Annotated in this window: 56 protein-coding genes (1 of these 56 only partly in view); 31 read left to right on the top strand and 25 right to left on the bottom strand. The window is 62.4% G+C overall.

Annotation, left to right across the window (positions count from 1 at the left end):
- Window positions 1-303: the start of a putative bifunctional diguanylate cyclase/phosphodiesterase gene (locus ACIQ2A_RS06765; RefSeq protein ID WP_398477130.1), read on the bottom strand. The gene continues 1,776 nt to the left of window position 1, outside the view; 303 of the gene's 2,079 nt are visible here — the first part of the coding sequence; it begins with the start codon at window positions 301-303; its stop codon lies off the left edge, out of view.
- A 201-nt stretch (window positions 304-504) separates the two neighbouring features.
- Here ACIQ2A_RS06765 and ACIQ2A_RS06760 point away from each other — a divergent pair, with 201 nt between their 5' ends.
- The 3 genes from ACIQ2A_RS06760 to ACIQ2A_RS06750 all read left to right on the top strand — a co-directional run bounded on the left by ACIQ2A_RS06760 (window position 505) and on the right by ACIQ2A_RS06750 (window position 2,596).
- Window positions 505-1,212 carry a glutathione S-transferase gene (locus ACIQ2A_RS06760; RefSeq protein ID WP_398477128.1) on the top strand — a complete coding sequence of 236 codons (708 nt, stop codon included), beginning with the start codon at window positions 505-507 and terminating at the stop codon, window positions 1,210-1,212.
- Between the two features lie 123 nt (window positions 1,213-1,335).
- A complete protein-coding gene (locus ACIQ2A_RS06755) occupies window positions 1,336-1,974 on the top strand; it encodes a DUF2272 domain-containing protein (protein ID WP_398477126.1) in 639 nt (212 codons plus the stop codon).
- Window positions 1,975-2,056: 82 nt separating this feature from the next.
- Window positions 2,057-2,596 carry a hypothetical protein gene (locus ACIQ2A_RS06750; protein ID WP_398477124.1) on the top strand — a complete coding sequence of 180 codons (540 nt, stop codon included), beginning with the start codon at window positions 2,057-2,059 and terminating at the stop codon, window positions 2,594-2,596.
- Window positions 2,597-2,623: 27 nt separating this feature from the next.
- On the opposite strand, the gene ACIQ2A_RS06745 is transcribed toward ACIQ2A_RS06750, so the two are convergent.
- Together ACIQ2A_RS06745 and ACIQ2A_RS06740 are read right to left on the bottom strand one after the other, a co-directional pair.
- Window positions 2,624-2,791, bottom strand: coding sequence for a hypothetical protein (locus ACIQ2A_RS06745; protein WP_398477122.1), 168 nt, complete (start codon window positions 2,789-2,791; stop codon window positions 2,624-2,626).
- 152 nt (window positions 2,792-2,943) lie between these two features.
- Window positions 2,944-3,414, bottom strand: a complete 471-nt coding sequence (locus ACIQ2A_RS06740; RefSeq protein ID WP_398477119.1) for a hypothetical protein — start codon at window positions 3,412-3,414, stop codon at window positions 2,944-2,946.
- A 195-nt stretch (window positions 3,415-3,609) separates the two neighbouring features.
- On the opposite strand from ACIQ2A_RS06740, the gene ACIQ2A_RS06735 reads away from it, so the two are divergent.
- The 3 genes from ACIQ2A_RS06735 to ACIQ2A_RS06725 all read left to right on the top strand — a co-directional run bounded on the left by ACIQ2A_RS06735 (window position 3,610) and on the right by ACIQ2A_RS06725 (window position 7,862).
- On the top strand, window positions 3,610-5,265 hold the full coding sequence (locus tag ACIQ2A_RS06735; RefSeq protein ID WP_398477117.1) for a fumarate hydratase: 1,656 nt from the start codon (window positions 3,610-3,612) through the stop codon (window positions 5,263-5,265).
- A gap of 249 nt (window positions 5,266-5,514) precedes the next feature.
- Window positions 5,515-7,182, top strand: coding sequence for a DNA recombination protein RmuC (gene rmuC / locus ACIQ2A_RS06730; protein WP_398477115.1), 1,668 nt, complete (start codon window positions 5,515-5,517; stop codon window positions 7,180-7,182).
- A 5-nt stretch (window positions 7,183-7,187) separates the two neighbouring features.
- Window positions 7,188-7,862, top strand: a complete 675-nt coding sequence (locus ACIQ2A_RS06725; protein WP_398477113.1) for a DUF429 domain-containing protein — start codon at window positions 7,188-7,190, stop codon at window positions 7,860-7,862.
- Between the two features lie 288 nt (window positions 7,863-8,150).
- Here the strand turns inward: ACIQ2A_RS06725 and ACIQ2A_RS06720 are convergent, their stop codons facing one another.
- Both ACIQ2A_RS06720 and ACIQ2A_RS06715 read right to left on the bottom strand, forming a co-directional pair.
- On the bottom strand, window positions 8,151-8,726 hold the full coding sequence (locus ACIQ2A_RS06720) for an inner membrane-spanning protein YciB (RefSeq protein ID WP_398477111.1): 576 nt from the start codon (window positions 8,724-8,726) through the stop codon (window positions 8,151-8,153).
- Between the two features lie 37 nt (window positions 8,727-8,763).
- Complete coding sequence (locus ACIQ2A_RS06715) at window positions 8,764-9,336, bottom strand: hypothetical protein (protein WP_398477109.1); 573 nt, start codon at window positions 9,334-9,336, stop codon at window positions 8,764-8,766.
- Window positions 9,337-9,455: 119 nt separating this feature from the next.
- Here ACIQ2A_RS06715 and ACIQ2A_RS06710 point away from each other — a divergent pair, with 119 nt between their 5' ends.
- Both ACIQ2A_RS06710 and ACIQ2A_RS06705 read left to right on the top strand, forming a co-directional pair.
- The gene (locus ACIQ2A_RS06710; RefSeq protein WP_398477107.1) at window positions 9,456-10,178 is read left to right on the top strand and encodes a TetR/AcrR family transcriptional regulator; all 723 of its coding nucleotides are present in this window, start codon (window positions 9,456-9,458) and stop codon (window positions 10,176-10,178) included.
- A gap of 201 nt (window positions 10,179-10,379) precedes the next feature.
- Entirely contained in the window at window positions 10,380-10,823 is a 444-nt protein-coding gene (locus ACIQ2A_RS06705) for a DUF6321 domain-containing protein (protein WP_398477105.1), read from the top strand.
- Here the strand turns inward: ACIQ2A_RS06705 and ACIQ2A_RS06700 are convergent.
- The gene (locus tag ACIQ2A_RS06700; protein WP_398477103.1) at window positions 10,820-11,428 is read right to left on the bottom strand and encodes a hypothetical protein; all 609 of its coding nucleotides are present in this window, start codon (window positions 11,426-11,428) and stop codon (window positions 10,820-10,822) included. The two genes, ACIQ2A_RS06705 and ACIQ2A_RS06700, sit on opposite strands and share 4 nt — an antisense overlap.
- A 150-nt stretch (window positions 11,429-11,578) precedes the next feature.
- Here ACIQ2A_RS06700 and ACIQ2A_RS06695 point away from each other — a divergent pair, with 150 nt between their 5' ends.
- Window positions 11,579-12,262, top strand: a complete 684-nt coding sequence (locus ACIQ2A_RS06695) for an SET domain-containing protein (protein ID WP_398477101.1) — start codon at window positions 11,579-11,581, stop codon at window positions 12,260-12,262.
- 178 nt (window positions 12,263-12,440) lie between these two features.
- Here ACIQ2A_RS06695 and ACIQ2A_RS06690 read toward each other — a convergent pair whose 3' ends face one another.
- Window positions 12,441-12,839, bottom strand: coding sequence for a hypothetical protein (locus ACIQ2A_RS06690; protein ID WP_398477099.1), 399 nt, complete (start codon window positions 12,837-12,839; stop codon window positions 12,441-12,443).
- 115 nt (window positions 12,840-12,954) lie between these two features.
- Here ACIQ2A_RS06690 and ACIQ2A_RS06685 point away from each other — a divergent pair, with 115 nt between their 5' ends.
- Complete coding sequence (locus ACIQ2A_RS06685) at window positions 12,955-13,767, top strand: helix-turn-helix domain-containing protein (RefSeq protein WP_398477096.1); 813 nt, start codon at window positions 12,955-12,957, stop codon at window positions 13,765-13,767.
- Between the two features lie 75 nt (window positions 13,768-13,842).
- The gene (locus ACIQ2A_RS06680; RefSeq protein ID WP_398477094.1) at window positions 13,843-14,508 is read left to right on the top strand and encodes a DsbA family oxidoreductase; all 666 of its coding nucleotides are present in this window, start codon (window positions 13,843-13,845) and stop codon (window positions 14,506-14,508) included.
- Window positions 14,509-14,642: 134 nt separating this feature from the next.
- Here the strand turns inward: ACIQ2A_RS06680 and ACIQ2A_RS06675 are convergent, their stop codons facing one another.
- Window positions 14,643-15,827, bottom strand: coding sequence for a GNAT family N-acetyltransferase (locus ACIQ2A_RS06675; RefSeq protein WP_398477092.1), 1,185 nt, complete (start codon window positions 15,825-15,827; stop codon window positions 14,643-14,645).
- 232 nt (window positions 15,828-16,059) lie between these two features.
- On the opposite strand from ACIQ2A_RS06675, the gene ACIQ2A_RS06670 reads away from it, so the two are divergent.
- Window positions 16,060-16,314, top strand: a complete 255-nt coding sequence (locus tag ACIQ2A_RS06670; protein WP_398477090.1) for a hypothetical protein — start codon at window positions 16,060-16,062, stop codon at window positions 16,312-16,314.
- Between the two features lie 172 nt (window positions 16,315-16,486).
- Window positions 16,487-17,977, top strand: coding sequence for a caspase domain-containing protein (locus tag ACIQ2A_RS06665; protein ID WP_398477088.1), 1,491 nt, complete (start codon window positions 16,487-16,489; stop codon window positions 17,975-17,977).
- Here the strand turns inward: ACIQ2A_RS06665 and ACIQ2A_RS06660 are convergent.
- Complete coding sequence (locus ACIQ2A_RS06660) at window positions 17,974-18,216, bottom strand: PilZ domain-containing protein (RefSeq protein ID WP_398477183.1); 243 nt, start codon at window positions 18,214-18,216, stop codon at window positions 17,974-17,976. The genes ACIQ2A_RS06665 and ACIQ2A_RS06660 overlap by 4 nt on opposite strands.
- A gap of 252 nt (window positions 18,217-18,468) precedes the next feature.
- Between ACIQ2A_RS06660 and ACIQ2A_RS06655 the strand changes: the two genes are divergently transcribed.
- Both ACIQ2A_RS06655 and ACIQ2A_RS06650 read left to right on the top strand, forming a co-directional pair.
- Window positions 18,469-18,771, top strand: a complete 303-nt coding sequence (locus tag ACIQ2A_RS06655) for an HdeA/HdeB family chaperone (RefSeq protein ID WP_398477086.1) — start codon at window positions 18,469-18,471, stop codon at window positions 18,769-18,771.
- Between the two features lie 125 nt (window positions 18,772-18,896).
- Window positions 18,897-19,166, top strand: a complete 270-nt coding sequence (locus ACIQ2A_RS06650) for a hypothetical protein (RefSeq protein ID WP_398477084.1) — start codon at window positions 18,897-18,899, stop codon at window positions 19,164-19,166.
- A 54-nt stretch (window positions 19,167-19,220) separates the two neighbouring features.
- On the opposite strand, the gene ACIQ2A_RS06645 is transcribed toward ACIQ2A_RS06650, so the two are convergent.
- Window positions 19,221-19,433, bottom strand: a complete 213-nt coding sequence (locus tag ACIQ2A_RS06645) for a DUF6894 family protein (RefSeq protein ID WP_398477082.1) — start codon at window positions 19,431-19,433, stop codon at window positions 19,221-19,223.
- A 320-nt stretch (window positions 19,434-19,753) separates the two neighbouring features.
- Between ACIQ2A_RS06645 and ACIQ2A_RS06640 the strand changes: the two genes are divergently transcribed.
- Together ACIQ2A_RS06640 and ACIQ2A_RS06635 are read left to right on the top strand one after the other, a co-directional pair.
- Window positions 19,754-20,074: a YnfA family protein gene (locus ACIQ2A_RS06640; RefSeq protein ID WP_398477080.1), complete on the top strand. Its 321-nt coding sequence runs from the start codon at window positions 19,754-19,756 to the stop codon at window positions 20,072-20,074.
- A gap of 71 nt (window positions 20,075-20,145) precedes the next feature.
- Window positions 20,146-20,448 carry a hypothetical protein gene (locus tag ACIQ2A_RS06635; protein ID WP_398477078.1) on the top strand — a complete coding sequence of 101 codons (303 nt, stop codon included), beginning with the start codon at window positions 20,146-20,148 and terminating at the stop codon, window positions 20,446-20,448.
- A 28-nt stretch (window positions 20,449-20,476) separates the two neighbouring features.
- Here ACIQ2A_RS06635 and ACIQ2A_RS06630 read toward each other — a convergent pair whose 3' ends face one another.
- Window positions 20,477-20,908 (bottom strand): PaaI family thioesterase, encoded by a 432-nt coding sequence (locus ACIQ2A_RS06630; RefSeq protein WP_398477076.1) that lies wholly within the window; start codon window positions 20,906-20,908, stop codon window positions 20,477-20,479.
- Between the two features lie 232 nt (window positions 20,909-21,140).
- On the opposite strand from ACIQ2A_RS06630, the gene ACIQ2A_RS06625 reads away from it, so the two are divergent.
- Both ACIQ2A_RS06625 and recA read left to right on the top strand, forming a co-directional pair.
- Complete coding sequence (locus tag ACIQ2A_RS06625; protein WP_398477074.1) at window positions 21,141-21,332, top strand: hypothetical protein; 192 nt, start codon at window positions 21,141-21,143, stop codon at window positions 21,330-21,332.
- Between the two features lie 194 nt (window positions 21,333-21,526).
- A complete protein-coding gene (gene recA, locus ACIQ2A_RS06620) occupies window positions 21,527-22,630 on the top strand; it encodes a recombinase RecA (protein WP_398477072.1) in 1,104 nt (367 codons plus the stop codon).
- Window positions 22,631-22,771: 141 nt separating this feature from the next.
- On the opposite strand, the gene ACIQ2A_RS06615 is transcribed toward recA, so the two are convergent.
- The 5 genes from ACIQ2A_RS06615 to ACIQ2A_RS06595 form a co-directional block, all read right to left on the bottom strand.
- Window positions 22,772-23,752, bottom strand: a complete 981-nt coding sequence (locus ACIQ2A_RS06615) for an ABC transporter ATP-binding protein (RefSeq protein ID WP_398477070.1) — start codon at window positions 23,750-23,752, stop codon at window positions 22,772-22,774.
- Window positions 23,749-24,753, bottom strand: a complete 1,005-nt coding sequence (locus ACIQ2A_RS06610; protein WP_398477069.1) for an ABC transporter ATP-binding protein — start codon at window positions 24,751-24,753, stop codon at window positions 23,749-23,751. The genes ACIQ2A_RS06615 and ACIQ2A_RS06610 overlap by 4 nt, the downstream gene beginning before the upstream one ends.
- 13 nt (window positions 24,754-24,766) lie before the next feature.
- Window positions 24,767-25,705, bottom strand: coding sequence for an ABC transporter permease (locus tag ACIQ2A_RS06605; RefSeq protein ID WP_398477067.1), 939 nt, complete (start codon window positions 25,703-25,705; stop codon window positions 24,767-24,769).
- Between the two features lie 172 nt (window positions 25,706-25,877).
- Window positions 25,878-26,858, bottom strand: coding sequence for an ABC transporter permease (locus ACIQ2A_RS06600; RefSeq protein ID WP_398477065.1), 981 nt, complete (start codon window positions 26,856-26,858; stop codon window positions 25,878-25,880).
- A gap of 202 nt (window positions 26,859-27,060) precedes the next feature.
- Window positions 27,061-28,662: an ABC transporter substrate-binding protein gene (locus ACIQ2A_RS06595; RefSeq protein ID WP_398477063.1), complete on the bottom strand. Its 1,602-nt coding sequence runs from the start codon at window positions 28,660-28,662 to the stop codon at window positions 27,061-27,063.
- A 229-nt stretch (window positions 28,663-28,891) separates the two neighbouring features.
- Between ACIQ2A_RS06595 and ACIQ2A_RS06590 the strand changes: the two genes are divergently transcribed.
- Window positions 28,892-29,143 (top strand): DUF6489 family protein, encoded by a 252-nt coding sequence (locus tag ACIQ2A_RS06590; protein WP_398477061.1) that lies wholly within the window; start codon window positions 28,892-28,894, stop codon window positions 29,141-29,143.
- Between the two features lie 155 nt (window positions 29,144-29,298).
- Here ACIQ2A_RS06590 and ACIQ2A_RS06585 read toward each other — a convergent pair whose 3' ends face one another.
- The 4 genes from ACIQ2A_RS06585 to ACIQ2A_RS06570 all read right to left on the bottom strand — a co-directional run bounded on the left by ACIQ2A_RS06585 (window position 29,299) and on the right by ACIQ2A_RS06570 (window position 34,559).
- Window positions 29,299-30,294, bottom strand: a complete 996-nt coding sequence (locus ACIQ2A_RS06585; RefSeq protein WP_398477059.1) for an alpha/beta fold hydrolase — start codon at window positions 30,292-30,294, stop codon at window positions 29,299-29,301.
- Between the two features lie 320 nt (window positions 30,295-30,614).
- On the bottom strand, window positions 30,615-31,622 hold the full coding sequence (locus ACIQ2A_RS06580) for an alpha/beta fold hydrolase (protein ID WP_398477057.1): 1,008 nt from the start codon (window positions 31,620-31,622) through the stop codon (window positions 30,615-30,617).
- 139 nt (window positions 31,623-31,761) lie between these two features.
- Window positions 31,762-33,339 carry a fatty acid--CoA ligase gene (locus ACIQ2A_RS06575; protein ID WP_398477055.1) on the bottom strand — a complete coding sequence of 526 codons (1,578 nt, stop codon included), beginning with the start codon at window positions 33,337-33,339 and terminating at the stop codon, window positions 31,762-31,764.
- A 347-nt stretch (window positions 33,340-33,686) separates the two neighbouring features.
- Window positions 33,687-34,559 (bottom strand): SDR family oxidoreductase, encoded by an 873-nt coding sequence (locus tag ACIQ2A_RS06570; RefSeq protein ID WP_398477053.1) that lies wholly within the window; start codon window positions 34,557-34,559, stop codon window positions 33,687-33,689.
- Between the two features lie 131 nt (window positions 34,560-34,690).
- Between ACIQ2A_RS06570 and ACIQ2A_RS06565 the strand changes: the two genes are divergently transcribed.
- The 3 genes from ACIQ2A_RS06565 to ppc all read left to right on the top strand — a co-directional run bounded on the left by ACIQ2A_RS06565 (window position 34,691) and on the right by ppc (window position 40,208).
- Window positions 34,691-35,503 (top strand): crotonase/enoyl-CoA hydratase family protein, encoded by an 813-nt coding sequence (locus tag ACIQ2A_RS06565; RefSeq protein WP_398477051.1) that lies wholly within the window; start codon window positions 34,691-34,693, stop codon window positions 35,501-35,503.
- A 155-nt stretch (window positions 35,504-35,658) separates the two neighbouring features.
- Window positions 35,659-37,200 (top strand): acyl-CoA synthetase, encoded by a 1,542-nt coding sequence (locus ACIQ2A_RS06560; RefSeq protein ID WP_398477049.1) that lies wholly within the window; start codon window positions 35,659-35,661, stop codon window positions 37,198-37,200.
- 221 nt (window positions 37,201-37,421) lie between these two features.
- A complete protein-coding gene (ppc, locus tag ACIQ2A_RS06555; RefSeq protein WP_398477181.1) occupies window positions 37,422-40,208 on the top strand; it encodes a phosphoenolpyruvate carboxylase in 2,787 nt (928 codons plus the stop codon).
- A 114-nt stretch (window positions 40,209-40,322) separates the two neighbouring features.
- Here the strand turns inward: ppc and ACIQ2A_RS06550 are convergent, their stop codons facing one another.
- The 5 genes from ACIQ2A_RS06550 to ACIQ2A_RS06530 all read right to left on the bottom strand — a co-directional run bounded on the left by ACIQ2A_RS06550 (window position 40,323) and on the right by ACIQ2A_RS06530 (window position 46,017).
- On the bottom strand, window positions 40,323-41,369 hold the full coding sequence (locus ACIQ2A_RS06550) for an SMP-30/gluconolactonase/LRE family protein (RefSeq protein ID WP_398477179.1): 1,047 nt from the start codon (window positions 41,367-41,369) through the stop codon (window positions 40,323-40,325).
- A gap of 330 nt (window positions 41,370-41,699) precedes the next feature.
- The gene (locus ACIQ2A_RS06545) at window positions 41,700-43,013 is read right to left on the bottom strand and encodes an MFS transporter (protein ID WP_398477047.1); all 1,314 of its coding nucleotides are present in this window, start codon (window positions 43,011-43,013) and stop codon (window positions 41,700-41,702) included.
- A 330-nt stretch (window positions 43,014-43,343) separates the two neighbouring features.
- Window positions 43,344-44,264 (bottom strand): SDR family NAD(P)-dependent oxidoreductase, encoded by a 921-nt coding sequence (locus ACIQ2A_RS06540; RefSeq protein WP_398477045.1) that lies wholly within the window; start codon window positions 44,262-44,264, stop codon window positions 43,344-43,346.
- Between the two features lie 195 nt (window positions 44,265-44,459).
- A complete protein-coding gene (locus tag ACIQ2A_RS06535; RefSeq protein WP_398477042.1) occupies window positions 44,460-45,599 on the bottom strand; it encodes a thiolase C-terminal domain-containing protein in 1,140 nt (379 codons plus the stop codon).
- A 4-nt stretch (window positions 45,600-45,603) separates the two neighbouring features.
- Window positions 45,604-46,017 (bottom strand): Zn-ribbon domain-containing OB-fold protein, encoded by a 414-nt coding sequence (locus tag ACIQ2A_RS06530; RefSeq protein ID WP_398477040.1) that lies wholly within the window; start codon window positions 46,015-46,017, stop codon window positions 45,604-45,606.
- 216 nt (window positions 46,018-46,233) lie between these two features.
- Between ACIQ2A_RS06530 and ACIQ2A_RS06525 the strand changes: the two genes are divergently transcribed.
- From ACIQ2A_RS06525 to ACIQ2A_RS06490, 8 genes are all read left to right on the top strand, one after another.
- Complete coding sequence (locus ACIQ2A_RS06525; protein ID WP_398477038.1) at window positions 46,234-47,583, top strand: acyclic terpene utilization AtuA family protein; 1,350 nt, start codon at window positions 46,234-46,236, stop codon at window positions 47,581-47,583.
- Between the two features lie 162 nt (window positions 47,584-47,745).
- Complete coding sequence (locus ACIQ2A_RS06520; RefSeq protein WP_398477177.1) at window positions 47,746-48,078, top strand: hypothetical protein; 333 nt, start codon at window positions 47,746-47,748, stop codon at window positions 48,076-48,078.
- Between the two features lie 48 nt (window positions 48,079-48,126).
- On the top strand, window positions 48,127-49,473 hold the full coding sequence (locus ACIQ2A_RS06515) for an amidase (RefSeq protein WP_398477036.1): 1,347 nt from the start codon (window positions 48,127-48,129) through the stop codon (window positions 49,471-49,473).
- A gap of 139 nt (window positions 49,474-49,612) precedes the next feature.
- On the top strand, window positions 49,613-50,302 hold the full coding sequence (locus tag ACIQ2A_RS06510; protein ID WP_398477034.1) for a DUF2848 domain-containing protein: 690 nt from the start codon (window positions 49,613-49,615) through the stop codon (window positions 50,300-50,302).
- 229 nt (window positions 50,303-50,531) lie between these two features.
- Window positions 50,532-51,266 carry a 2OG-Fe(II) oxygenase gene (locus ACIQ2A_RS06505; RefSeq protein ID WP_398477032.1) on the top strand — a complete coding sequence of 245 codons (735 nt, stop codon included), beginning with the start codon at window positions 50,532-50,534 and terminating at the stop codon, window positions 51,264-51,266.
- 14 nt (window positions 51,267-51,280) lie between these two features.
- Window positions 51,281-51,931: a DNA oxidative demethylase AlkB gene (gene alkB / locus ACIQ2A_RS06500; RefSeq protein WP_398477030.1), complete on the top strand. Its 651-nt coding sequence runs from the start codon at window positions 51,281-51,283 to the stop codon at window positions 51,929-51,931.
- 67 nt (window positions 51,932-51,998) lie between these two features.
- Complete coding sequence (locus tag ACIQ2A_RS06495; RefSeq protein WP_398477028.1) at window positions 51,999-53,237, top strand: MFS transporter; 1,239 nt, start codon at window positions 51,999-52,001, stop codon at window positions 53,235-53,237.
- Window positions 53,238-53,348: 111 nt separating this feature from the next.
- Window positions 53,349-54,563 carry an ABC transporter substrate-binding protein gene (locus ACIQ2A_RS06490; RefSeq protein WP_398477026.1) on the top strand — a complete coding sequence of 405 codons (1,215 nt, stop codon included), beginning with the start codon at window positions 53,349-53,351 and terminating at the stop codon, window positions 54,561-54,563.
- Window positions 54,564-54,594 lie beyond the last annotated feature (31 nt).

Here is a 54,594-nt window from a genome sequence, read left to right as displayed (position 1 = left end):
GCTCCCGATTTCGAATCCTATCAGGCATGAGAGGATCGCGATGGCGAGGGTGATCGCCACCGGAATGAGATCGAAGCCGCTGTCGAGTTGTGGGTCGAGTGCCAAAATGGAAATATAGGTCGAGGCCCACAGCGCGGCGCCGGTGCCGACCGAGGCCATGAACAACCAGCCGATCCGGGTCGAGCCCTGTGTGGCGCGGGCGCGTGCAAAGTGGCGCATGCCGACCCATGTGCCGAACAGGCAGACTGATCCCGCGAGCAGGACAAGGATCTGGTGGACGACAAAACTGGCTTGGTCGGTCATGAAGGCACTCCTGCTTATCATCGTACACAGCAGGCGTTTAAGCGGTTGTATGCTGGTGCTTTTATCCGCGCGGATACAGGCGGCTTTGCCAAACAGGGTTGAAGCCAGGTTATCAATGCGGGTGACGAAGCGCCTCGGCCGCGCGTTGAACGAATTCGCAGGTAATCCGTTGATGTGCCAATGGCGGGAAGAGGTGCCGGGATGCGCTACGAACTCTATTACTGGCCGATGATCCAGGGCCGCGGCGAATATGTACGGCTGGCGCTCGAAGAAGCCGGCGCGAATTATATCGACGTCGCGCGCGGCAAGGCCGGCATGGGCGCCATGACGAAGATGCTGGACGCCAAGAAGGGCCTGCCGCCCTTTGCACCGCCCTTCCTCAAGGCCGGTACGCTGGTGATCGGCCAGACCGCCAATATCCTGTTCTATCTCGGTGCCCGCCACGGCCTGGCGCCGAAGACCGAAGCCGGGCGACTGAAGCTCAATGATCTGCAACTCACCATCGCTGATTTCGTAATGGAAGTGCACGACACCCATCATCCGATCGGCGTATCGCTCTATTACGAAGATCAGAAGAAGCCGGCAAAGCTGCGCACGGCAGAGTTCTGGAAAGAGCGCGTGCCGAAATTTCTCGGCTATTTCGAGCGGCTGCTGAAGGCCGGCGACGGCGCCTATGTCAGCGGCCGAAAACTGACCTATGTCGATCTCTCCCTGTTCCAGATCATCGAAGGCCTGCGTTACGCATTTCCGAAGCGGATGAAGAAGTTCGAGAAGGAGATCCCCACACTGATCGGCTTGCGCGATCGCGTTGCGGAGCGGCCCAACATCAAGGCCTATCTCGCCAGCGACCGCCGCATTGCCTTCAACGAGCAAGGCATTTTCCGCCGCTACAAGGCGCTGGACCGGTAGCTGTTCGGTACCATCGCCTAATAGCGGGTGCGTAATCGTTCAGAATGCATATTTCTGTAAATCACCTATAGGTTGTTAAATCATCGATGTCGTGCTTGAGTGATCTCCGGGGAGGAGATCACGATGAGCGCATTTACAAACAAAGTCGCTGCGCAATGCCGGACCGAACTCGCACGATTCAAGAACGGGCAGGGGCGGGAGACCAACGATCCCTATACCGGCTATGTCGGCGAGTACTGGTTGGTCGGCGTCAAGGTGAAGAATCGCGACGGGCGAACCACCTTTCACGATCGTGACGGCAATCCGTTTCGCCCTGCCTGGTCGGCCGCCTTCATCTCTTTCATCATGCGCAAGAGCGGCGCCGGCACGCAGTTCTACTATCATGAAGGGCACATCCACTACGTCGTCAAGGCGCTTCGCGACGCCAAGGATCCTGCCTCCAGTGCCAAGTTTCTCGGCCGCGATCCCAGAACCTATGTGCCGAAAGTGGGCGATCTCATCAGCGCCGGGCGTGCCGCCTCACGCAACGTCACCTATTCCGATGTGCTGCGCAAATACGGCACAAAGCCCGTCGATGGGGGAAACTTTCTGCCCTCTCACAGTGACATCGTCATCGAGGTCAACCCAGACAAGCGCGAACTCATCACGGTCGGCGGCAATGTGGAGACCGATACGGTCGGTCACAAGACCTGGAAGCTGAAGGCAGACGGCACCCTGCAAAAGGGCGCGTCGCTGATCTGCGTCATCGAATGCCTGCTGTAACGCGAATGGCGTGCGTGAGCGCGGCTGGACAATGCATCGTCCGGCGAAGCCGGAGTTTAAGCATCGACGTCGGGGATGATCCATGGCGAAGCAGTTGAAATCGGGAGCCAGTGTGCCAATGGCGGGGCGGCCCGCAATCCTCGCGTCACTGAATGCGGTGGCGCAGGCACATGATGTCGATCCCGCAGCGATCGCTGCAGTCATCTATGTGGAGTCCGTCTGGAAGACCACTGCGGTGACAGGGCAATATATCGGACTGACGCAAGTCGGCCCCGAACTGGTGCAGAAGCTCAAGCTCACCAAATCGAAATTCCTGGCGCTGTCAGCGCCCGAGCAGATCGACGCTTACGGCGTCTGGCTCGATTACTACAAATTCAACAAACAGATGGCGGATCATGAGATCAAGGTGCTGACGTTGCCGCTGGCGCGACAGGCCGCAATATTGCAGGCCATGCAGTTCGCGCCGAATGCAAAGAAATGGAAGAAGGCGTTGAATAAAGGCGATCTCACCGTGCCAGCGACCGCGAGCCCGCAGGCAAAGGTGCTCAAATCGACCTCCATCGGCGATATGGAGGCCTATTTTTCAAAGTTCTTTTCGGGCAAGCCGCCGAAATATGCCTGAGTTGACGAAACCCTTAGCGTGAGCGGGTCACACATATTGATCGATGCGCGTGCCCTGGCCGGGCGGCAGCGGCGGGCGCTGTGCCGGTGGATTTCGTTCTTCCGTTGGTTCCGGCTTTCTGGGCTCCGGCGTGCGCGCTTCGATCGGCTGGATCGGTGCGGCCGGCGGTGCGCTGCTCACGCTTGAAATGCTCATGGCAATGTCCTGTTTCTGAATATGTCCAGGAACCATGGGCGCGCGTGCACAAAGAGTGATGAATCATTCCCTGCAATTTGAAGCAATCGGGGGCAGAGCGCGTCGCTGGTGAACGAAGTGTTGCTGCAATCGCTAAATTTGTCGCGATTGGCCTATTCGTTCCTGCCGCGCGAGACGGAGATGGCCGCAGTTGTCTTGTCGCGGGTGCAGCGGAAATCGAGCCGGCGGAAGCGCATCTTGATGTCATTGCCGCGCAGCAGCCCCATGCGGCTGAGGCAGCGCTGCGAGCCGCGCAGCGTGTCCTGTTTCGGAATCGTGAACACGATCGCGCCAGCACTGGCGACGAGATCCGTGAAGGCAGGGGCCGGCTTTCGTGTCGATGACTGCGCGAACAGTTCATTGGTCACCGAGCGATTGGTGCAGCCGAGCCGCAGCTGCTTCGCAGCGGGATGGGAGAGATAGATCACATTGGCGGCGGTGCGTCCGACACTGATCCCATCGATCTGGCTCTTGAGCTGCCTGGCGAGATCGTCGCAGCGATCGGCATGCGCCGGCGAGGCGAGGGCGGCGGCCAAAACCATCGCGGTGACGAAGGCATATGCGCGCAGGCGGTCGATCGGCATTCTGATGTCTCCTCAGTCCCGATTGCAGTGAAGCGCGATAATCAACGGTGAAGCAAGGCGTTAGGGGAAGGGGGAAATGGACGGTCCAGCCGGGGCGTTCAATCCAGCGCTCCCCGCCATGTCTTTTGAACCCTTCAAAACTGCTCCGAAACCTCTTAAAAGGGCTCCAAATTCCTGTCCCTCGAGGCCCGCCCCATGAACGCTCCCGCCGCTTTCCCCGACCAGCAGAAGCCGGTTCCGCCCTATAAGCACACCCCGCTGTTCCCGCTGGGCAAGGATACGACCCCCTACCGGAAGATCACCGCCGAGGGCGTGAAGGTCGAGACCGTGCTGGGCAAGGAGATGCTGGTGGTGTCATCGGAGGCGCTCAAGGCGCTGTCCGAGGCCGCGTTCGGCGACATCAACCATTATCTGCGCCCCGGCCATCTGCAGCAGCTCCGCAACATCCTCGACGACTCTGAAGCCTCGTCGAACGACAAGTTCGTCGCCTTCGACTTCCTGAAGAACGCGAATATCGCCGCCGGCGGCGTGCTGCCCATGTGCCAGGACACCGGCACCGCCATTATCATGGGCAAGAAGGGCTGCAACGTCATCACCGATGGTCAGGACGAGGCCGCACTCAGCGAAGGCGCGCGCGACGCCTATCTGCGCCGCAATCTGCGTTACTCGCAGGTCGCGCCGCTGACCATGTATGAAGAGAAGAACACGGCGAACAATATGCCGGCGCAGTGCGAGATCTATGCCGAGGGCGACGACGCCTACAAGTTCATGTTCATGGCCAAGGGCGGCGGCTCCGCCAACAAGAGTTTTCTGTTCCAGGCGACACCGTCTGTTCTGACCAAGGATCGTCTGCTTGCCTTCCTGAAGGAAAAGATCATGACGCTGGGCACCGCCGCGTGCCCGCCCTATCACCTCGCCATCGTCATCGGCGGCACCTCGGCTGAACTGTGCATGAAGACGGTGAAGCTTGCGTCCGCGCGCTATCTCGACGCGCTGCCAACCCAGGGCTCTCCGGACGGCAATGCCTTCCGCGATCTGGAGATGGAGCAGGAAATCCTCAAGATGACGCAGTCGTCCGGCGTCGGTGCGCAGTTCGGCGGCAAGTATTTCTGCCACGACGTGCGCGTCATCCGCCTGCCACGCCATGGTGCATCGCTGCCGATCGGGCTGGGCGTGTCCTGCTCGGCGGATCGTCAGGTGCTCGGCAAGATCACCAAAGACGGCGTCTATCTCGAGGAGCTCGAGCACAATCCGGCGCAGTATCTGCCCAAGGTGGAAGAAGCCCTCGGCGGTGACGTGGTCAAGATCGACCTCAACAAGCCGATGAAGGAGATCCTGGCGACGCTGGCAAACTATCCGACCAAGACGCGCCTGTCGCTCACCGGCACCATGATCGTCGCCCGCGACGCCGCGCATGCCAAGCTGCGCGACCGTCTGGAGAAGGGCGAGCCGCTGCCGGATTACTTCAAGAACCATCCGGTCTATTACGCCGGCCCGGCCAAGACGCCGGAAGGCTATGCCTCGGGCGCCTTTGGTCCCACCACGGCCGGCCGCATGGATTCGTTCGTCGATCAGTTCCAGGCCGCAGGCGGCTCCATGGTGATGGTCGCCAAGGGCAACCGTGCCGTGGCCGTGCGCGAAGCCTGCAAGAAGCATGGCGGCTTCTATCTCGGCTCCATCGGCGGTTCGGCGGCAAACCTCGCCGAGCACTGCATCAAGAAGGTCGAGGTGGTCGAATATGCCGAACTCGGCATGGAAGCGATCTGGAAGATCGAGGTCGAGGATTTCCCGGCCTTCATCATCATCGACGACAAGGGCAACGACTTCTTCAAGGAACTGAACCTGGGCTGACAATTTTGGTACGACACCAACTCAGCCCCTCATCCTGAGGAGCCGCGCAATTGCGCGGCGTCTCGAAGGATGGCCGCAAACTCCGAGCCAAGCCAGTCATGGTTCGAGACGGCGCTACGCGCCTCCTCACCATGAGGGATCGGCCTATCGGCTGCATTCATCCCCGGTTTCCGCAACCTTCCATCGCCATGGAGGGTTGCGGGACTCCGCCACTCTCGCTAGAACAAAAAGAGTACGCGAGAGATGCCCGTGACCGAATACGCTCCCTATTTTCCGATCGCCACACTGGCGCTGGCCTTCATTGCCGCGCTGTTTGCGATCGTCGCCGTCATCGTGGTCGCGCGCCGCCCGCTCGCGCTGGAGCGCGCCGAGGTCAGCGAATTGCTGCGCTTCGAGGGCGATGCCATTCGGGCCGCGTCCGATGCTGACATCCGCGCGGTTCGCCAGGAGCTGCTGCAGACCATGAGCCAGCAGCAGGGCGCGGCGGCGGACATGATGCTGAAGCTGGAAGACCGCCTGCTCAAGCAGGTCGATAACTTCGGCCAGCGCCTCGCTTTGTCGAACCAGACCACCGAAACTCGCATCAACGACATCGGCACCAAGCTGAATGCCGATATCGGCCGCATGGAGCAGTCCTCCACCGCCAATCGCGAGGCGCTGCGTACGATGGTCGAACACAAGCTTGATCAATCCGGTACAGCCCATGCGGAATCCGCGCGCAACTTGCGTGAGGAGCTCAACAACAGCTTCCACAGCCTGCGTCAGAATGTTGCCGGCACGCTTGGCGAGATCAGCAACCATCAGAAGGAACGCCTCGACGCCACCAAGCTGGCGATCGATGAACTCACGCGCACGCAAGGCCTGAGCGGCGAGCAGCTGCGCCAGACCGTGGAGGGGCGGCTCGATCAGCTCCGCACCGAGAATGCCGCCGAGCTTGAAAAGGTTCGCGTCACTGTTGACGAGAAGCTGCAGACCACGCTGGAAACGCGGCTCAACGAGAATTTCGGCCGCGTGGTCGAACAGCTCAACAAGGCCTATGAAGTGTTCGGCGAGATGCGCAGCATCTCCACTCATGTGGGCGATCTCAAGAACGTGCTCACCAATCCAAAATTGCGCGGCACCTTTGGTGAAGTGCAGTTAGCGATGTTGCTGCAGGATTTCCTGTCGCCGACGCAATATGTGAAGGACGCGCAGGTGAAGGCGAATTCCGCCGAGCGCGTCGAATATGCCATCCGCCTGCCAATGCTCGACGGCGACGAGATGCTGCTGCCGGTGGATGCGAAATTCCCGCGCGAGGATCACGAGCACATGCTCGAAGCGCTGGAAGCCAACGATGTCGAGCTCGCCGCGCATTTCCGCAAACAACTCGAAAACCGGATCAAGGCGTTCGCGAAAGACATCGCGAAGAAGTACATCAACCCGCCGCGCACCACCGAGCGCGCGATCCTGTTTCTGCCGACCGAAAGCCTGTTTGCCGAAGTGCTGCGCATTCCCGGCCTGTTCGATTACGTCCAGCGCGAATGCAATGTCATGCTGGCCGGGCCGACCACCTTTGCGGCCATCCTGCACGCCTTCCAGGTCAATCACCGCTCCATGGTGATCGCGGAGCGCTCCGGCGATGTCTGGAAGATCCTTAGCGCCGTGCGCACCGAGTTCAAGCGCTACAACGATACGGTGGGCAAGGTCGCCCGCCAGCTCAACACGGCAGCCGGATCGGTGGCCGAACTCGACAAGCGCAGCCGCATGATGGATCGCGCGCTGCGCGATGTCGCGGTCATGCCGGATGACGGCAGCGCAGCAAAACTGCTGGGCCTCAATGAAACGCTGCCCGATGACGGCGAGGATGATCTGATCAAGGCCATCGGCGGCACAGCGCGCGACGCGTTGCTGGACGAAGACGCGCCGTCACCGGATTGACGCATGTGATCGCCATCGGCCTCGACGGTTTTCGAAAAGGCTGGGTCGTCGTCACCATCGATGGCGACTGCCGGAGCATCGATTTTGCGCCCGACATCTCATGGCTCGCATCTCAGCGCTTCGATCACGCAGCCATCGATATCCCTATCGGTTTGCCCGATAACGGTGATCGCCTTTGCGATCGTCTGGCGCGTGCAAAGTTGAAGCCGCATGGATCGCGCGTGTTCTCCGGAGCGCGGCGGTGGTTGTGGGAGGAGTTTCGCGATCCGGCGTCTGCCAACGAGGAAGCGCTCCGCCGTGGGCAGACGCGCGTGTCGCTCCAGCTCTGGCACATCGGCGCGAAAATCATGGAGGTCGATGCGTTTGTCCGCGCGCATCAACGCTTCGATCTCCGCGAAGCGCATCCCGAACTGGTGTTCCTGCGCTTAAACGCCGGCGAGCCGCTGCCATCTAAGCATACGAAGCAGGGGCTTGCATTGCGATGCGAGCTTCTTCTCGCAAATGGCTTTGCCGATCTGAGCGAGTGGCTGACGGTGCGTCGTCGCGGTACCGGTGCCAAGCGCGACGATATTCTCGATGCCTGCGCTGTCGCTCTCGCCGCAAACGAGCCTGCCGGCTCTGTGCCGGATAGTGAGGCTCCGCGCGATCCTTGCGGTCTTCCAATGCAGATCTGGTTCTGACGCTGCGATCGATAGACTAACGAATCGCCGGCATGGACTCGACAAATCGCGACTCAGCCGCGCAACATCTCCATGGCGTTAACCACGATTGTCCGGGACTCGATTCTGCCCGGACTCGCAAGCCTGTGCGTGAAAAAGAAAAGCGGTGACGACTCGGCTCGCTCTGTTTCAATTGGTTTCGGAAGCGATCCGAGATTCGAGGCGAGCCATGATCGATGCTCTGAAGATGAATGTGACGGTTGTCGCACTGCTGGCAGCAGCAAGCGCGATCAACGGCGTCATGTTCTATCAGTATCTCTGACTTGATGTTGGTGCCGCTGCGGCGGCACGCAGTCGCTGCGTCACCAGCACGCGGAAGATGACATACTGGATCGCAAAGGCAGCCACCTTGGCGCCGATCAGCACCACCGTTACGTAGAACGTCCAAAGCTTCATATCGCCGCTGAGCGCAACCCCGATGGTGCCGGCACCGAGCGCGAACATCAGCGCGGCCCAGGCATAGCCGGCCATGGTCACATATTCCGGAATCGTCTCGCTCACGATCGGCGGCAGATAGCGCAGCATCCAGCCCTTGCGCAGCATGATGACGCCGATGGCGAAGTGGCCGATGCTCGGCTTTGCCAGCACGAAGCGCGGATCACTGGTGAGCAGCGTGGCGCCGCCGAGCACGATCACCAGCCCGAGACTGGCATAGGTCATCAGATCGAGTTTCTGGCCCTTGATGCGCGCGCGGATGAATTGCGCGACCGCTCCGGCAATGGCTACGCAGGTCGCGAGCACCACATCGCCAGTGATCAGGTAGAGCACCAGAAAAAGGATGGTGGAGAAGAAATCCTGGCCGAGCTTGGCGAATACGTCCTTCATCGCGGTCTCCCGAAAAGGTGAGGGCAATCGATAGCAATCAGGACTTCAGCAGCGCAGCCTGCTCGGCGGCATGTTTCGCGCGCCGATATTGCGGATACCATCTGGTGAAGTACAGCGCGGCATTACGCGCCGCAAAAGCGATGGCAAAGCCGATCCAGAGCGGCAATCCCGGCACGAAGATCACCAGCATGTCGGCCAGCAGCATCAGCACGAAAGCGAATGTCCAGGCCCAGGTGATCACGTAATTCGCGGCGAGGAAGCCGGGCAGTTTCATGGTCTCGGCATCGACCTGTTCGCGGGCATATTGCAGCGTGAACGGCGCGCGGATGGCGAGCGACAGCAGCGCGATTGCCAGCACGCCGAGATCGACCGCCAGATGCAGGGTCGTGCGGCTCCAGCTCCCGTCGATCATCGTGACGTAGCCGCCGATGGTGGCAAACAGCAGCACGGAGCCGGCCGCCAGCATCTTCACTGATCCGCCGCGCGCGACATCCCACACGACGATGCCAAGCGCTAGAGCGGCTGCTGCAAACAGGCTGATGGTCGCGGAGGCGATCAACATCAGCAAAGCGAATGTGCCGAAGGGGGCGAGGATGAGGAACGTGGCCATGGGTGCGTATCCAGCGTGGCGTTACCGTTATCTTGACGGTGTAAAGATGCGTTTAGGCTCGGTCCTGACATCCGTCAAGCGAAATCTTTACACTGTCAAAATGATTGCTATAAACGGCCATGGCCAAATCGACCCGCACGACGCCTCCGCCAAAGCTGCTGCAAGCGCGCCGCAAGTCTGCCGCCAAGAAGCCGCAAGCTTCCAAGCCGGTCGAAAAGTCGCCGGGTGCCGAATCTCCCTATCATCACGGGGACTTACACGTCGCTTTGCTGAAAGCGGCGCAAACCGTCTTGGAGCGAGATGGGCTCACTGGTTTGACGCTGCGCGCGGTCGCACGCGAGGCGGGCGTTTCGCACGCCGCGCCGACCCATCATTTTGGTGATCTCACCGGGCTGCTCAGCGAACTCGCAGCCGTTGGCTTTCGCAATTTCAACACGGCGCTGGCTGCTGCCAGTGCCACGGGCGCGACACCGATCGAAAGCGCGCTCGCACGGGCGCGGGGGTATCTCGCTTACGCCCGCTCACAGCCGGGCATGTACCAGCTGATGTTTCGCACCGAGCGCCTCGACATGGCGAGGCCAGCGCTCAAGGAGGCCAGCAACATTTCCTTCGCCAGCCTCGCCCAGGTGGTCGGCATCGTCCACGCCGGTGATGTAGCCACCGATGCCTTGTCGATGGCGCAGGCGACCCAGATTGCGCGCACCTGGGCGCTGGCCCACGGCTTTGCCATGCTCGTCCTGGCGGGGCGGCTTGACTATGTGCTCGATCGTCTGCCGGGCAAGCCCGATGCGGAAGTGCTGTTCGTGGAAATGCTGAAGATCAGCGTGCCGCCGCCGCAATAGCAGGTGGAAACTCTGCACGAAGATGCGCGTTGATCGCGCATGGCCAAGACAACAAAAAGCAAGGCTCCCTGGAAACGCCCGAACCCGCGCAAGCGCGCCGGCAAGGCACCCAAGCACCTCACACCGGCGAAGAAAGCTGCCGCCAAGGCCCGCGCTAAACGCGCCGGCCGACCTTATCCCAATCTCGTGGACAATATGCGCATGGCAAAGTCGGCGAAGAAGAAAACAGCGAAGAAGTCGGTGAAGAAGGCCGGCAAGACAACTGCGAAGAAAAAGACCACGAAGAAAGCCACAAAGAAAAAGGCTTCCAAGAAAGCTAAAAAAGATCCGAAAGGTGGCCTTACCGCCGCGGGACGTAAGGCTTTTGCCGAGAAGGATGGCTCACATCTCAAGCCCGGCGTGACCAAGACAATGTCCGAGATGACGCCCGCTGAAATGCGCCGCAAAGGCAGCTGGGCCGTCCGCTTCTATGGTCGAGCTAAGTTGCCGCCTTTGGTGGATAGTGAGGGGCGCCCGACACGCCATGCACTGTCCGCACATGCCTGGGGCGAGCCGGTGCCGAAGACCGTCACAGCTGCGCGAAGAATCGCGGCTAAGGGCGAGCGGTTGCTCGCGCGCTATCGCAAGACAAAGGACCGCGCCTAGCGACGCAGAGTCAGTTCGATCGCGCGGCCGCTCTCGCCGGCGACTTTGATCTTGTCTTTGCTGCAGTCGAAGCCGCGTGCGATCTCGTCAGCCGCCTTGCGCGCGAGTTCGTTGGCCGCCGGATTGGCTGTCACATCGATATAGGCCACATGGCATGCGGCGCCGGGCGCCAGACGCGTCACCACCAGCATCTGCTTGGTGTTCGGCCGGCCGTTCTTGTCGGGGTCATCATTGTCGGCGATATGCCAGCGCTGGATCATGGCGAAAGGCTTGCCGGCGCTGAGGCGCCATTCGATGGTGTTGGTGGTCGAGTTGAACGGGCCGAAACCCTGTGCCGCTGCGGGCTGGTCACTGGCGATCGCAGCCGTGCGGCCTGCCGTGACGGTTTCACGAAGGTCGTCCTCGCTTTTGATCACTTTGAAGCCCGCAGGCCCGCGGCAGATATGTGCGGAGCCAAGTTCATCCTGTCCGACCTTGGTGCTCGACACCTTGCGGCAATCCTTGTCGGCGGTGGAGCTGTAAACACTGCCGACGGGCTCGGCGACTGCGATCGTCGCCGCGCCAATGAGGATAAGGGCAGCGGAAAGGCTTGCGATCGGCGTCATGGCATTGGTCCTGTGGGAGATTCGCAAGGTTTGACGTCGGCAAGCTGGGGAAGGTTCATTTGCGCGCGCCGTGGCCGCTGGCATGGGCCACGGAATCGCTCTAGAAAGACCGGTCAGTTTCCCTTTTTAATCGCAGTGTCAGCCCGCCTCATGCCCGTCTCCACCGTCTCGAAGCCCTATCGCATCGGCCGTTCCAAGACCGGTCTTGGTCTGTTCGCCACCCAGCCGATCAAGAAGGGCGTGAAGATCATCCAGTATTTCGGTCCGCTGCTCGATTCCAAGAACGAGAAGCACGACGCGATCGAGAACAAGTATCTGTTCCAGATCAGCAAGCGCTGGACCGTCGATGGCTCGATTCGCAAGAACGTCGCGCGCTACATCAATCACTCCTGCAAGCCGAACGCCGAGTCCGACGTCAATGCGGAGAAGAAGAAGATCATCATCCGCTCGATCAAGAAGATCGAGCCGGGCGAGGAGATCAACTACGATTACGGCACTGAATATTTCAAAGAATATCTGAAGCCGATTGGCTGCAAATGCGAGAGCTGCGAAGCCAAGCGCAAGAAGAAGCGTGCGAAGCTGCGCGCCGAAAAGATCAAGGCCAAGGAAAAGGCCGAGCGCAAGGAGCAGAAGAAGGCCGATAAGGCCAAGCGCAAGAAGGACAAGGCAAAGGCCAAGAAGGCTGATGCCAAGAAGGCACTGAAGACAGCGCCGAAGGCCGCGAAGAAGGCCAAGGTTGCCAAGAAGGGCAAGGCTGTTAGCAAAAAGACCGTTAGCAAAAAGACTGTTGGCAAGAAGGCGAAGGCCGGCAAGGCCAAGTCGAAGAAGGCGTAGTTGGCTTCTCTTCACCTCGCCCCGCTTGCGGGGAGAGGTCGGCCGGCGAAGCCGGTCGGGAGAGGGGGCTTTTCACTTGCGCTTAGCCTGCTGCGACGCCCCTCTCCCGTCGCGGACGTCGTCCGCGTTACCCCTTCCCCGCAAGCGAGACGAAGGGATTGATAGGCTTTCCTTTCAATCACGCCACCTGCGCCTTGCTGCTCTTTCGCAGCCCCATGAATTGCAATTCCGCAAACACCCCCACCGCAATCGCCTGCGCCGTCACGAACAGCTGGCCGAGCAGGTTGGGGCTCACTGCGCCCGAGAAGAGCAGCCCAATGCTGCCCAGCGTCCAGGCGGCATTGCCGACGATCACGGCGAGCACGAGCAGCTTGGGCATGGTCGCCCGCATGCTCAGCCATCCGATGACAGCGACATAGGCAATCAGGAACAGGCCGGATTCCAGCAGCAAGGCCTCGGGCAGTTGCAGCAGCGGCGCTAGCTGTGCGGAGGCGAAAGTCAGCAGCAGTGCCATGGCTCCGCTGACGATCGCGTCGATCTGGATGGCGCGGCGGAGCAGCAGGGACGGATGGATCATGGTTGGTCTCCTTCGATGACCGGTTGCGATGTCCCGAAGATGTCCGCCGCGCAGAGGCAAATCGATTACCTCGGAGGTCATGGAAGCGCGAAAAACTGCGTGTTAGCGTTTTGCCATGACCACACAGCTTGCCACCCCATCTCCCAGCCGGCCCATGGCCATCGGCGACCACCTGCGCGAATGGCGCCAGCGGCGGCGCCTGAGCCAGCTCGATCTCGCCGGCGATGCGGAGATCTCGACGCGCCATCTGAGTTTCGTCGAGACCGGTCGATCGGCGCCGTCGCGCGATATGGTGTTGCGTCTCGCCGAGCGGCTCGACGTGCCGCTGCGCGAGCGCAATGTGCTGCTCGTCGCCGCAGGTTTTGCGCCAGCCTTTCCACAGCGAACGCTGGACGATCCGGCGCTGGCGTCCGCGCGCCAGGCCATCGATGTCGTGCTCAAGGCCCATCAGCCGCATCCGGCACTGGCGGTGGACCGGCACTGGAATCTGGTCTCGGCCAACAGCATGGTGATGCCGCTGCTCGCAGGCATTCCCGCCGACCTGCTGGCTCCGCCACTCAATGTGCTGAGGCTGAGTTTCCATCCGCAGGGCCTTGCGGCGCGCACCGTCAATCTCGGCGAATGGTGCGCGCATCTGCTGGAGCGGCTGCACCGGCAATGCGAGGCGACGGCCGATTCCGAACTGTTCAAGCTGTATCAGGAGCTGAAGACCTATCCGGTACCGGCGCGCTCGGCGCCGATCGCGGCGGACAGCGTGGTGGTGCCATTCCGTATGCGGCTTGGCGGTGATGTGCTGAGCTTCATGTCCACCACCATGACTTTCGGAACGCCATTGGACATCACGCTCGCAGAAATCGCCATCGAGACATTCTTTCCGGCGGACGCTGCGACGACGCAGAAGTTGCGATCCTTGGCTGGCGCGCCCTAGCGGCGGGAACCGCGGCCTTGCCGCATGGGTCTGTGCGGCCTATTTGTGGGTTAGCAAGACCACAGGGAGGCCGCCATGAGCGCCATCAAGCCGCTTCAGATCGATATCGTGTCCGACGTCGTTTGCCCGTGGTGCTATATCGGCAAACGCCGCATCGAGAATGCGATGGCCTTGGCCCCTGAGGTGCCGGTGCATGTGAATTGGCGGCCGTTCTTTCTCAATCCCTGGATTCCCGCCGAGGGTATCGATCGCTCGACCTATCTTGAAACCAAGTTCGGTTCAGTGGACGCGTATAAAGGCATCGCCCAGCGCGTCGTCGCCGCGGCAGAAGAGGAAGGGCTGAGCTACAGGCCTGACTCGGTGAAGCGCCAGCCCAATACGATCGATTGCCACCGCTTGATCCTGTGGGCCGACGCAATCGGAAAATCAGCCGAGATGAAGCAGAAGCTGATGGAATTGTATTTCCGCGACGGCGGCGATCTCACCCAGACCGACACGCTGGTGCAGGCCGCGGCCGATATCGGTCTCGATGCCGATGACGTGCGCAAGCGGTTGGCCACGGATGAGGATGTCGCAAAGATTTCCGCGGATGCAAAGGAAGCTGCCGACAAGGGCATTTCCGGCGTGCCGACCTATGTCTTTGCGCAGAAATATGCCGTGTCGGGCGCGCAGGATCCGGACAAATTGGCGCGGGCGATCCGGCAGATATCTGCGGAGATCAATGCGCAGGCAGCTGAGTAGAGCGCGATACTCTATGCCTCATGATGAGGAGGCGCGAAGCGCCGTCTCGAACCATGAGATGATGGATCTCCGTCGCCATCCTTCGAGACGCCGCTGCGCGGCTCCTCAGGATGAGGGCGGCGTGTGGACGGCGCTTAACGCTTCCGTAGTTGCTGCAGCATCCGCTTCGCGGCTTCGCGGGCGTGATGCCGCAGTGATAGTACCGCGTAAGTGAGTGATGCCACCGGATCATTCTTGTAGAGCGGCAACACCACGTCGCCGATCGCCAGGCGTTCGCGCCAGATCGGATCGATCATCGGATGTCCCGGCGCAGCCGTGGAATCTGCGGAGGCGATCGCGGGATCGGCGCAGAGGTGCCGGGTGACATCGAGGGTGAGCTGAACGCCCGGCGAATATTTCGCAAAGCGCTCATCGACGCCGATCTTGAAATAATAGGCGCGATCGAGGTGGCGGACCATCACGCCCGATGCCACCGCAGCGTCGCCGACATTCAGGGTCACGATCTCGCATTGGCCGCGCACGGCAAGCGCATTTGTGGCGTGGCGGATGAAGGTCTCGTCGCCGGCCCGCTGCTTCAGGGCCGTGCCGCGTTTGCCTTTCCAGCCGCCGGCTTCCAGCGCGAGGAACGTGTCGAGCGCTTTGGCCACTTCGTCTGGCGTGCGGGCGACATGGAATGTCACCTCGCCATGTTCGGCGAGACGATTGCGCTGGCGGCGCAGCTCTTTCAGCTTCTTTGCTCCCAGTCCGTCGCGCAGCACATCCTCGGCATTGCGCGTGGCGTCGAGGCTGGCGCGGACATGGGAGGTGATGATGCGTGGTGATATACCGTCCTGGGCCAGCACGTCCCGCATCGCTGCCATCGCCGGGCCTTCCAGCGAGACACTGTGAAAGACGAGGGCGCGAGCACCTTGCTGCCGGGCCTGTGCGAACAAGGCTGTGGCGGCTGCGCGCGTGTCGTCGCGGTCGAGCAACGGCGTCGAGAGGGTGCCATAGGCATCGGCATTGACGAGCACCGGCAGAGGCAGCCGATGGGCGCGGCGCAGGGAGATGACCGGCAGCAGGCCAATCAGCTTGCCATTCGCCCAGGCTGTGAGGGAGGAGGCGTCGGTCAGGCCGTCCACCGAGGCGTTCACCGCCAGTTCCCAGTCGGCGAGGTAATAGCCGTTCGGCTCGACGGCGCGCGCTTCCAGTGCACGCCAGGCATCGAGCGGAATATCGATAAGCTGGATCGGCTTATCCTCGGAAGCGATAGCCGCGTGCGGGTGCACCTTTGGCCCGTTACCGCCGTGCATAGCCATTGGATTGGTGAGATCGACCACGTTCCGTTTCCCCGCGAGGCCCCGACCATAGCTGGAACATGCCAAGAACTGGTTTGCATTCACGCGCAATGCGTGCGGTTCCGGAGACCGATCATTTACCAAGCCATCCCTGAAAATGTCATGATTCCAACGACGATGAGCAGGATGCCGACATAAAAGGCCTGCCTGTTCCCGCTCCGGGGACTGGAAAATCATGTCCGCGCCGGGCTATCAAGGAGACGGAGGACCTCTCATGAAAGCACTTATTCTGGCAGCAACGGCTTTGGCCCTGGTTGCCGCATCGGTATCGACGCCGGCATCCGCACAGCGGCGTGGTGGTGGCGAAGAAAAAGGCCCGCACGCCAATCCCGCCGAGGCGCCCAAGCCCGATGAACGGGCCTACAAGGCCGCCCTCGAGCGCATCCCCGAGGCCAAGCAGAAATATGACCCGTGGGGCGGCGTTGCGCCGGCGGCACCTGCGCCCGCGCCGGTGACCAAGAAGAAATAATCCGGACCTGGGTCCGATGCGCGGTTCGCCATGAACCGCGTCGTTCATCACCGCGACCAAATGCGAGTAGCGGCAGCCCGTCGCATTGTTGGCGACGAGGCTGCCTGATTTCACTTGCAGTCCGACGGGATTGATCCGTCGCGCATACCGGCTTGGCCGGGGAGGTCGTTCGATGATGGGTCCCGTTGTCCGCCACGCAATCGCAGCCGCCGCCATATTGCTTGGCACCTCCGCCGCCTTCGCTGAAAGCCGGGTCGCGCTGGTGATCGGGCAATCTGCTTACAAGGCGGTGACGCCGCTACCGAATCCGGCCAATGACGCCAAAGCGATGGCGGCCATGCTCACCGATGCCGGCTTCGAAGTTCAATCGGCGTCGGATCTCACGCAAAACGAGTTGCGGGCAAAACTCAGCGCCTTTGCCGCCACGGTCGCCGCCAAGGGGCCGGATACGACCTCGCTGGTGTTCTATGCCGGCCATGGCGTGCAGGTGGACGGCGAGAACTATCTGATGCCGGTGGACATCGATCCCAAGCGCGAGATCGACGTCACGCTGCAGGCGGTGCGCCTCAACGACATTCTCAACACGCTGAATGCGCTGCCGAGCAAGAGCCGGATCATCCTGCTCGATGCCTGCCGTAATAATCCGTTCCCTGCCATCAACAAGGCGCCGCGTGGCCTCGCCCATGTGGATGTGAAATTCGGAGCACCCGGCACATTGCTGTCATTCTCCACCGCGCCGGGCGCCGAAGCCGAGGATGGCAGCGGTGCCAATAGCCCCTATACGACGGCGCTGCTGAAAGCCGGGCGCGAACCCGGCATTCCCATCGAGGAGGCGTTCAAGCGCGTGCGTCTCGCGGTCAATCTCGCCACCGAAGGGCGGCAGACGCCGTGGGAAAGCTCATCGCTGGTCAGCGATTTCCGTTTCTTTGGCGCGGGCGCCGAGGTCAAGCCAGCAACCGGCGATGCCAAAACTGTAGAAGCCAAAGCAGGTGTCGAGGTCGCGGCCCGTGGCGGTGCCACCGTCGATGACGCCAAGGCGCAGGGCAAGAAACGCTCCGCCGAGGAATGGAAGAAAGAATTGCAGGGCAAGCCGATCCAGCAGGCCCACGACGCGATCGTGTTCGACGGTTCGGTGGAAGCCTATGAGGCCTTTGTCAGCCTCTATGCCGCGCCGCCCTTTGGCCCCGAGGCCAAGGATTGGCTTGATCGTCACTACCGGATGGTTGCCTGGAATATCGCTGTCATCACCAACACGGTGTCGTCCTACGAAACCTTCCTGGCCAAATATCCCGATAGCGAGCAGACCGTGACGGCGCGCGGGCTGATCGAGCGCGTGCGCAACAAGCCGGAGCCTGCCGCTGGAGCAGCTGCAGCCACCAATGTCGCTGCGCTCGCCACGCCTGCGCCGACCTGCCCGTGCAATGCGCCGCCCGCAGCCGCTCCCGCGTCGAAGAAGGCCGAGAAACCGGCAAAAGCCGACACCACAAGAAAACGTGCCGACCGCACGCCACGCCGTGAGGTCATCGAAGAAGACATCGTGGTGCGCCGTCCACCAGCCGTTTATTACGCGCCGCCTCCGCGCATCTATGGCGGCGGTGGATATGGCGGCGGTTATAGCCGCGGCGGATATGGCGGCGGCTATAACAGCGGTGGCCGCTACTAATCGAATTCAATCCCGATTTGGCGCTCGCTGCTCCAGACCGGCCGGCCGCGGCGGATGAACTGGTCCGTCTCGATCACCAGATGAAACTGCTCGGGAATGCCGACAGGGCTCGCGACGTCGATGCGCGCGCCGGAGACCGAGATGTTGCGCACGGTGCAATCGATGCCGCCGCCGCCGATGAAGGTCAGCATACCCCGCTTCAAAACCCGCTGGCGCGGGTGTCGCCGTCGCTCATCCATGGCCGTTGTCCGTGTCGTCTTCATGCGACACGTCTAGCCGTATCATCTTGCCGGTCATTGAAGCCGAATGCAGAGATCCGGGCCTGCCTGTTTACACTTTCTGAAGATTTGGCAGACAATTACCGGCAAAATTTCAGGGAAATTTCAGATTGCGCCGGCTCGCGCACTGGTAGCGTTGAGAACGAACGCTTCAGACACAGGATCGTATTGGCGAGCCGCTGGCGTTCATTTTCCACTGGGGAGAGAACTGCCATGAAAACCGCCAGCGCCTTGCTCGCTTCGCTGATCGTAGTCGCCATCGCACCCGTCGTCACACCGGCCAGGGCGGTGGTGCTCGACCTTTCGGTGATGTCGTGCAAGCAATTCATCGAGTCCAAGCCAGATGACATCGCGATGGTGCTGACCTGGATCGACGGCTGGTACAAAGGCGACTCCGACGAGGCGCTGATCGATACCGAGGTCTTCACTGAAAACGCCAAGAAGTTCGGAGCTTATTGCGCGACCAATCCGGGCGTCAGCATTGTCACGGCCGCCGAACGAATCCTCGGCAAATAGCCGCCGCAGCACACGGCTCCCATCCGGGCATATCCGACAGGGCAGGAGGGCACTGCTTTCGCGTGCTTGGCGCGCCCGAGAGGCAGGTGGTATAAGGGCTCCGAGTTCCACGGAGCCTTTTTATCATGAGACTGCTCAGCGCCATCGCGATGCTCGCGCTACTGACCGGACCTGCCTCGGCCCAGATGATGAATCTGATGCCGGAGGTGAAGACCATGAGTCCGGAGGAGAAGGAGCAGGACGCCATCCGGCAGAAGGCCTATCGCGATTCCTTGCGCCAGATTCCCGACAACAAGAGCTCGGTCGATCCGTGGGGCAATGTCCGCAGCGATGCGCCGAAGGCGGCAGCTCCGGCCAAACAGCCCCGCACCAAGACCGGCAGCGCCACGCACTGATTTTCTGCAGCCGCGTCGATGCCAGAGCGCAACCGCGCGGCAGTTGCGGGCAGTCTAGTTGTTCCAGGACGACAGCGGCACTTCGAACATGCCGCCGGCATCCTCGTTCTCGACCACGATTGCGCCTTTGATCACACCGGTGACTCGCACCAGCTCGGCAGCGAGTTCGCGTGCATGTTTCATTGCATCCTGCTCGGACTCGAAGGCGGTGCCTTCGTCGTCAAGGAAGGTGTGTTCGGAGATGATGTGGAAATAAAACAGCGGCAACGGGATGACCACTTCTGGGACACATGGGATGTCCTACCGGCACCTGAGGTTGCCGTGGGATAATGGTACCGCTAAACCAAGTCATTCCGCGCGTCGACAAAAATCATGCAAAATTTATGGCAAATGCGCGGTTTTTTTGAGTTGTGCCCCGTGTGGTTCCGGTTGTGGAACCTGAGTAGCCGGATGTCATGACTGGCCGGGCATCTTCGTCATTTCGCAGTGACGCCTTCGACGGGGTGAAAGCGCCGATTGCACCCGCATCTTTGGGGCCGCTAAGTCATACTCATCGAAACGGACGACCAACGAGTAGCGGAGCTTTGATGCGGACGGCGTTTGTGTTCATCGGTGCTGCGATGGCCGAAATCATCGGCTGCTTCGCCTTCTGGGCCTGGCTCCGCCTTGGCAAGCCCGCCTGGATTCTCATCCCCGGCATCGCCTCGCTGCTCCTGTTCGCTTATCTGCTCACGCTGGTCGAAAGCGAAGCCGCAGGCCGGGCCTATGCCACCTATGGCGGCATCTATATCGCGATGTCCGTATTATGGCTCTGGCTCGCCGAAGGCTTTCGCCCGGATCGCTGGGACATTGCGGGCGCGGCGATCTGTCTGGTCGGTGCCGCGGTCATCATTGCCGGGCCGCGCTAAACCTGTGCTGGCCTTTTCCTGCGCCAAAGTGTAAAAGCTCATAGCTTCTTCTCGCATTTGAAGAGGCTCATATGCACGATCTCAGCACGTGGTTTGAACAGCAGCACCACGGCCTGCACACCTTCCGCTCCTTCCAGCAGAAACTATCCGATCTCAGCCGCCGCGCGCCCGAGCACAGCGCGCTGTGCCAGCTGCTGAGCAGTCTCGTCACGCCCTATATCGATGTCTATGACGAAGCGCCGCTGCCGGCCGCAGACGCGGAGCGGGCGCATCGACGATTGGCAGAGCTGCTGGCGACCATCGATCTTGCCGGACCGGCCGAGCGCCGCCTGGCGGATTTCAACCGCATCGCGAGTTGCGATCTGCTGAACTGAAAGCCCGGCGGCGTCGGTCGGACAGGCATCAGTCGCTGATGCCGTCGCGATCCCGGAGTGTCATCATGGTCGCGGTGAGGAGGGCGACGAGCTTCTCCTGACCATCGCTGATGGCGAAGACGTCGGACTGCACGAGCGTCAGTGTGCGCCCCGGCTTCACGATGCGCCCGCGCGCGACAATGCGCTCGCCGATCGCCGGTGCCACCAGATTGATCTTGAATTCGGTGGTCAGCACGCCCGCGCCCTCGGGCATCAGGCTGAGGGCCGAATAACCCGCCGCGCTATCGGCGATCGCGCTGATCGCACCGGCATGGACGAAGCCATGCTGCTGCGAGATCGCAGGCGAGGGGATCAGCACGATCTCCACGGCGCCCGGCGCAATGTTGCCGAGTGTCGCGCCAAGAGTGCTCATCAGTCCCTGTCTGGCAAAGCTGTCGCGGATGCGGCTGGTGGCGTCCATGGGTTGGTGTCCTGACCGAATGAAGCGATGTGGCCGATGCTGTCGGGATAGTATCGGGCGAGGCTCGGGAGGAAAGGCTGATCGCAGCGGATACCGGGCCGGTCAGCGACCTCGCGCGGATGCGCCGCAGTCCACTGTGCGGTTGAGTTGTCTATTTTAGTAGACAAATCGCGGCTGCCCGCTATACGACTGGTTGATATTTCGCTTCGCAACGACCGGACGCTTATCGCCCATGGCCTACAGCATCTACGGAACGCCGTATAAGCCGACGGAGAAGGTGTTTTACGGCACCGTGGAGACGCTCGACCATGCGGTGGTCGAACTGAAGCGCCTGCGCAAGGCCGGCATTGCCGATGTCTATGCGATCGGAATCGCACCGGAGCTGGCGAACCTGCCGCTCCCCGAGGCGATGGCCGAAATCTGAGCGTCCAAACTTGGTTGCAGCAGTTTGGCTGGCGCGAGCGGCCGTTTGGCGCGCAAGATCGCGCAAATTTCTGAAAGAACATATTGCGAACATGGAACAGATAGGGTACATTGAATCATCTGAGCGGCACGGCCGTCCGTTTGTCGCTCTTGCATTTGTCCCTGTCGCGAATCCCTTCATAAGGAGCTAGATCAATGGCTGCCAATTCGTCTGCCCTGCGTATCGTTGAAGGATCCTCCATGGACAAGTCCAAAGCCCTGGCGGCTGCGCTCTCCCAGATCGAGCGTCAGTTCGGCAAGGGCTCGGTGATGAAGCTCGGCAAGAATGACCGCTCGATGGATATCGAGGTCATCTCGTCGGGGTCGCTGGGTCTCGATATTGCGCTCGGCGTCGGTGGCCTGCCCAAGGGGCGCGTGATCGAGATCTACGGACCGGAATCCTCGGGCAAGACCACGCTGGCGCTGCATTGCGTCGCCGAAGCGCAGAAGAAGGGCGGCATCTGCGCCTTCATCGACGCCGAACACGCGCTCGATCCGGTCTATGCCCGCAAGCTCGGCGTCAATGTCGATGAGCTCCTGATCTCGCAGCCCGATCACGGCGAACAGGCGCTGGAAATCGCCGACACGCTGGTGCGTTCGGGCGCGGTGGACGTCCTCATCGTCGACTCGGTTGCAGCGCTCGTACCGCGCGCCGAACTCGAAGGCGAGATGGGCGATGCGCTGCCCGGCCTGCAGGCGCGTTTGATGAGCCAGGCGCTGCGCAAGCTGACCGCGTCGATCAACAAGTCGAACACGATGGTCATCTTCATCAACCAGATCCGCATGAAGATCGGTGTGATGTATGGTTCGCCGGAAACCACCACAGGCGGTAACGCTCTGAAATTCTATGCTTCGGTCCGTCTCGACATCCGCCGCATCGGCGCGATCAAGGAGCGTGACGAAGTGGTCGGCAACTCGACTCGCGTGAAGGTCGTGAAGAACAAGCTGGCACCGCCGTTCAAGCAAGTCGAATTCGACATCATGTATGGCGAAGGCGTCTCCAAGATGGGCGAGATTCTCGATCTCGGCGTCAAGGCCGGCATCGTCGAGAAGTCTGGCGCCTGGTTCTCCTATGACAGCCAGCGCCTCGGCCAGGGTCGTGAGAATTCCAAGGCCTTCCTGAAAGCCAATCCGGACATGACCGCCAAGATCGAAGCCTCGATCCGGCAGAATTCCGGCCTGATTGCCGAGCAGATCCTCGCCGGCAAGCGTGACGAGGAAGATGGCGATACCGAAGGCTCGGAGCCGGCTGAGGATTAATCAGCGTCCCGGTCCGCGCTGCGCGGCCGGGAAAGCAGCCAACCGTTTCGCGATGGTGTGTTGCAGGGGTCTGTTGCCGATGCCTTGCAATGCCTGTCGCTACACAAAGGGCCCCGCTAGCGGGGCCCTTTTCGTTTCGCGCTATGGGGAAGGCCTGTTCACGGCATGACAGGCAACGCCGTCAATGAGCAGCGGTACCTCGCGCCGGCATGGCTCGAACACCTCCGGGCAGCGCGGATGGAACGTGCAGCCTTTCGGCGGATCGATCGGATTCGGAATCTCGCCCGACACTGCGATGCGCGCACGGCCGGGCATTGCGAGATCAGGCACGGCGCCGAGCAGCATGCGCGTATAGGGCATGCGCGGGTGGGTGAACAATTCGTGGCCGTCGGCGCATTCGACGATACGGCCAAGATACATCACGCCGATTCGCGTCGCCATATGGCGCACCACTGCGAGGTTGTGGCTGATGAACAGATAGGTCAGCCCCAGCCTGTCCTGCAGGTCGCGCATCAGGTTCAGGATCTGCGCCTGCACGGAGACATCGAGTGCAGAGGTCGGTTCGTCGCAGACGATGAAGTCGGCCTCCGATGCCAGCGCGCGGGCGATGGCGATGCGCTGGCGCTGGCCGCCGGAAAACTGGTGTGGAAACTTCACGCCATCATCGGGATGCAGGCCGACCAGGCGCAGCAACTCGCCCACCCGCGCGCGGATATCGCGTTCGCTGCCGATCAGATCGAAGGCGCGGATCGGCTCGGCGATGATCGCATCCACCCGCAGGCGCGGATTGAGGCTGGCATAGGGATCCTGAAAGATCATCTGGATGCGCCGCCGCAGCGGTTTTCGCGCGGCCGCCTGTTTCGGGTCGCTCATCGAGATGCCATCGATGCTGACCTCGCCGGAGGATGGCGGCAGCAGGCCGACAACCATCCGCGCTACCGTGCTCTTTCCGGAGCCGGATTCACCCACCAGCGCAAAGGTCTCGCCGCGCTTGATGTCGAAGGACACGCCGTCCACCGCGCGCAGATATTCCCGCGGGGTCCGCTCGATCACGCGGTTGAGCCACGGCTTTGAGACATCGAATGCGCGCCGCAGATCGCGCGCCTGCACCAGCACCGTCATGCGCCGATCTCCGCCGGCACTTGTCTTGATGATGCGGGATCATGGAGATGACAGGCCACGCGCTGCGTGCCGACGGCAATCGGCTCTGGCCGCTCGGCGCGGCAGCGGTCGAATGCGAAACTGCAGCGCGGATGAAAGGCGCAGCCGGCGGGGATCGCCGACAGTCGCGGCATGCTCCCCGGGATCTGCACCAGCCGTTGCGATGCATCGCCGGTCAGCGTCGGGATCGCACCCATCAGGCCTTTGGCATAGGGATGCAGGGGATGCTGCACGACGTCGCGGACCGGGCCGATCTCGGCGATGCGGCCAGAATACATCACGGCCACGCGGTCCGAGGTTTCGGCAATCACGCCCATGTCGTGGGTCACCAGCATCACGGCCGTGCCGTGGTCGCGGCCGAGCCGCTTGATCAGCGCGATGATCTGCGCCTGCACGGAGACGTCGAGCGCGGTGGTCGGCTCATCCGCGATGATCAGTTCCGGCTCGGCAGCGATGGCCAGCGCGATCACCACGCGCTGGCGCATGCCGCCGGAAAATTCATGCGGATAGGCGTCAATGCGCTTCTCCGGAGCAGGGATGCCGACTTCGGCGAGGAGATCGATAGCGCGCTGACGCGCCGCGCTTTCGGACAATGGGAGATGGGTCCGGATTGTTTCCACCAACTGGTCGCCGATGCGATAGAGCGGATCGAGGCTGGTGAGCGGGTCCTGAAAGATCATGGCAATGCGCTTGCCGCGGATGCGGCGCACCTCGCGGGGCGGCAGGTTGTCGATGCGCTGCCCGGACAGATAAATCTCGCCGCCTGCGATCCGGCCGGGCGGGTCGATCAGCCCGATCGCCGCAAGCCCGGTCACCGATTTCCCGGCGCCGGATTCGCCGACCACGCCCAGCACTTCCCCGCGCGCAATGTCGAAGGAGACGCCATTGATCGCATGCAGTGTGCCGCGCCGGCTGGCGAATTCCACATGCAGGTCGCGGACGGACAGGACGGGCGTGCTCATCTGGTCTCTCCCGTCATTGCAGCTTCGGATTCAGCGCATCGCGCAACCAGTCGCCGACCAGATTGATCGACAGGATCAGCGAGGCCAGCGCGATGCCGGGAAAGGCGATGACCCACCATTCCCCGGAAAACAGATAATTGTTGCCGATGCGGATCAGCGTGCCGAGCGAGGGCATGGTGTCCGGCATGCCGGAACCGAGAAAGGACAATGTCGCCTCGGTGATGATGGCAAGCGCGAGATTGATGGTGGCAATCACCAGAATCGGCCCCATCGTGTTGGGCAGCACATGGCGCAGCATGATCACGCGCGCGGGCAGGCCGATCAGCTGTGCGGCGGCGACATAGTCCTTGTTCTTCTCCACCATGACCGAACCGCGCACGGTGCGCGCATATTGCACCCAGAAGCTCAGGCCGATGGCGACCACCAGCACCACCAGCATGGTGGTGGCATCGAGATGATTGCCGAGCAATGACTTCACGACGCCGTCGATGAGAAGGGCGATCAGGATAGCGGGAAACGTGAGCTGCACATCGGCGATGCGCATGATCAGGGAATCCACGGCGCCGCCGACATAGCCGGCGATCAGCCCGAGCCCGATGCCGAGCACCGCAGCGAGCCCGACGCCGAGGATGCCGACGATCAGCGAGATGCGCATGCCGTAGAGGATCGCGGAGAATACGTCGCGGCCCTGCTCGTCGGTGCCGAACAGGAATGGCCGTGCACCTTCCGCGGTCCAGAGCGGCGAGATACGGGAATTCATCAGGTCGAGCTGGGCGGGATCGAACGGATTCTGCATGGCAAGAACCGGCGCGAAAATCGCGGCCAGCATCAACACCAGCGCAATGCTGGCCGCCACCACTGTGAGCTTCGAGCGGCGGAACGAATAGAAGATGTCGCTGTCGATGGCGCGGGCGAGAAGGCCGGGTGTGTGGGGAAGGGGGGCGTCGGTCATGATGCGCGTTCTCCCCTGTCATCCCCGCGAAAGCGGGGATCCATAACCTCCGAAGCAGTCGTGAAACGCTGGTGGCTCCGCAAATGTGTCACCGCAAGCTCGGTGTCTATGGATCCCCGCTTTCGCGGGGATGACAGGCTGAGTGTGAAGAAACGTCTGCGCATCACATCCCTCATGCCGGCCGTCCCACCGTCGCGCGCAGGCGCGGATCGACGATCGTATAGAGGATGTCCACCACCAGATTGATGGTGACGAAGATCAGCGACACCACCAGCAGATAGGCGGCCATGATCGGGATATCGACATTCTGCACCGCCTGCACGAACAGCAGCCCCATGCCCGGCCACTGGAACACAGTCTCCGTGATGATGGCGAAGGCGATGACAGAGCCAAACTGCAGCCCGGCCACCGTGATCACCGGCACCAGCGTATTCTTCAGCGCATGGCCGAAATGGATGGCACGCGTGGTGAGGCCACGGGCGCGCGCGAAGCGGATATAGTCGGTGCGCAGCACTTCCAGCATCTCGGCGCGGACCAGGCGCATGATCAGCGTCATCTGGAACAGGCCGAGGGTGACCGACGGCATGATCAGCGCCTTCCAGCCGGAGACGGTGAGAAAGCCGGTGGTCCACCAGCCGAGCTTCACCACCTCGCCGCGGCCGAAGGACGGCAGCCAGCCCAGCGTCACCGCGAACAGATAGATGAGCAGGATGCCGATCAGGAAGGTCGGCAGCGAGATGCCGATCAGCGACACCGCCTGCAGCAGCTTTGCGGTGAAAGAGTCCCGCCGCAGCGCCGAATAGATGCCCATCAGGATGCCGAAGAACAGCGCGAGCACAGTCGCGCAGGTGGCGAGCTCGAGGGTCGCCGGCATGCGCTCCTGCAGCAGCGACGAGACAGGCTGGCGGAATTGATAGGACACGCCGAACTTGAACTGCGCTGCATTGGCAAAGTAGCGCGCGAATTGCACCACCACGGGATCGTCGAGGCCGAGCGAGGCGCGGATCTCGGCGCGCTGGGCCGGCGTGGTGTCGATCGCCACCATCTGGTTCACCGGATCGCCGGCGAAGCGGAACATGGTGAAGGAGATGATGCCGACCGCGATCAGCACACCGATGGACTGCAGGGCACGACGCAGGATGAAAGCGAGCATGCGATCCTTTCGCTTTCAGGTACTCAGCCCCTCATGGTGAGGAGGCGCCACTTCGGCGCCGTCTCGAACCATGAGTTTGCGGAGCCTCGCACCATGAGTTTGCGGAGCGCTACCGCCATCCTTCGAGACGCGGCCTGCGGCCGCTCCTCAGGATGAGGGCAGAGTTTTGTGCGATGCGGACGACGCGTTTCCACCTTGCGCACTATTCCGACTTCACCGCCCAGTATGGCAGCACCTGATTGTCCGGCCGCTGCACGATCTTCACCTTTTTCGACACGCCCCAGGCCAGCGCCTGCTGGTGCAGCGGGATATAGGCCCATTCCTTGTTGGCAATCTCATAGGCCTGCTTGATCAGCTGGTCGCGCTTCGCAGTGTCGGTCTCCTGCAGCACCTGATCGGTCAGCTTGTCGAACTCCTTGTTGCAATAGCCGCCGAGATTGGTGGCGCCGCGCGGGCTGTTCGGATCGTCGCGGCACCCCATGATGTCATGCATCACATTGTGCGAATCCTGCGTGCCGGGGGTCCAGCCGAGCAGATAGAATGAGGTGTTGAAGCCGCCGGTCTTGAAGACCTTGGCGAAATACAGCGCCTTCGGCTGCGCATTCAGGTTCACCTTCACATTGATGCGCGCCAGCATGCTGACCACGGCTTGGCAGATCGCGGCGTCATTGACATAGCGATCATTGGGGCAGTCCATGCCGACCTCGAAGCCCTGCGGATAGCCGGCCTCAGTGAGCAGTCTCTTGGCCGCGTCGAGATCGTATTTCGGCCGGGTGAAATCACCCGACAGCTTGAACAGCGGCGGCGCGATCATCAGCGCGGAGGGCGTCGACAGCCCACGCATCACGCGGCTCTTGATCGCCTCGATGTCGATGGCCTTGTAGAAGGCCTCGCGGACGCGGACATCCTTGAACGGGTTCTTGCCCTTGATATTGGAGAACAGCAGTTCGTCGCGGATCTGGTCCATGCCGAGAAAGATCGTGCGCAGCTCCGGCCCGGCCAGCACGCTGGCATTGGCGGTGCCGTTGACGCGGGCGATGTCCTGCACCGGCACCGGCTCGATGATGTCCACTTCGCCCGACAGCAGCGCGGCGACGCGGGTGGCATCGGAGGCGATGGGGGTGAAGATGATTTCCTTGAGATTATGCTCGGGCTTGCCCCACCAGTCCGGATTGACCTTGAACACGGTCTTCACGCCCGGCTGATGGCTCTCGATCTTGAACGGGCCGGTACCGTTGGCATTGAGCGAGGCATAGCTCGGCGACGTCGCGGCAGCCGGCGTCGGTGCCGTCGCATTGTTCGCTTCAGCCCATTTCTTGCTCATGACATACCAGACGTCCCATTGCGACGTCAGGATCGGGTTGGGCTTGGTCAGGACGACATCGACAGTATGATCGTCGATCTTCACGAATTTCGCATCCGCCGGAATCACCGTGGTGAAGTCCGAGCCCTTGGCACGCACGCGGTCGGCGGAGAAGATCACATCGTCGGCGGTGAAGGGATCGCCGTTCTGGAACTTGACGTTCTTGCGCAGATAGAACCGCCAGCGGGTCGGCTCCGGCGTTTCCCATTTCTCCGCCAGCGCCGGAATCAGCTGCAGATCCTTGCCGCGGCCGACCAGGCCTTCATAGACCTGGCCATGATGCGCGATGGTCGTGGTTTCGCGGAGCGTATAGGGATCGAGGGATTTCAGGTCGCCCTGATTGGCGTAGCGCAGTGTCTGCGCCGCAACGGGCAGGGGGGCCGCTGTGAGGAAGACGCATAGTGCTGCGGCAGCACCCGCAAGAGCCCGAAGAAACAGCATCCGTATCTCCCTCGTCACGCCGCAGCCCGAAAGTTGAGCTGCTCAGTCATTGTTGGCGGAGTTCGGTTTGCGCGCAAGGGCGATTTACCAACTCCGGGCTGTAAACCGTGCCGATACATGCAAGGCGAAGGCCAGTCGCGGGTCGGGGGACGTCGCTTGCATCGAGGTGGCGACCCCGGCGATACTGTCGGATCGCAGCGATTTGCAGACCGGATGAGGGGAAATGGCAATGAAGGTGACCGTCACCGTGGACTGCACGCCGCTCGAGGCGCGCGAGTTTCTTGGCCTTCCGGACGTGCAGCCGATGCAGGCGGCAATGATGGATCAGATGCAGAAGAAGATGATGGAGAATATGGATAAGTATTCGCCGGAATCGATCATGCAAAGCTGGTTCTCGTTCGATCCCAAGATCGGCGAGCGCTTTCAGGACATGTTCGTCAATATGGCCGGCATGGGCGCCGGGACGAAGGACAAGAAGTAGGCGAGGCGCGCGGCAAACTATCCGCTGTCATCCCCGCGAAAGCGGGGATCCATTATCCCGGTCGGCGTGTTCAGGCGGCAGAGCCAAATCGTCAGCGACCCTCAGTCCGCCAGCGTTTATGGGTCCCCGCTGTCGCGGGAACGACGCGGAGAGGCCTATCCCGCCCGCCGCATCTCGGCCACATGCTCCCGCATCTGCGGGGCGCGCGTCTTCGCGCTGGCGCTATGCGCATGCCGCGCAATCGCATCGATCACCATGCTCCACATGGAAATCGGTAGTGCATGACCCATGCGATCGATCATCATCAGCTTGGCGCCGGGGATCGACGCCGCGGTGTCACGGCCAGCGGCCGGATGCACCAATGGATCGACCTTGCCATGGATCACCAGCGTCGGCGCAGACACCTTGGCGAGACGCTCCTTGCGGCTGCCCGACGCAAGAATGGCGCGCAGCTGGCGGCCGACGCCTTCCGAACTCAGGCCGCGGGCGTAGGTGCGCTCGGCGCGATCGAGATCGCGCGCCTCGTCATCCGGGAAACTGCCGACGCGCAGGAACAACCAGGTCTGCTTGAAGCGCTCGATGAAGGCCTCATAACCGTCGGGCTGTCGCTGCAGCAGCTTGAGCGTGACCTGACGGCTTGGCTGCGGCAGGCGCGGATCACCCGTCGTGGACATGATCGACGTCAGCGAGCGCAGGCGCTCGGGATAGGCGATCGCCATTTCCTGGGCGATCATGCCGCCCATGGATGCGCCGACCACATGCGCCTTGCGGATATGCAGCACATCGAGCAGCGCCACCGTATCGGCCGCCATGTCCGACAGCTTGTAGGGCGCTGCGACGGGAATATTGAGGAAGCGAAGTTTAGCCAATTCGTAGAGCGAGAACTTCTTGCCGCCGGTCATCTTCGACGACAGACCGATGTCGCGATTGTCGAACCGGATGACGCGGAAGCCGCTAGCCGCGAGTTCGCGGCAGAAGTCATCGTCCCAATGGATCAGCTGCGCGCCGAGACCCATGATCATCACCATGGGTTCCGCATCGCTATAGCCGAAGATGTCGTAACAGATGTCGATCCCGTTCGCGCGCGCCATGCGCGGCGGCTGATACGGAACCTCGATCTGTTCGGGGAGGAGACGGGCAGGCTGGTACATGTCATCTGTATGACATGGAAAGTCCCTGTGAAAAAGTAACAAGCGCGCGCTGACGCGATCAAATCGTCGCGGGGCTTAACGATATGTTGTCGCAGAGCCTATTGTGACAGTGGTTTTGGTGTTTGTGACAGTGATTGTGACAAAGTGGCAATGAGTTCCGTTGTCATAGTTCAAGCGACGTGGCGTAGTCGGCTTAAGCACCGCCCTCATGGTGCGGAGGCGCGAAGCGCCGTCTCGAACCATGAGATGGCCGGGCTCGGCGCATGTGGCCATCCTTCGAGACGCCGCTGCGCGGCTCCTCAGGATGAGGGCCGCGCGCATCATCCAAATCGTCGCCGCCGCCATTCAATCAGTTTCGCACTGACCTCATCCGGCTTCTCCTGCTGTGTCCAGTGCCCGCTGCCTTTCACGAGATATTTTTCGAGATCGGGAATGATCTTGTCCATGCCGTCGGCGGCGGAGGGGGGCAGCACGGCATCATTCTCCGCCATGATCATCAGCGACGGCACGCGCACGGTGTGATCGAGGCCTTCGGCGCGGCGCCAGTTGGCGCTGATATTGCGATACCAGTTGATGCCGCCGGTGAAGCCGGAGGACGTGAAGGCCTCGACGAATACTTTCATCTCGTCTTCGCTAAGGATGCGCTCGCGGCTGTCGCGCGCGGGATCATAGGCGGCGACCATGTCGGGCAAAGCGAGATTTGTTTTCGGCGCTGCACCGATGCCGGCCGTCGGTTCGTCATTGCCGGAGAAGGCATCGAAATCGGAGGCGCGCTGCGGCGGCTTGCGCATGAAGAATTCGAACGTGCGCCCGACGTCGCTGGCGAAAATCGCGTCGGGCTTGCGCGCGGGATCCTGGAACTGGACGATATACATGCTGTCGCCGAACCGCTTGCGATAGATCGACATGGGATCGACAGGCGCACGGTCGGTATGCGGCGTGTTGATGCCGACCACGCCGGCGACACGGTTGGGATGACGGAGCGGCATCTGCCAGACAACGAAGCCGCCCCAGTCGTGGCCGACGAAGATGGCCTTATCGATCTTCAGATGATCGAGTAGGGCGACGAGATCGCCGGTGAGGTGTTCAATACTGTAGTCCTCGACCGCGCTCGGCTTGTCGGTGGCGCCATAGCCGCGCTGGTCCGGCGCGATGACGCGGATGCCCGCCTCGGCGAGCGCCTTGATCTGATGGCGCCAGGAGAAGGCGAGTTCGGGCCAGCCATGGCAGAGGATCACCGGCGGCGCGTCGGACGCGGGACCGGCGTCGTAATAGGCCATGCGGAGGCCGGGCAGGTCGGCATATTGCAGTGGCGGCATGTCGATCATTGTTGTTCTTCTCGTTTGCGTCAGACACGTCATTCCGGGCGCGCCGTAGGCGCGAACCCGGAATCTCGATATGAGACACGCCACTACGAGGTTCCGGGTTCGCGCAAGTGCGCGACCCGGAACGACGAGCTTTGTGTCGTCAGTTCACTTGCCGCTCTTTGCCGACCCAGAACGGATCCCGCAGCTGCCGTCGCAGGATCTTGCCCGAGGCATTCCGTGGCAAGGCCTGGATGAAATCCACCGTCTTTGGCGTCTTGAAGGCGGCGATGCGCTGGCGGGTGAAGGCGATGATATCGACCGCGCTGATGTCCTTGCCGGGCTTCAACGCCACCACAGCTTTGACAGCTTCGCCCCACGTATCATCGGGCACGCCGACCACGGCGACCTCGGCCACATCCGGATGATCGCAGATCGCGCTCTCCACTTCGGCCGGATAGATGTTCTCGCCGCCGGAGATGATCATGTCCTTGATGCGATCGTGGATGTAGAGAAAGCCGTCGCGGTCGAGATAGCCGGCATCGCCCGTGCGCAGCCAGTTGTCCCTGTCGAGCGTCCGCGCGGTCGCATCCGGCAGATTCCAGTAGCCGACCATGTTGGATGCCGAGCGCGTCGCGATCTCGCCGACTTCTCCGACAGGCAGAGGCTTGCCGTCGGGATCGAGGATGGCGATCTCGATGCCCGGCAGTGCCTTGCCGGCGGAGCGCATGCAGTCGCGGCCTTCGATGTGATCTTCCGGCGCCAGCACGACGATGGTGCCGGTGGTTTCCGTCATGCCATACATCTGCACGAAGCCGCAGCCGAACACGGCGATGCATTCCTTCAGCAATGCCGCGGGGATCGGTGACGCGCCATACATGATGTATTTGAGCTGCGAGAAATCCATTTCGCGGGCGCGCGGCTGCCGTACGATGAACTGCATCGCGGCCGGCACGAGGAATAGCTTGCTGATGCCGTAGTCGCGGAAGAAATCCAGCACCTTGTTCGGATCGAATTCGCGGGCAATCACGCTCTTGGCGCCGTGATAGAGGCCGAACACGGCCCAGCCGACGCCGCCGATGTGAAACACCGGCATCGCCACCAGCGAGACGTCGGTATCGGTCCAGACATTCCAGTCCGGATTCTCGTCGGTGCCGCCGATGCGCAGCAGCGACAGGAAATTCTGATGCGACAGCATCGCGCCTTTCGGCTTCCCCGTGGTGCCGGATGTGTAGAGCTGGATGGCGACGTCGTTATTCGTCGTTGCGATATCTGGATCGCTGTCGCTTTGCGCATCGCGCCATGCTGCAAAATCCTGCCACTCCGGCGCGCCGCCTTCCATCGTCATGATGGTGCGGACATGCGGGAGTTGGTCCTTCAGGCCGCAAACGAGATCGATGAATTCCGGCCCGACAAACAGCACGGCTGCCTTGGCGTCATCGACAATGAAAGCGATTTCCGGCCCGGCGAGGCGCCAGTTCACAGGCGCGGTGACGACCTTGGCTTTCACGGCGCCGAGCAGCAATTCGATGAAGAGGTCGCTGTTCTTGCCGAGATAGGCGATGCGCTCGTCCGGCTTCACGCCGAGTGCGATCAGGCCATTGGCGACCTGATTGGCGCGGCGATCGAGCTCGGCGTAGTTGGTCTCGCGTCCCTCGAACACCAGCGCAGTGGATGCGCCCCGTGTTCTGGCTTGCACGCGAACGACATCGGCCAGCGTGGCGGCTTCCGCAACGGACATGACTTCCCTCCCTGCATTTTTTAGTTGCGGCGAGTGTGAGGGCGTCGCGTGAGGCTGGCAAGATAAGAAAGGTGCTGCGGTGCAGTGATCGTAGGATGGGTTGAGCGGAGCGATACCCATCACGGCCGGGCGCTGGTGGTGATGGGTATCGCTGCGCTCAACCCATCCTACGCACTGTCCCTCATGATGAGGAGCGCGCTACTTGCGCGCGTCTCGAACCATGAGCTGGCGGCGCTCCGCATCCATCCTTCGAGACGCCGCTTCCGCCTTCGCTCTTCGAGCTTCGGCGGACAAGTCGCGGCTCTTCAGGATGAGGGCGGAGTGTGTGGCGTCTAGGCCGCGCGGCCTTACCCCCGCTTCGCCTTGTCCTTCTCGTTCTGCGCCTTGATGCTTTCCTTTGCGGCATCCCAGTCGCCGTCCGACCAGTCGCGCAGCTGATAGAAATTGCCGCCCATGGCGAGCGCCTGGGCGCCGTCCATGGCGATGGTCTCGCCATTGATCCAGTCGCAGCCGCCGGAGATCAGGAAGACCGCGAGGTTCTGCAATTCCTCCATGGTGCCGGTGCGACCCATCGGGTTCAGCGCCTTGGTGCGCGCCCCGGCCTCGTCACCGGGCTTGATGCGCTTGCTCATGCCCTCGGTGGGGATTTCGCCCGGCGCAATCGTATTCAACCGGATGCCGTAGCGGCCCCATTCAGTAGCCAGCGACATGGTCATGGCGTGGATCGCCGACTTGCTCATGGCCGACGGCACCACATAGGGGCTGCCATTGCGCACCCAGGTGACGGTGATCGACACCACATTGCCGCGGGTCTTGCCGGCGATCCAGCGGCGGCCCACGGCGTGGGTCACATAGAACGTGCCATGCATGACGATATTCGCCACCGCATCGAAGCCGCGCGGCGACAGGTCCTGCGAGCGCGAGATGAAATTGCCGGCGGCGTTGTTGATCAGATCGGTCAGCGGGCCATCGGCCCAGATGCCCTCGATCATCGCGTCCACCGCGGCGCTGTCGCGGATATCGACGCCGTGGCTGGTCACCTTGCCGCCGAATTCGGCCATCAGCTCGGTGGCGGTCTCGTCGCACACGCCCTTGCGGCGACCGCAGATATGCACCTTAGCCCCCAGTTGCAGAAACTTGGCGGCCATGGATTTGCCGAGGCCGGTGCCGCCTCCCGTCACGAGAATATTCCGGCCGGCGAGGAGCTGTTGATTGAACATGGGCTGGTCCTGCTTTTGGAGGTTGCGGACATTTTAATTAGTTGGTTGACTAAAACCCCACAAACGCTTTCCTGTAAAGCGCAACGACGCGGTCACCGTGTTCAAGAACAAGTCTAGGAAGGAAACCTCCCATGGAAGATCGCGTCCAGGTGTCCATGTCGGGCGGCGTCGCCGATGTCCGGATGGTCCGCGCCGACAAGATGAATGCGCTGGATGCCGCCATGTTTGCGGCCTTGGTGGACACTGCCGACAAGCTCAGCCGCGAAAAGGGGCTGCGCGCGGTGGTGCTGTCCGGCGAGGGGCGGGCATTCTGCGCCGGCCTCGACATGGGACGATTCGCCGCCATGAAAGAGAGCGGCGGCGACGGGATCGGTGGCGCCCAGAAGCGCGACCTGTCGCTGCGCACCCACGGGCTTTGCAATCATTCGCAGCAGGCGGTGTGGGGCTGGCGGCAATTGCCGGTGCCGGTGATCGCGGCCGTGCATGGCGTGGCCTTCGGTGGCGGCTTCCAGGTCGCGCTCGGCGCGGACATGCGCTACGTCGCGCCGGACACCAAAATGTCGATCATGGAAATCAAATGGGGACTGGTGCCGGACATGGCGGGCACGCCGATCCTGGCCTCGCTGGTGCGCGACGACATCCTGCGTGAGCTCACTTACACCGGCCGCATCTTCACGGCGCAGGAAGCGCTGAGCTACGGGCTTGCGACGCGGGTGGTCGATGACCCCCGCGCCTCTGCACTGGAAGTCGCCCGCGAGATCGCGGGCAAGAGCCCGGATGCGATCCGCGCCACCAAGCGCATGCTCAACAATCTCTCGGTCGATCCCGGCCCGGCGCTGCTGGCTGAATCCGTCGAGCAGATGAAGCTGATGGGTGGCCCGAACCAGACCGAAGCCGTGCGCGCGAATATCGAGAAGCGCGCGCCGAATTTCGCGGACTCATAAACTCCACACTCCGCCCTCATCCTGAGGAGCCGCGTAGCGGCGTCTCGAAGGATGGATGCGGAGCTCCAGCAGCTCATGGTTCGAGACGGCGCTACGCGCCTCCTCACCATGAGGGACTGAGATTTCAAGAAGAATAACAAAATCGGAAGCGTCCCATGTCCACCTCTCTCCGTTATGGCGTGATCTCAGGCGATCGTCTGCGTTCGTTCGACGACATCAATGCTCGCGCCAGCCGCATCGCGTCGGGCCTCGCAAAACTCGGCGTCAAGCAGGGCGACAGCGTCAGCATCCTGATGCGCAACGACATCGCGTTTCTGGAAGCCGCCTATGCGGTGGCGCGGCTGGGCGCCTATGCGGTGCCGGTGAACTGGCACTTCAAGCCGGAGGAGATCACGTATGTGATCAGGGATTCCGGCAGCAATGTCCTGATCAGCCATGCCGACATGCTGCATCAATTGCGCGATGCGATCCCGGCCGGCATTACCAAGATCTCCGTCCCGACGCCGCCGGAAATCGTGACCAACTACAAGGTCGATCCCGCGACACTCGGCACGCCCGATGGCGCCATTGATAGCGAGAGCTGGATCAACGAGCAGCCGCCCTATGACGGCCCGGCGGTCCCGGCGCCGCACAACATGATCTACACCTCCGGCACCACGGGCCATCCCAAGGGCGTGCGCCGTTACGCGCCGACCCCGGCACAAGCCGCGTCTGCCGATCAGATGCGCGCCCGCGTCTATGGCCTCAAGGAAGGTTCGCGCGCGTTGCTGCCGGGCCCGCTGTATCACTCCGCGCCCAATGCTTTCGCACTGCGCGCCGGCCGTCTCAACGGCTTGCTGGTGATGATGCCGCGCTTCGATGCCGAGGAGTTTCTCCGCATCATCCAGGACGAAAAGATCGACACCATCTTCATGGTTCCGACCATGTTCATCCGCCTGATGAAACTGCCGGAGGACGTGCGCAAGAAATACGACGTCTCATCGCTGCGCCATATCATCCACGCGGCAGCACCTTGCCCGGCCGATGTGAAGACGGCGATGATCGACTGGTGGGGGCCGGTGATCTACGAATTCTACGGCTCGACGGAATCCGGTGCGGTGACTTTCGCGAATTCCGAAGACGCGCTGAAAAAGCCTGGCACGGTCGGCAAGATCGCGCCCGGCGCCGAACTGCGTTTTCTCAGCGATGACGGCGAGATCCTGCCACAGGGCGAGATCGGCGAGATCTATTCGCGCATCGCCGGCAATCCGGATTTCACCTATCACAACAAGCCGGAAAAGCGCGCCGAGATCGACCGCGACGGTTTTATCACCTCGGGCGATGTGGGTTACATCGATGCCGATGGCTACGTCTTCATCTGCGATCGCAAGCGCGACATGGTGATCTCCGGCGGCGTGAACATCTATCCGGCCGAGATCGAGTCGGCGCTCCATGCGCTGCCCGGCGTGCATGATTGCGCAGTGTTCGGCATTCCCGATGCGGAATTCGGCGAGAGCCTGATGGCGGTGATCGAGCCGCAGCCCGGCGTGGTGCTGGATCTGGCCAAGGTCCGCATCGATCTCAAGAAGGCGCTCGCGGATTACAAGGTGCCGAAGGCGATGGAGATCCAGAGCAATCTGCCGCGTGAGGATTCCGGCAAGATTTTCAAGCGGCGTCTGCGCGATCCCTATTGGGCGAAAGTGGGGCGAACGATCTAACTCGGTGTCGTCCCCGCGCAGGCGGGGACCCATAACCTCCGAAGCAGTAGGTAACATACCAAAGTCACTCCGACGGATCTTCGCCATATCGACGGTGTGTATGGGTCCCCGCCTGCGCGGGGACGACGGCTTAAGTTCTCTTCCCCAACTTCATCTTGCATTGCAGCAAGACATGCGACCAAATGCGTCCCCGGCCACCTTTCCGGAGTTGTCCCGTGTCCATGACTTTGCCGAACGACCAGGAAACCGCCCCGCTGCATGGCGGGCCTATCGCCGATCCGCAGGCTGATGCGCAGCTGCGTGAAGACATACGGCTGCTTGGCCGCATTCTTGGCGATACGGTCCGGGATCAGGAGGGCGCTGCTGTCTTCGATCTGGTCGAGGCCATTCGCCAGACCTCGGTGCGTTTCCATCGCAATGAGGACAAGGACGCGCGGCAGGAACTGGAGGCGATCCTCGACGGCATGACCACCGCCGAGACCGTGCGTATCGTCCGCGCCTTCAGCTATTTCTCTCACCTCGCCAACATCGCCGAGGACCAGAACAATATCCGCCGCATGCGCGCCCAGCGCGCGGATGCGGCTTCCGCCAATGGCACGCTCGCCCATGCCGTCGCCCGCGCGCAGGACGCCGGCATCGACGCCAAGATGCTCGGCAAGTTCTTCAGCCAGGCGTTGGTATCGCCCGTTCTCACCGCGCACCCCACCGAAGTCCGCCGCAAGAGCACCATCGATCGCGAAATGGAGATCGCGGCATTGCTCGATCGCCGCGAGCGGATGCAGCTCACGGCGGAGGAAACCGAGACACTGGACGAGACCCTGCGTCGCGCAGTGGTGACGCTGTGGCAGACCAATCTGCTCCGCCGCAGCAAGCTGACGGTGCTCGACGAAGTGACCAACGGCCTGGCATTCTACGACTACACTTTCCTGCGCGAAGTGCCGCGGCTGCATGGACGGCTGGAGGACAGCCTGAGTGATCAGGGTGGCCCGGAAGCCCTGCCGGCCTTCCTGCGCATGGGCAGCTGGATCGGCGGCGATCGCGACGGCAATCCCTTTGTGACCGCAGAGGTGATGGAAGGCACGGTGATGCTGCAAAGCCGGCGCGCTTTCAGCTTTTATCTCGACGAGCTCCATGCGCTGGGCGCGGAACTGTCGATGGCGGCGCATCTCTCCGAAGTGTCCGACGAGCTGCGTGCGCTGGCGGAACGTTCGCCTGATCCGTCGCCGCATCGTGCCGGTGAGCCATATCGTCTCGCGATCTCCGGCATCTATGCGCGGATGGCGGCAACGGCCCATGCGCTCAAGGTGCCGAATCGTCGCGCGGCTGTGGGCGATGCACCGCCTTATGTGTCGGCTGCTGACTTCAAGGCCGATCTGGATGTGTTGGACCGCTCGTTGCATGCCGACAATTCCCGCGTGATCGCGCGCGGCCGGCTGCGCACGCTGCGCAGTGCAGTAGATTGTTTCGGCTTCCATCTCGCCAGCCTCGATATCCGGCAGAATTCAGCCGTGCATGAACGCACCGTCGCCGAACTGATCGATGCCGCAATGCCCGGCAAATCCTATCTGTCGCTGGACGAGGATGCGCGTATTGCGCTGTTGGTCGCAGAATTGAAGAATGCGCGCCCGCTATCGTCGCTGTTCGTGAAATATAGCGAGGAGACGCTCGGTGAACTCGCGCTGTTCCGCATGGCCGCCGAGGTGCATGCCAAATTCGGCGCGGCGGCGATCCCCCAATGCATCATCTCCATGTGCAAGGGTGTCTCCGACATGCTCGAAGTGGCCATCCTCCTGAAGGAAGTTGGCCTCGTCGATTCCTCCGGCCGCAGCGGCATCAATATCGTGCCGTTGTTCGAGACCATCGAGGACTTGCAGGCCTCAGCCAAGATCATGGACCGGCTGTTCGCGCTGCATGATTATCGCAAGCTGGTCGACAGCCGCGGTGGCGTGCAGGAGGTCATGCTCGGCTATTCCGACAGCAACAAGGATGGCGGCTTCGTCACCTCGGGCTGGGAGCTTTACAAGGCCGAGATCAAGCTGGTCGATGTGTTCGAGCGTCACCACATCCGCCTACGCCTGTTTCATGGCCGCGGTGGCTCCGTCGGCCGTGGCGGCGGCCCAAGCCACGACGCAATCCTGGCGCAGCCCGGCGGCGCGGTGGACGGCCAGATCCGCATCACCGAACAGGGCGAGATCATCTTCAGCAAATATTCGAATGCCGAAGTCGGCCGCAACAATCTGGAGATTCTGGCGGCCGCGACGCTGGAGGCGAGCCTGCTGGCGCCCAAGCACAGCGCGCCGCGCGGTGAATATCTGGAAGCGATGCAAGAGATCTCCGCGCTGGCCTTCAAGGCCTATCGCGGGCTGGTCTACGAGACCGACGGTTTTGTCGATTACTTCTGGGAATCCACCGTCATCAACGAGATCTCGACGCTGAATATCGGCAGCCGCCCGGCCTCGCGCAAGAAGACGCGAGCGATCGAGGATCTGCGTGCGATCCCATGGGTGTTCTCATGGGCGCAGTGTCGCTTGATGCTGCCGGGCTGGTACGGTTTCGGCAGCGCCATCGCGGCGTGGCTGAAGTCCCATCCGGACAAAGGCATGGCCTTCCTGCAGGAGATGCACCGCGAATGGCCGTTTTTCCGCACGCTGCTGTCGAACATGGACATGGTGCTGGCGAAGAGCTCCATCGCCATCGCCTCGCGTTATGCGGAGCTGGTGACCGACGAAGTGCTCCGCGAAAAGATCTTCGGCCGCATTCGCGCGGAGTGGCATCTGTCCATCGAGTCGCTGCTCGACATCATGGAGCAGGATGGCTTGCTGCAGGGCAATCCGCTGCTGGAACGCTCGATCCGCAACCGCTTCCCGTATCTCGATCCGCTGAACCACGTGCAGGTCGAGCTGCTGCAGAAGCATCGCGCGGAAGGCGATGGTGGCGACGAGCAGGTGCTGAGGGGCATTCAGCTGACGATCAATGGGATCTCGGCAGGGCTGAGGAATAGCGGGTGAGCGCAGACCGTAGGGCGGATGAGCGAAGCGTCATCCGCCGGCCGAGTGCAAGTTGAAACTCGGCGGCGGATTACGGCTTCGCCTCATCCGCCCTACGGCCTCGCCTGGTAACGCTCAACAAAAATGCGCACCCTGCGTTTCCACATAGACCGCATACAATGACTGGCTCGCTGTCATGAACAGCCGGTTGCGCTTCTTCCCGCCGAAACACACATTCGCGCAGGTCTCCGGCAGACGGATCTGCCCGATGCGCTGCCCATCCGGCGCAAAGATCTGGACGCCGTCATAGCCGTCGCCAACCCAGCCGGCACCGACCCAGATATTGCCCTCGGTATCGACCCGCAGCCCGTCAGGAAAACCGGACTTGCCGTCCAGCGTCATGTCGATCAGCGGCTTGCCGCCCGTGAGCTTGTCGCCGTTCACGTCATATTGCCACACGACATTCTTCGCATTCGGGTAATGCGTGATGCCGGTGTCGCAGACATAGAGCTTTTTGTAGTCCGGGCTGAAGGCGAGGCCGTTCGGCTTGAACGGATCGTCGGCCATTTTGCTGATCTGACCATTCGCGGGATCAATGCGATACACCGCTTCCTTCTGGTTCGGCTGGGTGACGCCTGGGGCGGCACGCTGGCCCTCATAGAGGTTGATGCCGCCATAGCCGGGATCGGTGAACCAGATCGCTTTGTCGATGGGATTCACCACCATGTCGTTCGGGCCATTGAGCGGCTTGCCATTGGCCGCTTCGGCCAGTGTGGTCACGCCGCCATTGTGCTCGAAGCGCACCAGCCGCGTGCGCTGTGCCGAGAGCTGACGACCTTCGGTGTCGAACGAGTTGCCGTTGCTCTCTTCGGACGGATAGCGAAAGCGCTCGGAGATATGGCCGTCATCATCGAGATAGCGGAGCTGCCGGTTAGCCGGGATGTCGCTCCAGATCAGATACTGACCTTGCGCATTCCAGGCGGGACCTTCGGCCCACAGGCAACCGGTATAGAGCCGCTTGATGACGGTGTTGCCGACCTTGGCCGTGAAACGCTTGGGATCGATGACGACGATATCGGGATCGGGATAGCGCTGCGGCTGCACGTTGCGGCCATAGTCGCGGGCGAATGCCTTCGGCGCCACAATGGTCGAGGCCGCAAGCGCGCCGGCGGTCTGCAACATGCGCCGGCGATTGAGGGATGTCACATTTGAAGTGGGATCGGTATCACGCGGAGCAAATGGATTTTGCATCGTCGTCCTCCCTGCTGTCTGGCTTTGTCGCCAGTTGGTGGAAGGCTAGCGCGTTGCGACGCTGATACCAGCGAATTCGTTGCTGCCGCGCGGTGGCGGCAATGCACAATACTGTCTGTCGTTGCCCGGCTTGACCGGGCAACCCAGTAAACACTGACACGGCAGTCATGAAGGCGTCGCAAAAGAAAACGGCAGCGCGTGAGCACTGCCGTTTTCGTTGACTCGGTCACCCGGTCACGCCGGGTGACGACACGGGTGTTGTCAGACTTCGTGCTTGGCCGAAGCAAAGATCGCAATCAGCGTGATCACCGCGGCGGCCAGCACATAGTAGCCGATATAAGCGAGGCCGTAATTCGCCTGCAGATAGGTCGCGATATAGGGCGCCAGCGATGCACCAAAAATGCTCGCCAGATTGAACGTCATCGACGAGCCGGTGTAGCGCACCGCAGTCGGGAACGGTGAGGCCAGCGCCGCGCCGATCAGGCCGTAATTGATTCCGAAGATCGCAAGACCGATCAGCGCGAAAGCGTAGATGCCGGCGACGCCGCCACCGAGCAGGGGTGCCACGAAGAACGAGAACACGATCACCATCAGGCAGTTGGCGATCAACAGGTTGCGGCGGCCGAGCTTGTCAGCGGCGAGGCCGGCCAGGATGTTGGTGGTGCCGAAGGCGATCGCGCCCGCGATCTGCACCTTCAGCGCGTCGAGCAGCGACATCTTGGCGACGCCCACATTGTAGGAGAGCAGATAGGCGGTGCAGACATAGAAGAACACGAAGGTCATGAGACCGACCAGCGTGCCGAGGACGAGGCTGCGCTTGTGGTTCTTCAACAGTTCGATGCCGGGGACGGCGACGCGCTCGGCCTTGTCGATGGCTTTCTGGAATTCCGGCGTCTCGGTGATCGACAGACGCACCCACAGGCCGATGACGATCAGCACGATGGACGCGAGGAACGGCACGCGCCAGGCCCAGCCCAGAAAGGCTTCGGGCGAGACGAAATGCAGCAGGATCCAGAAGGTGCCCGAGGCCAGGAACAGGCCGAGCGGCGCGCCGAGCTGCGGGAACATGGCGTACCAGTTGCGCTTGCCGGGAGGCGCATTTTCAGTGGCGAGCAGAACGGCGCCACCCCATTCACCGCCGAGGCCGAGGCCCTGGCCGAAGCGGCAGATCACCAGCAGCAGGGGGGCTGCGAGGCCGATCTGCGCATGGGTCGGCAGCAGGCCGATCACCACGGTGGAGATGCCCATGGTGAGCAGGGCCGCGACCAGCGTGGTCTTGCGGCCGACGCGGTCACCGAAATGGCCGAACAGGATCGCACCGAACGGACGCGCGAAGAAGGCGATGGAGAACACCGCGAAGGAGGCGAGCAGCGCGGCCGTGTCGTTGCCGGCCGGGAAGAACAGTTTCGGGAACACCAGCACCGCGGCGGTGGCATAGACGTAGAAATCGAAGAACTCGATGGTGGTGCCGATCAGGCTCGCGGTGAGCACGCGCGCCGGAGAGTTCAAGGTCTTGGAATGCGCGGTTGTATTGGTCTTGGCCGCGGAGGGCATCGCGCCCGCGTGATCAGTCATGGTCATGTCCAGCAAATGCGGTCCGGCCCGCAGATGCGTGACGTCGAACCTTGTTATTTGCCGGTCACATATCCGACCTTGGCCAGAACTGGAATTCTTTATTGCGAAATTTGGGCGGTCACGGGTCAGATAACGTCAAAATGCATAGCTAATTTTGAAATATAATTTCTAATTCGATTTTGGGTTGTGAATTTCTCAGCCCCTCATGGTGAGGAGGCGCCCGTAGGCGCCGTCTCGAACCATGAGATGGCAAGGCTCCGCGCTTGCCGCCATCCTTCGAGACGCAGCGCAGGTGCGCTGCTCCTCAGGATGAGGGCGGAATGTGTGGCCTTACACCGGATCCCAGCTGAAAATATCAGCCGAGCGGTCCAGCTTGTAGAACGACGACTTCAGCGCCGGCATGCCGTGTTCGGCGAGGGTCTGCGGGGTCCAGCCTTCGTCACGGTGGATCGAGCGGATCGGGCGCGACTGGCCCATCAGGAAGATCTCGTTCATGCGCGCGGCGAAGATCTGGCCCGACACGTCCTTGCCGGCGTCCGACAGCAGGAAGGCCACCAGCGGGGCGATCTTTTCCGGGCCCATGCGCTGCATGCGCTCGACGCGGGCCTTCTCGGCTTCGGTCTCGGTCGGGATCGATCCGATCATGCGGCTCCAGGCGAAGGGCGAGACGCAGTTCGAATTGACGCCGTAGCGCTGCATGTCGAGCGCGATCGACTTCGACAGGCCGACGATGCCGAGCTTGGCGGCCGCGTAATTGGCTTGGCCGAAATTGCCGACGAGGCCCGAGGTCGAGGTGAAGTGCACGAAGGAGCCGGAGTTCTGCTCGCGATAGATGCGGGCGGCGGCATGCGAGGTGTAGAATGAGCCCATCAGATGGACCTTGATCACGGCCTCGAAGGCGTCGATCGACATCTTGTGGAAGATGGCGTCGCGCAGGATGCCGGCATTGTTCACCACGCCGTCGAGACGGCCATAGGTGTCGACAGCCTGCTTGATGATCTTGCTGGCCGGGATCGCTTCGGCGACGGATTCGAAATTGGCGACAGCCTTGCCGCCGGCCTTCTTGATTTCCTCGACGACTTCTTCCGCCGGCGCGGCAGAGGTGCCGGCACCGTCGGTCGCGACGCCGGGATCGTTGACGACGACGCTGGCGCCTTCAGCGGCGCAAAGCAGCGCGATGCCGCGGCCGATGCCACGACCCGCGCCGGTGACGACGACGACCTTGCCGTCAAGCATTTTGGTTTTTGCCATGTGTAGTTTTCCTCTTGGTTATAGAATTGATCTGGTGCGCTAACCTCTCCCCGCTCGCGGGGAGAGGTCGCCGCGTCTTCGCGGCGGGTGAGGGGGCTCTCCACAAACTCCGAGCCTGCGGAGGCTCCCCCTCATCCGACCCGGCTTCGCTGCGCTACGCCGGGTCACCTTCTCCCCGCAAGCGGGGAGAAGGCACTAAGCTTCATTCGTAAAAATCACCGTCCCCGAAGCGGCGAACATGCCGCCGACGCCGTGACAGACCGATATCTTCGCGCCCTCGACCTGTGCCGGTGCGATGCCGCGCATCTGACGGACGCTCTCCTGCAGCGCATACATGCCGTACATGCCGGAATGCATGTAGCTGAGCCCGCCGCCATTGGTGTTCATCGGCAGCTTGCCGCCGGGGCGGGTGTTGCCGTCGGCGATGAACTTGCCGGTCTCCTCATGGGGCATGAAGCCGAGATCGCCGAGGCCATACAGCGGCAGATGCGCGAAGGCGTCGTAGATCATCAGGTGATCGACATCCTTGTGGGTGATGCCGGCTTCCTTGAAGGCCGTCGGCCCCGCCACGCGGAAGGCACGTGACGAGTCGAACGTCTCCATCTGGCTGACCATCGGCGTTTCCACGCTCTCGCCGGTGCCGAGGATATAGACCGGCTTGTTCGGGAAATCCTTGGCACGATCGGCCGAGGTCAGGATCAGCGCGCCGCCGCCATCGGTGACGAGGCAGCATTGCAGGATGCGAAACGGATAGGCGATCATCTTCGAGTTCAGCACGTCCTCGACGGTGATCGGCGCCTTCATCATCGCGCGCGGATTCTTCGCCGCCCATTCGCGCTGGAACACGGCCACCGAGGCGATCTGCTCATGGGTGATGCCATGCGTCTTCATGTAGCGCAGCACGGGGATCGGGAACATGCTGGGCGGACCATAGACGCCGTAGGGCGCCTCGAACTGCCCCTGCAATGAGTCCGCCGGAATCGAGCGCGGCAATTTGCCGATCATCGACTTGCCGCTTTCCGCATGGGTGATCAGCACGGTCTTGCAGAGTCCCGCCTCGATGGCGGCAGCGGCGTGGCGGACATGCAGCATGAAGGAGCAACCACCCACCGAGGTGCCATCCACCCAGGTCGGCGTGATGCCGAGATAATGCGCGAGCTGCTGCGGCGTCTCCACCGCCGTGGCGATGCCGTCGATATCCGACAGTTTCAGCCCGGCATCCTTGATGGCGTTGAGCGCCGCATCCGCATGGAGCTGGATCTGCGACATGGTGGGGATGACGCCGAGCTCGGTGGTCTCGGCTGCGCCGACAACGGCGACTGCGTTTCTGCGCATGATCTCAGCCCTTCGCCGGACGGAATACGGGGAGGGTGAGCGTGTCATCCACCTTCTGGAACGCGACTTCGAGCTTCATGTCGAGTTCGAGCGCTTCCGGTGTCTGCGCGCAATCGATGATGTTGCTCATCAGCCGCGGGCCTTCGTCGAGCTCGACAACCGCAATCGCGTAAGGCGGCGTGAAGCCCGGTGCCGCCGGACGATGATTGATCACGTAGCTGTAGAGAAAACCTTTGCCCGAGGCCTTGAACACCGAAACATTCCGCGAGGCGCATTTCGAGCAGAACGGGCGCGGCGGGAAATACACATGTGAGCAGTCGTCGCAGCGCTGCAGGCGCAATTCGCCGGCCTTGGCGCCGTCCCAGTAGTGCTGGGTTTCCGGTGTCGGTTTCGGGCGTGCCCGCGCTGGTTCGGCCATCTGTTCCTCCAGTGCCGGGATGCTCCCGGTTCGTTGTGGTCAAGGACATTCCACATCGGCCGGTGGCGGTCCAGCGCCCGTGTTGCATAGCCGTAATCGCGGATCGCGGACCACATTTGACACCAATCTGGTGGGATGGTCTGAGTGCCTACCGCGCTGCAACTCCGTCGGGAATGTCGCGGCAGAATACCGGGAAACGAAACAAGCGAGGGCCCTTTGCGCAGCATCAGGATCGGCTCCGGCGCCGGCTATTCCGGCGACCGTATCGAGCCCGCGGTTGAACTCGCCGAGAAGGGCGACATCCAGTATCTCGTCTTCGAGTGCCTCGGCGAACGCACCGTCGCGCTGGCGCAGCAGGCGCGGATGAAAAATCCGGACAGCGGCTTTGACCCATTGCTCGAGGAGCGCATGCGCGCGGTGCTGCCGATCTGCGCCGCAAAAGGCATCAAGATCGTCACCAATATGGGCGCCGCCAACCCCGAAGCAGCCGCGCGAAAAACGGCAGAGATCGCGAAAGCGATGGGCCTGCCGAAACTGAAGATCGCCGCCATTGTCGGCGACGATGTGCTCGATGCCTGCAAGGGCAGCGATCTCTCGGTGCTTGAATTCGACAGCACCATGCACGGGCTCGGCAACAAGGTCCTGTCGGCCAATGCCTATCTCGGTGCCGAGCCGATGGCAGCGGCGCTGAAGGACGGCGCCGATGTGGTCATCACCGGCCGCGCGTCAGACCCTGCATTGTTTCTCGCGCCGATGATCCAAGCTTTCGGCTGGTCGATGACCGACTGGAATCTGCTTGGCCAAGGTATTGTGGTCGGCCATCTCCTCGAATGCGCCGGCCAGATCACCGGCGGCTATTTTGCCGATCCCGGCTTCAAGGATGTGCAAGGCCTCGCGCGCCTTGGATTTCCGATCGGCGAAGTCAGTGAGGACGGCACGCTGGTCGTGACCAAGGTCGAGGGCTCCGGCGGCGAAGTCTCTGCGCGCACCTGCAAGGAGCAGTTGCTCTATGAGGTGCACGATCCCAGGCGCTATCTGCAGCCCGATGTGGTCGCGGATTTTTCGCAGGTGAAGATCGAGGAGATCGGCAAGGATCGCGTCCGCGTCACCGGCGGGCAGGGCACGCAGCGACCGGATACGCTGAAAGTCTCGGTCGGCTATTTCGATAGCTATATCGGCGAGGGCCAGATCTCTTATGCCGGCCCCAACGCCGTCGCGCGCGGCCGCCTTGCGCTCGAAATCGTGCGCGAGCGCCTGAAACTGACCGGTGTCATCACGTCCGAAACACGCTTCGATCTCATCGGCGTCGATTCCCTGCACGGCGAATCTCTCGGCGCCCGCTCCGAACCGTATGAAGTCCGCGTTCGCGTCACCGGCCGCACGGACAGCCTGCGCGAGGCGGTCCGCATCGGCAATGAGGTCGAGACGCTCTACACCAATGGCCCGGCCGGTGGCGGCGGCGCCACCAAGTCGGCGCGCGATGTCATTGCCGTCGCCTCGGTGCTGCTGCCGCGCGAGCAGGCAAAGCCATCCGTCCGTTTCGTGGAGGCCCGAGCAGATGCGTAACTCACCTGTCGTCCCCGCGCAGGCGGGGACCCATAACCTCCGAGGTCTGCCGCGACGCGCTGTCACTGCGACAGCGCTTCTCTCAATTCGACAGCGTGTATGGGGCCCCGCCCCGTGCACGCCTTCGGCGTGCGAGGCGGGGACGGCGACGGAGATCGGGTCATGAAGCTGCGTGACATCGCCCATTCCCGCACCGGGGACAAAGGCAACATTTCCAACATCTCGGTAATTGCCTTTGACGCAAAGCTATATCCGTTGCTATTGTCCGAGGTGACCGCCGAGCGCGTGAAAACGTTGTTCAAGGACATCGTGCAGGGCGAGGTGGTCCGCTATGAACTGCCCAATATTTCCGCACTTAATTTTGTGATGGATCAGGCACTTGGCGGTGGAGTCACGCGATCGCTGGCGCTCGATGCGCATGGCAAGTCGCTCAGCTCCGCGCTGCTCGATCTGGAAATTACCGGCCGTATCGGCGATACCGACGAGGCGCCGTGAACGCATCCGGTCACGGCCTGACCAAGCTACTGGACAGGAACCGTGACCATGTCTGCACCGACACTCGCCAGCCTCGCCGTCGATCTCGCAGCCGGCCGCACCACCTCGCGACAACTGGTCGAGGACTGCCTCGCCAGGATCGCTGACCCCAATGGCGAAGGACAGCGGGTCTATATCCATGTGGACGAGGAAGCCGCTCTGGCTGCGGCCGACGCCATGGACGCGCTGCGCAAGGCCAATGCCGCGCCGTCGCGCTTTGCCGGCATTCCGGTCTCCATCAAGGATCTGTTCGACATCAAGGGCCAGGTCACCCGCGCCGGCTCGCGCGCGCTCGATGACTCCGCGCCGGCCGACAGCGATGCCCCCACGGTGGCCCGCTTGCGTGCCGCCGGCTTCGTCCTGATCGGCCGCACCAATATGGTCGAGTTCGCCTATTCCGGCATTGGCACCAATCCGCATTACGGCACGCCGAAGGGCGCCTGGAAGCGCGAGGTCGGCCATGTGCCGGGCGGTTCGTCCTCGGGCGCCGGCGTGTCCGTGCTCGACGGCATGGCCCATGCGGCGCTTGGCACCGACACTGGCGGCTCCTGCCGCATCCCCGCGGCCTTCAACGGCATTGTTGGCTACAAGCCGACTCAGCGCCGCGTGCCGCTCGATGGCGCGGTGCCACTGTCCTTCACCCTCGACAGCATCGGTCCCCTGGCGCGCAGCGTCGCCTGCTGCGCGGCGATGGATGCCGTGCTCGCCGGCGAACCCGACTTCGAGCTCACCCCGCGCGCCATCAAGGGCATGCGTCTCGCGATCCCGACCACGATCGCCATGGACGAGCTTGATCCCATCGTCGCCGAGGTGTTCGAACGCAGCATCAAGCTGCTCACCGAGCAGGGCGCGCTGATCGAACGCATCGAAGTGCCGGCCTTCAACGATATCCCGCTTATGAGCAGCAAGGGCGGCTTCACCGCGGCCGAGAGCTTTGCCTGGCACCGTGAACTGCTGACGGCGAAGGGTGATGTCTATGATCCCCGCGTCGCCGTGCGGATCGCGCGCGGCGAGGCGATGACGGCCGCCGATTATATCGATCTCCTGCCGATGCGCCGCTCGCTGATCGCGCGGGCCGAGGCGACGATGGCGCCCTATGATGCGCTGGTGATGCCGACCTGTCCCATCGCGCCGCCATCGATCGCCGAGATGGCTGACGACAAGGTGTTCGCCAAGAAGAACCTGATGGCGCTGCGCAATTGCACGCTGATCAACATGATCGACGGCTGCGCCATCTCGCTGCCGATCTCGCGCAAGGACGAAGCCCCGGTCGGGTTGATGCTGGCTGCGGCGGGTGGCAGTGATCGGCGCATCTTTGAACTCGCCGCTGGAATCGAAAAGACGATCCACGGCTAACTCCGCCCCTCATCCTGAGGAGCGCGCACTTGCGCGCGTCTCGAAGGATGGCGACGGAGCGCAACAACTCATGGTTCGAGACGGCGCTGCGCGCCTCCTCACCATGAGGGACAGAGGCGGACTTAAAAGAGGACCATACATGACCACCACCATCGCACTCACGCTCGACGCCAAGGGCGCGCAGACCCCGCTCAACATCACGCTGACCCAGGGCGTCATCGCCGGCTGGACCGGCCGCGATCCCGTCGCGCGCGATCATCACATCAAGGAGCTGCAGGAGCTCGGCATCGCCCCGCCGGCCACCACGCCGATCTATTATCGCTGCTCCGCCCGCCGCTTCACCACCGACGGCATGATCGAGTGCACTGACGTGAATTCGTCGGGCGAGGTCGAGTTCTGCCTGATCGCGTCGGGCGGCAAGACCTATGTCGGCGTCGGCTCCGACCACACCGACCGCCAGGTCGAGACCTACAACATCACCGTGTCGAAGCAGATGTGCGACAAGCCCATCGCGCCGGTGGTGTGGGCGCTCGACGAACTTCTCCCGCATTGGGATGAGATCATCCTGCGTTCGTGGGCGACCATCAAGGGCGAAAAGGTGCTGTATCAGGAAGGCAAGCTGAGCGGCATGCTGCCGGTGGCCGAACTGATCAAGAAGGGCTTTGACGCGAGCACGCTGCCCGATGGCACCGCGATGTTCGGCGGCACCTTTGCGGCCAAGGGCGGCATCCGCCCGGCCGATCGCTTCGACTTCGAAATCGAGGACCCCGTGCTGAAGCGCAAGATCAGCCACGGCTACGACATCAAGACCTTGCCGGTGGTGGGGTAAACTCAGCCGTCGTCCCCGCGCAGGCGGGGACCCATACCCTCTGTCGGTAAAAGTGAAATCAGGCAGCCGCCGCTACCGCGTTCTTGCCATTGCTTCGGTGTCTATGGGTCCCCGCCTGTGCGGGGACGACACCGAGTTTCCGGAAATCGGGTGGCGCCATCGCGACCATCCCCGACAATGCAGCCCCACCTGTTGCCGATGATCGGCGCATATCCGGAGCGGCTGCATCATGCCATCTGCAACTCTCGCCAAACTTCCCGTATCTGATCCGCGCCTCGATGCCATCGACTGGCCGCGCATCGGCGCCGATCTCGACGCGCAGGGCTGCGCCGTCTTCCACAAGCTCCTCACGCGGAACGAATGCCGCGCCCTCTCCGCGCTGTATCCCGAAGACACCCGTTTCCGCAGCCGCATCGTGATGGCGCGCCACGGGTTTGGCCGCGGCGAATACAAATATTTCAACTACCCGCTGCCCGGTCCCATCGCCGCCCTGCGCCCCGCGATCTATGGCCCGCTCAGTGCCATCGCCAATCGCTGGAACGAGACCATGGGCATCGATGTCCGGTTTCCCAGCGATCACGCCGCCTTCCTGAAGCGCTGTCACGAGGCCGGCCAGACCCGCCCCACGCCGCTGCTGCTGCAATATGACGCCGGCGACTACAACTGCCTGCATCAGGATCTTTACGGCGAGCATGTCTTCCCGCTGCAGGTCGCCATCCTGCTGTCGCAGCCAGGCGAGGACTTCACGGGCGGGGAATTCGTGCTCACCGAGCAGCGCCCGCGGATGCAGTCGCGCGCCGAGGTGGTCTCGCTGCAACAGGGCGACGCCGTGGTGTTTGCCGTGCATCATCGCCCTGTTCAGGGCACGCGCGGCAGCTATCGCGTCAACCTGCGCCACGGCGTCAGCCGTGTTAAGACGGGGCGCCGCCATACGCTCGGCGTGATCTTCCATGATGCAAAGTGAGTGCAAGTGAATAGATGACCGACCTGTTCGCCGCCATCCGCGACACGCAGCCCCCGCGTGAAAATCTCGGCGAAGGCGCCGTGCTGCTGCGCGATTGTGTTGGCACGGACGAGCAGGCCCTGCTGGCCGATCTCCGTATCATCGTGAAGGCCGCACCGTTCCGGCATCTGGTCACACCGGGCGGTCACACCATGTCGGTAGCGATGACCAATTGCGGCCGGGTCGGCTGGGTGTCGGATGCGCGTGGCTATCGTTACGATCCTGTCGATCCCGATAGCGGCAAGATCTGGCCTTCGATGCCACCATCGCTGCGCAACCTCGCAGCGCGCGCCGCGTCGGAGGGCGGCTATACCGACTTCGCGCCCGATGCCTGCCTCATCAACCGCTACAAGCCCGGCGCAAAACTCTCGCTGCACCAGGACAAGGACGAACTCGACCTCGGCGCGCCCATCGTCTCGGTCTCGCTCGGCCTGCCGGCGACGTTCCTGTTCGGTGGCCTCACGCGCAATGCGGCGCAGAAGCGCTATCGCCTGACCCATGGCGATGTGGTCGTCTGGGGCGGCCCGTCGCGGCTGGCCTATCACGGCGTCGCGCCGCTGCCGGAGGGCGAGCATCCGGTGATGGGCGCCCAGCGCATCAATCTCACCTTCCGCAAGACCCGTTGATATCAGCGCCGTGAACACTTTCCTTCGCCGCAGCGACCATTCTATGGTTGCGCGGGGCGAGGGGACCATGAGCGAACAGGAACGAACCGGCACATCGGGCGCCGCTACGGGCGCGGGCGCGTGGCTCGCGGTGCTGCAGCTGGTCTTCACCCTCGGCTGGGTCACCTATGTGATCTATCTGCCAAAGCTCGCCGCCGATGCCGGCATCGCGCCGGCGGTGGTGATCTATATCCTGATGCTCGATCAGGCGATCTTCACCGTCACCGATACGCTGATGGGCATGATGGCCGACAAAGTGTCTGCGGTGGTCGGGCGCCTCGGGCTGATCGTCGGCATCATCACCGCTGTTTCATGCGCCTGTTTCGTCGCGCTGCCTTTCGTCGCTGGTGCCGGCCCCACTGCGCAGGTCGCGCTGATCGTCCTCATCGTGATCTGGTCGGCGACATCCTCCGCCCTGCGCGCACCGCCGCTGGCGCTGCTCGGCAAATATGCCGCGCGCCCGTCGCGGCCGATGCTCGCCTCGCTGGCCATGCTCGGCTACGGCCTCGCCGGTGCCGTCGCGCCTTACATGGCCACATCGCTGCGCGGCGTCGATCCGCGCGTGCCCTTCGTCATCGCGGGCATCACGCTGCTGCTGGTGACAGTCACGCTGTCGCGCGTCGAACGCGGCCTCGTGCAGGTCAGCGCGTGCGAAAAGCGGGCGCTGCCTGCACAGGACAAGGCGATCGGTCACACGCCATTGCTGTTCATTGCGGCCATGACGATCCTCGCGCTTGGATTCCAGCTCCATGTCAGCATCAATAGCGTGCCGTTCTTCCGTCGCTTTGCGGCACCCGCGGATCTGCAATGGCTGCTGCCGGTGTTCTGGATCGGCTTCAACATCGCGATGTTTCCGGCCGGTGTTCTGGTCAAGCGTTTCGGCGGCATCGTCGTCATCGGCGTCGCCGCGCTGATCGGTGCTGCCGCCGTCATCGCGGCCGAACTGGCGCCGAATCTCGACATGCTGATCGCCGCGCAATTCGTCGCCGGCGCCGCGTGGGGCTGCGTGATGATGAGCGCCGTCACCGCCGCCATGGCGATCGGCGAGACCGGCGCCGAAGGCAAGGTCGTCGGCCTCGTCTTCTCGGCGCTGGCAGTCGCCACCTTCGCGCGCATGGGGGCAGTCGCGGGCGGTCTGTCCGCCGTGCCGGATTATGCGGCGCTGCTCGGATGGCTGCCGGTGGTGTGCTGGGCTGCTGCCGGTGCGATCTTGTTGCTGCTGGCGTCTCGGCGCTGGCACCAGCAAGGTGCGGTGTCAGCGGTATAATCGTTCTGGCTCGCGCCGAGATCCGATTTAATCGTGCGATTAAAAATCCGCTGGCCAAGCCCGGCAGCCCTCGCTACGTTTCGGCCATAAAAACAAACCGAGGAAACGACAATGACCCGAACGGGCATCCTGGCTGCCGCGCTTTTTGCGTGCTTGAATGGCTCCGCGCTCGCCGAGCCGATCACAAAACCGCTCTCCATCGCCGTGCTGAACGACAAGAGCTCCGTGTTCTCCGATGCCGGTGGCACCGGCAGCGTGGTGGCGGCGCAGCTCGCCATCGACGATATCGGCGGCAAGGTCCGTGGCCAGCCCGTCAAACTGCTCGGGCCGGATCACCAGAACAAGACCGATATCGGTGTCTCGCTGGCGCGCGAACTTTACGATCAGCAAAAAGTGGATGCGATCTTCGACATCGGCAATTCCGCTATTTCGCTGGGCGTGCAGAATCTCGCCCGCGAGCGCGGCAAGGTGCTGGTCCATGTCGGCTCCGCGACGGCCGACGTGTTCGGCAAGCAATGCGCGCCGACCGCCGCAATGTGGCTCTACGACACCTATTCGCTGGCGCAGGGCATCGCGAAAGCCGTGGTGAAGGATGGCGGCGATACCTGGTATTTCATCACGGCGGATTATGCCTTTGGCATCGCCATGCAGGCCGAGGTCGCCAAGGTCGTCGAAGGCGCCGGCGGCAAGGTGCTGGGTTCGGTGAAACATCCGGTCGGCAGCATGGATTTCTCGTCGTTCCTGCTGCAGGCGCAATCATCCGGCGCCAAGGTGATCGCATTGGCCAATGCCTCGGGCGACACCGTCACCAATATCAAGCAGGCGCGTGAATTCCAGATCGGCGAGGGCAAGCAGAAGCTCGCGGTGCTGATCTTTTATCTCACCTCGGTCAAGGCGCTGGGCGCCGAAGCGACGCAGGGCGTGCAATATCTCGAGGGCTATTACTGGGACAATGACGATGCCAGCCGCGATTTCGGCAAGCGCTTCATGGCCAAGCACGGCAAGATGCCGACGCATTCCCAGGCCGGCGTCTACAGCGCCGTGAAACACTATCTGCGCGCTGCTGAAGCCGCCAATGACAATGACGGCCTCACGGTGATGCGGAAGATGAAGGAAATGCCGGTGGGTGATTTCTTCGCCCCGGGCGCAAAGCTGCGTGAGGATGGCCGGCTGATGAATGACATGCTGCTGGCGGAAGTGAAGAAGCCGTCGGAAGTGAAGGGCGAGTGGGACCTGCTCAAGATCAAGGGCAAGGTGAAAGCCGCAGATATCATGCGCCCGATCAGCGAGGGCGGGTGTACGCAGCTCGATCCACCGGTGAAGTAGCGCGCTAACCTCTCCCCGCCCTTTTGCGGGG

Origin of the sequence: Tardiphaga sp. (assembly GCF_044336785.1) — a bacterium.
In the GTDB taxonomy this organism is placed as follows: domain Bacteria; phylum Pseudomonadota; class Alphaproteobacteria; order Rhizobiales; family Xanthobacteraceae; genus Tardiphaga.
Note: the sequence above shows the minus strand (reverse complement) of the source record. Positions and strands in the feature narration are given on the sequence as shown.

Excerpts from the sequence above, each read along its gene's own strand:
- ACIQ2A_RS06760 (WP_398477128.1), top strand. The coding sequence starts at position 505 with ATGCGCTACGAACTCTATTACTGGCCGATGATCCAGGGCCGCGGCGAA.
- ACIQ2A_RS06755 (WP_398477126.1), top strand. The coding sequence starts at position 1,336 with ATGAGCGCATTTACAAACAAAGTCGCTGCGCAATGCCGGACCGAACTC.
- ACIQ2A_RS06750 (WP_398477124.1), top strand. The coding sequence starts at position 2,057 with ATGGCGAAGCAGTTGAAATCGGGAGCCAGTGTGCCAATGGCGGGGCGG.
- ACIQ2A_RS06745 (WP_398477122.1), bottom strand. The coding sequence starts at position 2,791 with ATGAGCATTTCAAGCGTGAGCAGCGCACCGCCGGCCGCACCGATCCAG.
- ACIQ2A_RS06740 (WP_398477119.1), bottom strand. The coding sequence starts at position 3,414 with ATGCCGATCGACCGCCTGCGCGCATATGCCTTCGTCACCGCGATGGTT.
- ACIQ2A_RS06735 (WP_398477117.1), top strand. The coding sequence starts at position 3,610 with ATGAACGCTCCCGCCGCTTTCCCCGACCAGCAGAAGCCGGTTCCGCCC.
- ACIQ2A_RS06720 (WP_398477111.1), bottom strand. The coding sequence starts at position 8,726 with ATGAAGGACGTATTCGCCAAGCTCGGCCAGGATTTCTTCTCCACCATC.
- ACIQ2A_RS06715 (WP_398477109.1), bottom strand. The coding sequence starts at position 9,336 with ATGGCCACGTTCCTCATCCTCGCCCCCTTCGGCACATTCGCTTTGCTG.
- ACIQ2A_RS06710 (WP_398477107.1), top strand. The coding sequence starts at position 9,456 with ATGGCCAAATCGACCCGCACGACGCCTCCGCCAAAGCTGCTGCAAGCG.
- ACIQ2A_RS06705 (WP_398477105.1), top strand. The coding sequence starts at position 10,380 with ATGGCAAAGTCGGCGAAGAAGAAAACAGCGAAGAAGTCGGTGAAGAAG.
- ACIQ2A_RS06700 (WP_398477103.1), bottom strand. The coding sequence starts at position 11,428 with ATGACGCCGATCGCAAGCCTTTCCGCTGCCCTTATCCTCATTGGCGCG.
- ACIQ2A_RS06695 (WP_398477101.1), top strand. The coding sequence starts at position 11,579 with ATGCCCGTCTCCACCGTCTCGAAGCCCTATCGCATCGGCCGTTCCAAG.
- ACIQ2A_RS06690 (WP_398477099.1), bottom strand. The coding sequence starts at position 12,839 with ATGATCCATCCGTCCCTGCTGCTCCGCCGCGCCATCCAGATCGACGCG.
- ACIQ2A_RS06685 (WP_398477096.1), top strand. The coding sequence starts at position 12,955 with ATGACCACACAGCTTGCCACCCCATCTCCCAGCCGGCCCATGGCCATC.
- ACIQ2A_RS06680 (WP_398477094.1), top strand. The coding sequence starts at position 13,843 with ATGAGCGCCATCAAGCCGCTTCAGATCGATATCGTGTCCGACGTCGTT.
- ACIQ2A_RS06670 (WP_398477090.1), top strand. The coding sequence starts at position 16,060 with ATGAAAGCACTTATTCTGGCAGCAACGGCTTTGGCCCTGGTTGCCGCA.
- ACIQ2A_RS06665 (WP_398477088.1), top strand. The coding sequence starts at position 16,487 with ATGATGGGTCCCGTTGTCCGCCACGCAATCGCAGCCGCCGCCATATTG.
- ACIQ2A_RS06660 (WP_398477183.1), bottom strand. The coding sequence starts at position 18,216 with ATGGATGAGCGACGGCGACACCCGCGCCAGCGGGTTTTGAAGCGGGGT.
- ACIQ2A_RS06655 (WP_398477086.1), top strand. The coding sequence starts at position 18,469 with ATGAAAACCGCCAGCGCCTTGCTCGCTTCGCTGATCGTAGTCGCCATC.
- ACIQ2A_RS06650 (WP_398477084.1), top strand. The coding sequence starts at position 18,897 with ATGAGACTGCTCAGCGCCATCGCGATGCTCGCGCTACTGACCGGACCT.
- ACIQ2A_RS06640 (WP_398477080.1), top strand. The coding sequence starts at position 19,754 with ATGCGGACGGCGTTTGTGTTCATCGGTGCTGCGATGGCCGAAATCATC.
- ACIQ2A_RS06635 (WP_398477078.1), top strand. The coding sequence starts at position 20,146 with ATGCACGATCTCAGCACGTGGTTTGAACAGCAGCACCACGGCCTGCAC.
- ACIQ2A_RS06630 (WP_398477076.1), bottom strand. The coding sequence starts at position 20,908 with ATGGACGCCACCAGCCGCATCCGCGACAGCTTTGCCAGACAGGGACTG.
- ACIQ2A_RS06625 (WP_398477074.1), top strand. The coding sequence starts at position 21,141 with ATGGCCTACAGCATCTACGGAACGCCGTATAAGCCGACGGAGAAGGTG.
- recA (WP_398477072.1), top strand. The coding sequence starts at position 21,527 with ATGGCTGCCAATTCGTCTGCCCTGCGTATCGTTGAAGGATCCTCCATG.
- ACIQ2A_RS06615 (WP_398477070.1), bottom strand. The coding sequence starts at position 23,752 with ATGACGGTGCTGGTGCAGGCGCGCGATCTGCGGCGCGCATTCGATGTC.
- ACIQ2A_RS06610 (WP_398477069.1), bottom strand. The coding sequence starts at position 24,753 with ATGAGCACGCCCGTCCTGTCCGTCCGCGACCTGCATGTGGAATTCGCC.
- ACIQ2A_RS06605 (WP_398477067.1), bottom strand. The coding sequence starts at position 25,705 with ATGACCGACGCCCCCCTTCCCCACACACCCGGCCTTCTCGCCCGCGCC.
- ACIQ2A_RS06600 (WP_398477065.1), bottom strand. The coding sequence starts at position 26,858 with ATGCTCGCTTTCATCCTGCGTCGTGCCCTGCAGTCCATCGGTGTGCTG.
- ACIQ2A_RS06595 (WP_398477063.1), bottom strand. The coding sequence starts at position 28,662 with ATGCTGTTTCTTCGGGCTCTTGCGGGTGCTGCCGCAGCACTATGCGTC.
- ACIQ2A_RS06590 (WP_398477061.1), top strand. The coding sequence starts at position 28,892 with ATGAAGGTGACCGTCACCGTGGACTGCACGCCGCTCGAGGCGCGCGAG.
- ACIQ2A_RS06585 (WP_398477059.1), bottom strand. The coding sequence starts at position 30,294 with ATGTACCAGCCTGCCCGTCTCCTCCCCGAACAGATCGAGGTTCCGTAT.
- ACIQ2A_RS06580 (WP_398477057.1), bottom strand. The coding sequence starts at position 31,622 with ATGATCGACATGCCGCCACTGCAATATGCCGACCTGCCCGGCCTCCGC.
- ACIQ2A_RS06575 (WP_398477055.1), bottom strand. The coding sequence starts at position 33,339 with ATGTCCGTTGCGGAAGCCGCCACGCTGGCCGATGTCGTTCGCGTGCAA.
- ACIQ2A_RS06570 (WP_398477053.1), bottom strand. The coding sequence starts at position 34,559 with ATGTTCAATCAACAGCTCCTCGCCGGCCGGAATATTCTCGTGACGGGA.
- ACIQ2A_RS06565 (WP_398477051.1), top strand. The coding sequence starts at position 34,691 with ATGGAAGATCGCGTCCAGGTGTCCATGTCGGGCGGCGTCGCCGATGTC.
- ACIQ2A_RS06560 (WP_398477049.1), top strand. The coding sequence starts at position 35,659 with ATGTCCACCTCTCTCCGTTATGGCGTGATCTCAGGCGATCGTCTGCGT.
- ppc (WP_398477181.1), top strand. The coding sequence starts at position 37,422 with ATGACTTTGCCGAACGACCAGGAAACCGCCCCGCTGCATGGCGGGCCT.
- ACIQ2A_RS06550 (WP_398477179.1), bottom strand. The coding sequence starts at position 41,369 with ATGTTGCAGACCGCCGGCGCGCTTGCGGCCTCGACCATTGTGGCGCCG.
- ACIQ2A_RS06545 (WP_398477047.1), bottom strand. The coding sequence starts at position 43,013 with ATGACTGATCACGCGGGCGCGATGCCCTCCGCGGCCAAGACCAATACA.
- ACIQ2A_RS06540 (WP_398477045.1), bottom strand. The coding sequence starts at position 44,264 with ATGGCAAAAACCAAAATGCTTGACGGCAAGGTCGTCGTCGTCACCGGC.
- ACIQ2A_RS06535 (WP_398477042.1), bottom strand. The coding sequence starts at position 45,599 with ATGCGCAGAAACGCAGTCGCCGTTGTCGGCGCAGCCGAGACCACCGAG.
- ACIQ2A_RS06530 (WP_398477040.1), bottom strand. The coding sequence starts at position 46,017 with ATGGCCGAACCAGCGCGGGCACGCCCGAAACCGACACCGGAAACCCAG.
- ACIQ2A_RS06520 (WP_398477177.1), top strand. The coding sequence starts at position 47,746 with ATGAAGCTGCGTGACATCGCCCATTCCCGCACCGGGGACAAAGGCAAC.
- ACIQ2A_RS06515 (WP_398477036.1), top strand. The coding sequence starts at position 48,127 with ATGTCTGCACCGACACTCGCCAGCCTCGCCGTCGATCTCGCAGCCGGC.
- ACIQ2A_RS06510 (WP_398477034.1), top strand. The coding sequence starts at position 49,613 with ATGACCACCACCATCGCACTCACGCTCGACGCCAAGGGCGCGCAGACC.
- ACIQ2A_RS06505 (WP_398477032.1), top strand. The coding sequence starts at position 50,532 with ATGCCATCTGCAACTCTCGCCAAACTTCCCGTATCTGATCCGCGCCTC.
- alkB (WP_398477030.1), top strand. The coding sequence starts at position 51,281 with ATGACCGACCTGTTCGCCGCCATCCGCGACACGCAGCCCCCGCGTGAA.
- ACIQ2A_RS06495 (WP_398477028.1), top strand. The coding sequence starts at position 51,999 with ATGAGCGAACAGGAACGAACCGGCACATCGGGCGCCGCTACGGGCGCG.
- ACIQ2A_RS06490 (WP_398477026.1), top strand. The coding sequence starts at position 53,349 with ATGACCCGAACGGGCATCCTGGCTGCCGCGCTTTTTGCGTGCTTGAAT.